Origin of the sequence: Thauera sp. 27, assembly GCF_000310125.2 — a bacterium.
GTDB lineage: Bacteria > Pseudomonadota > Gammaproteobacteria > Burkholderiales > Rhodocyclaceae > Thauera > Thauera mechernichensis.
Genome location: NZ_AMXB01000029.1, coordinates 1 through 55,790, shown reverse-complemented (window position 1 = coordinate 55,790; position 55,790 = coordinate 1). Strand labels below are relative to the sequence as shown.

52 protein-coding genes and 1 pseudogene (1 of these 53 running past the window's edge) are annotated in these 55,790 nt (G+C 66.5%); 23 read left to right on the top strand and 30 right to left on the bottom strand.

Annotated features, from left to right (window positions below; all coding sequences use genetic code 11):
- The 4 genes from sdhA to B447_RS15395 all read right to left on the bottom strand — a co-directional run.
- Window positions 1-769: the 5' end (the start) of a succinate dehydrogenase flavoprotein subunit gene (gene sdhA / locus B447_RS15410; protein ID WP_002942396.1), read on the bottom strand. Its footprint begins 1,025 nt before the window's first position; the window shows 769 of its 1,794 coding nt (coding positions 1-769); it begins with the start codon at window positions 767-769; the stop codon falls past the left edge of the window.
- A gap of 2 nt (window positions 770-771) precedes the next feature.
- Entirely contained in the window at window positions 772-1,119 is a 348-nt protein-coding gene (gene sdhD / locus B447_RS15405) for a succinate dehydrogenase, hydrophobic membrane anchor protein (RefSeq protein ID WP_002924942.1), read from the bottom strand.
- Window positions 1,113-1,502, bottom strand: a complete 390-nt coding sequence (gene sdhC, locus B447_RS15400; RefSeq protein ID WP_002924940.1) for a succinate dehydrogenase, cytochrome b556 subunit — start codon at window positions 1,500-1,502, stop codon at window positions 1,113-1,115. The genes sdhD and sdhC overlap by 7 nt, the downstream gene beginning before the upstream one ends.
- 99 nt (window positions 1,503-1,601) lie before the next feature.
- Window positions 1,602-2,330: a GntR family transcriptional regulator gene (locus B447_RS15395; RefSeq protein ID WP_002924937.1), complete on the bottom strand. Its 729-nt coding sequence runs from the start codon at window positions 2,328-2,330 to the stop codon at window positions 1,602-1,604.
- Between the two features lie 224 nt (window positions 2,331-2,554).
- Between B447_RS15395 and B447_RS15390 the strand changes: the two genes are divergently transcribed.
- Window positions 2,555-3,544 carry a malate dehydrogenase gene (locus tag B447_RS15390; RefSeq protein WP_002924935.1) on the top strand — a complete coding sequence of 330 codons (990 nt, stop codon included), beginning with the start codon at window positions 2,555-2,557 and terminating at the stop codon, window positions 3,542-3,544.
- 147 nt (window positions 3,545-3,691) lie between these two features.
- Entirely contained in the window at window positions 3,692-4,681 is a 990-nt protein-coding gene (locus B447_RS15385; RefSeq protein ID WP_002942383.1) for an HpcH/HpaI aldolase/citrate lyase family protein, read from the top strand.
- Here the strand turns inward: B447_RS15385 and B447_RS15380 are convergent.
- On the bottom strand, window positions 4,660-5,577 hold the full coding sequence (locus tag B447_RS15380; RefSeq protein ID WP_002942381.1) for a LysR substrate-binding domain-containing protein: 918 nt from the start codon (window positions 5,575-5,577) through the stop codon (window positions 4,660-4,662). The two genes, B447_RS15385 and B447_RS15380, sit on opposite strands and share 22 nt — an antisense overlap.
- A 226-nt stretch (window positions 5,578-5,803) precedes the next feature.
- On the opposite strand from B447_RS15380, the gene B447_RS15375 reads away from it, so the two are divergent.
- Entirely contained in the window at window positions 5,804-6,934 is a 1,131-nt protein-coding gene (locus B447_RS15375) for an MFS transporter (protein ID WP_002942374.1), read from the top strand.
- Here the strand turns inward: B447_RS15375 and B447_RS15370 are convergent.
- The 5 genes from B447_RS15370 to B447_RS15350 all read right to left on the bottom strand — a co-directional run bounded on the left by B447_RS15370 (window position 6,927) and on the right by B447_RS15350 (window position 11,080).
- Complete coding sequence (locus tag B447_RS15370; RefSeq protein ID WP_002942371.1) at window positions 6,927-7,691, bottom strand: ABC transporter ATP-binding protein; 765 nt, start codon at window positions 7,689-7,691, stop codon at window positions 6,927-6,929. The two genes, B447_RS15375 and B447_RS15370, sit on opposite strands and share 8 nt — an antisense overlap.
- 30 nt (window positions 7,692-7,721) lie before the next feature.
- Window positions 7,722-8,447, bottom strand: a complete 726-nt coding sequence (locus tag B447_RS15365) for an ABC transporter permease (protein ID WP_002942368.1) — start codon at window positions 8,445-8,447, stop codon at window positions 7,722-7,724.
- Window positions 8,444-9,130: an ABC transporter permease gene (locus tag B447_RS15360; protein ID WP_002942367.1), complete on the bottom strand. Its 687-nt coding sequence runs from the start codon at window positions 9,128-9,130 to the stop codon at window positions 8,444-8,446. The genes B447_RS15365 and B447_RS15360 overlap by 4 nt, the downstream gene beginning before the upstream one ends.
- Window positions 9,131-9,284: 154 nt before the next feature.
- Window positions 9,285-10,076 (bottom strand): ABC transporter substrate-binding protein, encoded by a 792-nt coding sequence (locus B447_RS15355; RefSeq protein ID WP_002942365.1) that lies wholly within the window; start codon window positions 10,074-10,076, stop codon window positions 9,285-9,287.
- Between the two features lie 98 nt (window positions 10,077-10,174).
- Window positions 10,175-11,080, bottom strand: a complete 906-nt coding sequence (locus B447_RS15350) for an ATP-grasp domain-containing protein (RefSeq protein ID WP_002942361.1) — start codon at window positions 11,078-11,080, stop codon at window positions 10,175-10,177.
- Window positions 11,081-11,126: 46 nt separating this feature from the next.
- Here B447_RS15350 and B447_RS15345 point away from each other — a divergent pair, with 46 nt between their 5' ends.
- The 4 genes from B447_RS15345 to B447_RS15330 all read left to right on the top strand — a co-directional run bounded on the left by B447_RS15345 (window position 11,127) and on the right by B447_RS15330 (window position 16,125).
- Window positions 11,127-12,158, top strand: coding sequence for an LLM class flavin-dependent oxidoreductase (locus B447_RS15345; protein WP_002942359.1), 1,032 nt, complete (start codon window positions 11,127-11,129; stop codon window positions 12,156-12,158).
- 156 nt (window positions 12,159-12,314) lie between these two features.
- On the top strand, window positions 12,315-13,298 hold the full coding sequence (locus B447_RS15340; RefSeq protein ID WP_002942357.1) for a TAXI family TRAP transporter solute-binding subunit: 984 nt from the start codon (window positions 12,315-12,317) through the stop codon (window positions 13,296-13,298).
- Between the two features lie 96 nt (window positions 13,299-13,394).
- The gene (locus tag B447_RS15335) at window positions 13,395-15,599 is read left to right on the top strand and encodes a TRAP transporter permease (RefSeq protein ID WP_002942354.1); all 2,205 of its coding nucleotides are present in this window, start codon (window positions 13,395-13,397) and stop codon (window positions 15,597-15,599) included.
- 58 nt (window positions 15,600-15,657) lie between these two features.
- The gene (locus B447_RS15330) at window positions 15,658-16,125 is read left to right on the top strand and encodes a universal stress protein (RefSeq protein ID WP_002942353.1); all 468 of its coding nucleotides are present in this window, start codon (window positions 15,658-15,660) and stop codon (window positions 16,123-16,125) included.
- A 60-nt stretch (window positions 16,126-16,185) separates the two neighbouring features.
- Here B447_RS15330 and B447_RS15325 read toward each other — a convergent pair whose 3' ends face one another.
- Entirely contained in the window at window positions 16,186-17,262 is a 1,077-nt protein-coding gene (locus tag B447_RS15325; protein WP_002942352.1) for a tartrate dehydrogenase, read from the bottom strand.
- Window positions 17,263-17,382: 120 nt separating this feature from the next.
- On the opposite strand from B447_RS15325, the gene B447_RS15320 reads away from it, so the two are divergent.
- Complete coding sequence (locus tag B447_RS15320) at window positions 17,383-18,294, top strand: LysR family transcriptional regulator (RefSeq protein ID WP_002942342.1); 912 nt, start codon at window positions 17,383-17,385, stop codon at window positions 18,292-18,294.
- A gap of 15 nt (window positions 18,295-18,309) precedes the next feature.
- Here the strand turns inward: B447_RS15320 and B447_RS15315 are convergent, their stop codons facing one another.
- The 7 genes from B447_RS15315 to B447_RS15290 all read right to left on the bottom strand — a co-directional run bounded on the left by B447_RS15315 (window position 18,310) and on the right by B447_RS15290 (window position 25,932).
- Window positions 18,310-18,876, bottom strand: coding sequence for a DUF5610 domain-containing protein (locus tag B447_RS15315; RefSeq protein WP_002942339.1), 567 nt, complete (start codon window positions 18,874-18,876; stop codon window positions 18,310-18,312).
- 349 nt (window positions 18,877-19,225) lie between these two features.
- Window positions 19,226-20,089, bottom strand: coding sequence for a DUF4824 family protein (locus B447_RS15310; protein WP_002942336.1), 864 nt, complete (start codon window positions 20,087-20,089; stop codon window positions 19,226-19,228).
- Complete coding sequence (locus B447_RS15305; RefSeq protein WP_002942333.1) at window positions 20,086-21,147, bottom strand: DUF2157 domain-containing protein; 1,062 nt, start codon at window positions 21,145-21,147, stop codon at window positions 20,086-20,088. Before B447_RS15305 ends, B447_RS15310 begins: the two co-directional genes overlap by 4 nt.
- 133 nt (window positions 21,148-21,280) lie before the next feature.
- Window positions 21,281-22,090, bottom strand: coding sequence for an ABC transporter substrate-binding protein (locus B447_RS15300; protein WP_002942332.1), 810 nt, complete (start codon window positions 22,088-22,090; stop codon window positions 21,281-21,283).
- 213 nt (window positions 22,091-22,303) lie between these two features.
- Complete coding sequence (locus B447_RS22605) at window positions 22,304-22,396, bottom strand: type II toxin-antitoxin system CcdA family antitoxin (protein WP_002942331.1); 93 nt, start codon at window positions 22,394-22,396, stop codon at window positions 22,304-22,306.
- A 107-nt stretch (window positions 22,397-22,503) separates the two neighbouring features.
- Window positions 22,504-25,101, bottom strand: a complete 2,598-nt coding sequence (gene acnB, locus B447_RS15295) for a bifunctional aconitate hydratase 2/2-methylisocitrate dehydratase (RefSeq protein WP_002927992.1) — start codon at window positions 25,099-25,101, stop codon at window positions 22,504-22,506.
- Between the two features lie 144 nt (window positions 25,102-25,245).
- Window positions 25,246-25,932 (bottom strand): DUF502 domain-containing protein, encoded by a 687-nt coding sequence (locus B447_RS15290; protein ID WP_002942323.1) that lies wholly within the window; start codon window positions 25,930-25,932, stop codon window positions 25,246-25,248.
- 151 nt (window positions 25,933-26,083) lie between these two features.
- Between B447_RS15290 and B447_RS15285 the strand changes: the two genes are divergently transcribed.
- The 3 genes from B447_RS15285 to B447_RS15275 are packed head-to-tail and all read left to right on the top strand — an operon-like array spanning window position 26,084 to window position 28,667.
- Window positions 26,084-26,470 carry a YchJ family protein gene (locus B447_RS15285; RefSeq protein WP_002942320.1) on the top strand — a complete coding sequence of 129 codons (387 nt, stop codon included), beginning with the start codon at window positions 26,084-26,086 and terminating at the stop codon, window positions 26,468-26,470.
- Window positions 26,471-26,486: 16 nt separating this feature from the next.
- Window positions 26,487-26,870: a DUF6394 family protein gene (locus B447_RS15280; protein ID WP_002942318.1), complete on the top strand. Its 384-nt coding sequence runs from the start codon at window positions 26,487-26,489 to the stop codon at window positions 26,868-26,870.
- Window positions 26,871-26,894: 24 nt separating this feature from the next.
- Entirely contained in the window at window positions 26,895-28,667 is a 1,773-nt protein-coding gene (locus B447_RS15275) for a potassium channel family protein (RefSeq protein WP_002942316.1), read from the top strand.
- On the opposite strand, the gene B447_RS15270 is transcribed toward B447_RS15275, so the two are convergent.
- Complete coding sequence (locus tag B447_RS15270) at window positions 28,655-28,885, bottom strand: RNA-binding S4 domain-containing protein (RefSeq protein WP_002927982.1); 231 nt, start codon at window positions 28,883-28,885, stop codon at window positions 28,655-28,657. The two genes, B447_RS15275 and B447_RS15270, sit on opposite strands and share 13 nt — an antisense overlap.
- Before the next feature lie 206 nt (window positions 28,886-29,091).
- Here B447_RS15270 and B447_RS15265 point away from each other — a divergent pair, with 206 nt between their 5' ends.
- Entirely contained in the window at window positions 29,092-30,237 is a 1,146-nt protein-coding gene (locus B447_RS15265) for a CobW family GTP-binding protein (RefSeq protein WP_002942312.1), read from the top strand.
- Here the strand turns inward: B447_RS15265 and B447_RS15260 are convergent.
- Window positions 30,192-31,349, bottom strand: coding sequence for an NAD(P)/FAD-dependent oxidoreductase (locus B447_RS15260; protein WP_002942309.1), 1,158 nt, complete (start codon window positions 31,347-31,349; stop codon window positions 30,192-30,194). The genes B447_RS15265 and B447_RS15260 overlap by 46 nt on opposite strands.
- Window positions 31,350-31,634: 285 nt before the next feature.
- On the opposite strand from B447_RS15260, the gene B447_RS15255 reads away from it, so the two are divergent.
- Window positions 31,635-32,492, top strand: coding sequence for an ATP adenylyltransferase family protein (locus B447_RS15255; protein ID WP_002942306.1), 858 nt, complete (start codon window positions 31,635-31,637; stop codon window positions 32,490-32,492).
- Window positions 32,493-32,503: 11 nt separating this feature from the next.
- Here the strand turns inward: B447_RS15255 and B447_RS15250 are convergent, their stop codons facing one another.
- From B447_RS15250 to B447_RS15235, 4 genes are all read right to left on the bottom strand, one after another.
- Window positions 32,504-32,878, bottom strand: a complete 375-nt coding sequence (locus tag B447_RS15250; RefSeq protein WP_002927970.1) for a YkgJ family cysteine cluster protein — start codon at window positions 32,876-32,878, stop codon at window positions 32,504-32,506.
- A gap of 141 nt (window positions 32,879-33,019) precedes the next feature.
- On the bottom strand, window positions 33,020-33,787 hold the full coding sequence (locus B447_RS15245) for a YecA/YgfB family protein (RefSeq protein ID WP_002942297.1): 768 nt from the start codon (window positions 33,785-33,787) through the stop codon (window positions 33,020-33,022).
- Between the two features lie 54 nt (window positions 33,788-33,841).
- The gene (gene trmB, locus B447_RS15240; RefSeq protein WP_002942294.1) at window positions 33,842-34,546 is read right to left on the bottom strand and encodes a tRNA (guanine(46)-N(7))-methyltransferase TrmB; all 705 of its coding nucleotides are present in this window, start codon (window positions 34,544-34,546) and stop codon (window positions 33,842-33,844) included.
- Between the two features lie 37 nt (window positions 34,547-34,583).
- Window positions 34,584-35,624, bottom strand: coding sequence for a tRNA dihydrouridine synthase (locus B447_RS15235; RefSeq protein WP_002942287.1), 1,041 nt, complete (start codon window positions 35,622-35,624; stop codon window positions 34,584-34,586).
- A 173-nt stretch (window positions 35,625-35,797) separates the two neighbouring features.
- Here B447_RS15235 and rpmE point away from each other — a divergent pair, with 173 nt between their 5' ends.
- Together rpmE and B447_RS15225 are read left to right on the top strand one after the other, a co-directional pair.
- Complete coding sequence (rpmE, locus tag B447_RS15230; protein ID WP_002927961.1) at window positions 35,798-36,016, top strand: 50S ribosomal protein L31; 219 nt, start codon at window positions 35,798-35,800, stop codon at window positions 36,014-36,016.
- 248 nt (window positions 36,017-36,264) lie between these two features.
- Window positions 36,265-37,917, top strand: a complete 1,653-nt coding sequence (locus B447_RS15225; RefSeq protein WP_002942285.1) for an ArnT family glycosyltransferase — start codon at window positions 36,265-36,267, stop codon at window positions 37,915-37,917.
- Window positions 37,918-37,926: 9 nt separating this feature from the next.
- On the opposite strand, the gene orn is transcribed toward B447_RS15225, so the two are convergent.
- On the bottom strand, window positions 37,927-38,475 hold the full coding sequence (gene orn, locus B447_RS15220) for an oligoribonuclease (protein WP_002942283.1): 549 nt from the start codon (window positions 38,473-38,475) through the stop codon (window positions 37,927-37,929).
- Window positions 38,476-38,694: 219 nt separating this feature from the next.
- Here orn and B447_RS15215 point away from each other — a divergent pair, with 219 nt between their 5' ends.
- Both B447_RS15215 and rsgA read left to right on the top strand, forming a co-directional pair.
- The gene (locus B447_RS15215; protein WP_002942281.1) at window positions 38,695-39,942 is read left to right on the top strand and encodes a M48 family metallopeptidase; all 1,248 of its coding nucleotides are present in this window, start codon (window positions 38,695-38,697) and stop codon (window positions 39,940-39,942) included.
- Window positions 39,943-40,055: 113 nt separating this feature from the next.
- A complete protein-coding gene (gene rsgA, locus B447_RS15210) occupies window positions 40,056-40,958 on the top strand; it encodes a ribosome small subunit-dependent GTPase A (RefSeq protein ID WP_002942277.1) in 903 nt (300 codons plus the stop codon).
- A 43-nt stretch (window positions 40,959-41,001) separates the two neighbouring features.
- Here the strand turns inward: rsgA and B447_RS15205 are convergent, their stop codons facing one another.
- Both B447_RS15205 and B447_RS15200 read right to left on the bottom strand, forming a co-directional pair.
- A complete protein-coding gene (locus B447_RS15205) occupies window positions 41,002-41,916 on the bottom strand; it encodes an alpha/beta fold hydrolase (protein ID WP_002942276.1) in 915 nt (304 codons plus the stop codon).
- An 83-nt stretch (window positions 41,917-41,999) separates the two neighbouring features.
- Window positions 42,000-44,375: a DNA internalization-related competence protein ComEC/Rec2 gene (locus tag B447_RS15200; RefSeq protein WP_232431645.1), complete on the bottom strand. Its 2,376-nt coding sequence runs from the start codon at window positions 44,373-44,375 to the stop codon at window positions 42,000-42,002.
- A gap of 160 nt (window positions 44,376-44,535) precedes the next feature.
- Between B447_RS15200 and B447_RS15195 the strand changes: the two genes are divergently transcribed.
- Window positions 44,536-45,099 (top strand): DUF2062 domain-containing protein, encoded by a 564-nt coding sequence (locus B447_RS15195; protein WP_002927936.1) that lies wholly within the window; start codon window positions 44,536-44,538, stop codon window positions 45,097-45,099.
- 29 nt (window positions 45,100-45,128) lie between these two features.
- On the opposite strand, the gene lolD is transcribed toward B447_RS15195, so the two are convergent.
- Both lolD and B447_RS15185 read right to left on the bottom strand, forming a co-directional pair.
- Window positions 45,129-45,827: a lipoprotein-releasing ABC transporter ATP-binding protein LolD gene (gene lolD, locus B447_RS15190; RefSeq protein WP_002927935.1), complete on the bottom strand. Its 699-nt coding sequence runs from the start codon at window positions 45,825-45,827 to the stop codon at window positions 45,129-45,131.
- The gene (locus tag B447_RS15185; protein WP_002942269.1) at window positions 45,820-47,076 is read right to left on the bottom strand and encodes a lipoprotein-releasing ABC transporter permease subunit; all 1,257 of its coding nucleotides are present in this window, start codon (window positions 47,074-47,076) and stop codon (window positions 45,820-45,822) included. The genes lolD and B447_RS15185 overlap by 8 nt, the downstream gene beginning before the upstream one ends.
- Before the next feature lie 208 nt (window positions 47,077-47,284).
- Between B447_RS15185 and B447_RS15180 the strand changes: the two genes are divergently transcribed.
- The gene (locus tag B447_RS15180) at window positions 47,285-49,285 is read left to right on the top strand and encodes a CHASE domain-containing protein (RefSeq protein WP_002942268.1); all 2,001 of its coding nucleotides are present in this window, start codon (window positions 47,285-47,287) and stop codon (window positions 49,283-49,285) included.
- Here B447_RS15180 and B447_RS15175 read toward each other — a convergent pair.
- Window positions 49,282-51,363 carry a YgiQ family radical SAM protein gene (locus B447_RS15175; RefSeq protein WP_002942266.1) on the bottom strand — a complete coding sequence of 694 codons (2,082 nt, stop codon included), beginning with the start codon at window positions 51,361-51,363 and terminating at the stop codon, window positions 49,282-49,284. The two genes, B447_RS15180 and B447_RS15175, sit on opposite strands and share 4 nt — an antisense overlap.
- Window positions 51,364-51,621: 258 nt before the next feature.
- Between B447_RS15175 and B447_RS15170 the strand changes: the two genes are divergently transcribed.
- From B447_RS15170 to B447_RS15155, 4 genes and pseudogenes are all read left to right on the top strand, one after another.
- Complete coding sequence (locus B447_RS15170; RefSeq protein WP_002942263.1) at window positions 51,622-54,009, top strand: Tex family protein; 2,388 nt, start codon at window positions 51,622-51,624, stop codon at window positions 54,007-54,009.
- 47 nt (window positions 54,010-54,056) lie between these two features.
- On the top strand, window positions 54,057-54,410 hold the full coding sequence (locus B447_RS15165) for a Spx/MgsR family RNA polymerase-binding regulatory protein (protein ID WP_002942261.1): 354 nt from the start codon (window positions 54,057-54,059) through the stop codon (window positions 54,408-54,410).
- A gap of 46 nt (window positions 54,411-54,456) precedes the next feature.
- Window positions 54,457-55,332: an Hsp33 family molecular chaperone HslO gene (gene hslO / locus B447_RS15160; protein WP_002942258.1), complete on the top strand. Its 876-nt coding sequence runs from the start codon at window positions 54,457-54,459 to the stop codon at window positions 55,330-55,332.
- Window positions 55,333-55,448: 116 nt separating this feature from the next.
- Window positions 55,449-55,790, top strand: a pseudogene (locus tag B447_RS15155) (septum site-determining protein MinC); the annotation flags it as partial.

Below are 55,790 nucleotides of genomic sequence, written 5' to 3'. Positions count from 1 at the left end.
CACCCTCGGTGATCAGCACGCCCGCGCCGGCCACGCCGGTCGGGTGGAACTGCCAGAACTCCATGTCTTCGAGCGGGATACCGGCGCGCGCCGCCATGCCCACGCCGTCACCGGTGTTGATGAAGGCATTGGTGGAGGAGTAGTAGATACGGCCGGCACCGCCCGTGGCGAACACGGTGGCCTTGGCGTGGAAGATCGAGACCTCGCCAGTTTCCATCTCCATTGCGGTGACACCGAGCACGTCGCCGTCAGCATCGCGAATCAGGTCGAGCGCCATCCACTCGACGAAGAACTGGGTGTTGGCACGCACGTTGCGCTGATAGAGCGCATGCAGCATGGCGTGGCCGGTACGGTCGGCCGCTGCACAGGAGCGCATCACGGGTGCCTGACCGTAGTTCATCGAGTGGCCACCGAACGGACGCTGGTAGATCTTGCCGTTGTCGGTACGATCGAAGGGCATGCCGTAGTGCTCGAGTTCGATGACGACCTCGTTGGCCTTCTTGCACATGAACTCGATGGCATCCTGGTCACCCAGCCAGTCCGACCCCTTCACGGTGTCGTACATGTGCCAGTGCCAGTTGTCCTCGGTGGAGTTGCCGAGCGAGGCTGCCACTCCACCCTGCGCCGCCACGGTGTGCGAGCGAGTCGGGAAAACCTTGGTCAACACGGCGGTCTTGAGGCCGGCTTCGGACAACTGCAGGGCCGCACGCAGGCCGGCGCCACCCGCGCCGACGATGACTGCATCAAAGGTACGCTTAGCGACGTTCACGCTTAGAGCCTCCACAGGATCTGGGCAGCCCAGCCGGCGTAGCCGACGAGCAGGAAGAGGGTGACGAGATGCAGCGCCAGGCGCACACCGGTCGGCTTGACGTAGTCCATCCAGATGTCACGCACGCCGATCCAGGCGTGATAGAAGAGCGACAGGAAGAACAGGAAACTGAGGAACTTGAACAGACCGTTCGAGAACAGGCCCGACCACGCCTCATAGCTGAGCTCGGGAAGGGCCAGCGCACAGACGGCGAAGATGACCGTGTAGATCGCCATGAACACGGCAGTTGCGCGCTGCGCGATCCAGTCCTTCAGACCGTAGTGCGCGCCGACGGGTTGACGTTTCACCATAGTTTCACCCCGATGATGAGGGTCAGCGCAATGCTGACTGCAAGAACGATCTGCGAGGACTTGCGCGCCGCGGCAAGCTCGGTTCCCTTGTGCATGTCGAGCAGCAGGAAGCGGATGCCGGCGCAGAAGTGATGCAGATAGGCCCACAGCAGACCGAGCAGCAGCAACTTGACGAGCGGATTGCCAACCACAGCACTAAAGGTCTCGAAGGTCTGCGCGGAACCCAGGCTGCGATCGAGCAGATAAAGCAGGAAGGGCAACAGCAGGAACAAGCCTGCACCACTGACCCGGTGAAGGATCGAGACGATTCCCGGCAATGGCAGCCGGATCTGATTCAAGGCCAGATGCTTCGGCCTCGGTTTGCGCACTGTCACTTCTGACATGAAGACTCCCCTCTGCATGTGCGACGACGGCCGTCGCTGACTCCGAAAAAACACATAATTATAGCCCTGCCCGACGCCGACATTTCATGTCCGGCGCGTTCAATTCAGTTCATTCAGATAATAATGGTCGGCCGTCGAATACAAACCACGCCGCCATTCGACCGGCTTGTCGCCATAGGTGTAGGTGACACGCTCTACCGAAAGCAGCGGCGTCCCTTCGGCCACCTTGAGCGCCTCGCTCGCCCCGCGGTCAGCCGCAACGGCACGAATACGCTCCTGGGCGCGAATCATGCGCAAACCGAAACGCGTCTCGAACAGGCTGTACAGCGAACTGTTCCATCCCTGCAGCACCTCGGCCGTCAGCCCCTGAAAAACCTCGCCGGGGAGATAGATTTCGTCGATGACGACAGGCCGGGTCGCGAACTTGAGCAAACGGCGCACGATGATGATCGGCGCACCGGGCTCGATGCCGAGCATGCGCGAGGCCTCCTGCCCTGCCTTCGCGCGCCAGCAATCAAGCGGCACACTCTGCGGCGGAGAGAGATCGCCGTCATTCGGCACGAGGCGCAAGAACCTGAACAGCGCGCGCGGGTCGTTGTGCGATGCGACATAGGTACCCTTGCCCTGTTTGCGCACCAGCAGGTTGTCCGCCGCCATCTCATCGATCGCCTTGCGCACGGTACCCTGCGACACACTGAACCGGGCGGCAAGCTCCTGCTCGCTTGGAATGGCCTGGCCAGGACGCCACTCGCCCGCCTCAAGAGCCTGTAGAATCAGGGCCTTGATCTGACGGTAAAGCGGACTGAAGGTGGGCGCCTCATGTGACATGCGCGCATTTGATCACAAAATTAAAATGCAGTCCATAGCATGTCTTATGTCTTATATAAGATATAAAACGACATTTGACAGCACAGTCCGTTCGCATTAGTATCCCCGCGCTCGTTTCGACCCCTGTCATTCGGGGTGCGGACGCTTGCGGTCAGCATGCGCACTGCAGGCGCCGGGCAGCAATCCAGGACAACCTAGACCGTCTTACTTGAGGGAGTATCCACATGAGCAAAGCCCCCATGCGCGTCGCTGTCACCGGCGCCGCCGGCCAGATCGGCTACAGCCTGCTGTTCCGCATCGCCAGCGGCGAGATGCTGGGCAAGGACCAGCCCGTCATCCTGCAACTGCTCGACCTGCCCCAGGCACAGAAGGCAGTCAAGGGCGTCATGATGGAGCTGGAAGACTGCGCCTTCCCGCTGCTGGCCGGCATGATCGCCACCGACGACCCGAACGTCGCCTTCAAGGATGCTGACGTCTGCCTGCTCGTCGGCGCCCGTCCGCGTGGCCCTGGCATGGAGCGCGCCGACCTGCTGACCGCCAACGGTGCCATCTTTACCGTCCAGGGCAAGGCCATCGCTGAAAACGCCAAGGAAGACGTTCGCGTGCTGGTCGTGGGCAACCCCTGCAACACCAACGCCTACATCGCTCGCGCCGCCGCCATCAAGGTCGGCCGCACCAACCCGAACAACTACCACGGCATGCTGCGCCTGGACCACAACCGCGCGCTGTCGCAGCTCGCCGCCAAGTCCGGCCGTGAAGTGTCGTCGCTCAAGAAGATGGTGGTGTGGGGCAACCACTCGCCCTCCATGTACGCCGACTACCGCTTCTGCGAGTCGAACGGTGACAGCGTCAAGGCGCTGATCAATGACCACGCCTGGAACAACGACGTGTTCCTGCCCACCGTCGGCAAGCGCGGCGCTGCCATCATCGAGGCCCGTGGCCTGTCGTCGGCTGCTTCGGCCGCGAACGCCGCCATCGACCACGTGCGCGACTGGGTGCTGGGCTCCAGCGACTGGGTCACCATGGGCGTGCCCTCGGACGGCTCCTACGGCATTCCCGAAGGCGTCGTGTTCGGCTTCCCCTGCGAGTGCAAGGATGGCCAGTTCAAGATCATCCAGGGCCTGGAAATCGACGAGTACTCCCAAGGCAAGATCGCCATCACCCTCAAGGAACTCGAGGACGAGCGCGCGGCCGTTGCCGACATGCTGAAGTAAGCTGCGCGCGGGCGGCCGCGTGCCGCCCTTGCGACAGGCCACGGGGTAAAATCCGTGGCCTTTTCTTTTTCTCCGGGCCCCATGAGGGCCTGCCGTGCGCTGCATCGCACCGTGGCGGACGAGCCACACCCACCCGAGGAGCCCGACATGTCGCTTCACCCCGCCCAAGTTCTGTTTGCCGGTGAAAAGCCCTTCCCTGCCCTTCCCGCCGTCGACCACTACGCCGGCGCCGAGAAGCTGATGCTCAAGGCCTTGAAGCTACAACAGGAACTCGGCCCGGTGTTCGACATCACCTGCGACTGCGAGGACGGCGCCGCCGCCGGCGCCGAAGCCGAACACGCCCACATGGTCGTGGAGATGGTCAATGGCGCCGAGAACCACTACGGCCGGGTCGGCGCGCGCATCCATGACATCACCCATCCGCACTGGCAGCGCGACCTCGAGATCCTGGTCGGTGGCGCCGGGCACCGCCTCGCTTTCGTCACCCTCCCAAAGGTACGCTCCGTGGCCGACGCCGCCACACAGATCAACGAACTGCGCCGCGTCGAAGCGGCCTGCAGCCTGGCGCGTGCGCTGCCGGTGCACGTGCTCATCGAAACCCACGGCGCCTTGCGCGAGGCCTGGGAGATCGCCGCACTCGAAGGCGTCGAGTCACTCGACTTCGGCCTCATGGACTTCGTCTCGGGCCACCACGGCGCCATCCCCGGCAGTGCGATGAAAAGTCCGGGCCAGTTCGAGCACCCGCTCATCGTGCGTGCCAAGGCCGACATCGCCGCTGCAGCCCTGGCCAACGGCGTCGTACCCTCGCACAACGTCACCACCGAGTTGCGGGACGTGGCGGTGATACGCCACGACGCCGACCGCGCCCGCCGCGAATTTGGCTACCTGCGCATGTGGAGCATCCATCCCAACCAGATCCTGCCGATCGTCGCCGCGATGCAACCCGACTTCACCGAGGTCGAGGAGGCGGTCGAGATTCTCGTCTCCGCACAGGACACCGCGTGGGGTCCGATCCAGCACAAGGGCCGCCTGCACGACCGCGCCTCCTACCGCTACTACTGGGAGCTGCTGCAGCGTGCCCGCCATACTGGCGTGGAGTTGCCGCATGAGATCCGTCAGCGCTTCTTCGGTGCCTGACCATCTGCGCCCGAAAGCTCATCCACGACCGCAAGAAAGCCCGCCAGCAAAGCCCCCTGCGCCGACTCGGCCGTGGCCACGGCAAGCCTGAACTCCGCCTCCGGATCGGTCAGCGCGAGGTAGCGTACACGTGGCATGCGCACCGTTTCGAGCGGCGCAGGCAGAACGGCAATACCCAACCCGGCAGCGACCAGGCCGATCTGCGTCGTCGCCTCGCGTGCGACCTGCACGATGCGCGGCTCGAAGCCGGCCTGGCGGCACAGGCCACGCAACACGGCGGGCAGATCGGTACCAACGTCGGCCGGGAAGGCGATGAAGTCCTCGTCGTGCAGGTCTGCAAATGACACCGAGCCGGCGCTGGCGAGCCTGTGCGCAACATTGACCACCACGCGCAGCGGATTGCGCGCGATCTCCCGTATCCGGACCCCCTCCGGCGCACGAGTCCCCTGCAGGCGTACGAAACCGACGTCGAGCTCGTCACGGCCGAGCGCACCAAACTGGTCGGGCGTGAACATCTCGCGTAGCTGAAGCCGTACCGCGGGATAGCGCTTGCGGTAGGCATGCAGCGCATCGGGCAGCAGATCGGTGAAGGGCAGCGACGAAGTAAACCCCACCCGCAGCTCACCGGCCTCACCACGCGCCACGCGCTGGGTCTGCGCCACCGCCTCCTGCACACTCGCCATGATCCGCTGTGCGTGCTCCTGCAGGCACTTGCCAGCCGGCGTCAACGCCACGCGGCGAGCATTGCGCTCGAACAAGCGCACGCCCAACTCGTCCTCGAGATCGCGGATCTGCATCGACAACGGCGGTTGGCCGATATGCAGGCGTGCCGCGGCGCGGGTGAAGTTGAGTTCATCCGCCACGGCAAGGAAGTAGCGCAGGTGCCTCAGCTCCATTGATCTGATCCATATATGAATGAAGCCTTTCAAATATATTGGACCAAGAGTCCGACGGCAACCTAAGATCATCAGGCAGTTCACCACCCTCCCCGCCTGCCTGCACATGCCACCTCCAAGCGCCATGCCATTGCCCGCTCCGACCGCCGGCGCCGCCATCCCGGCATCCACATTGCCCGCGCCCCTTGAAGCCGGCACGCCAGGCTATCGGCGCGCCAACTTGGCCATGTTCGTCGGCGGCTTTGCCACCTTCGCCATGGTGTACGGCCCCCAGCCCTTGCTCCCCCTGCTGGCGGACGAATTCGGCATCGGTGCAGCCAGCGCCAGTCTCACGGTGTCTGCCGCTGCGGCCGGGCTGGCCCTGATGCTGATCCCGGGCAGCGTGCTCGCCGACCGCATCGGCCGCCGCCAGGTCATGATGGTCGCGCTCGGAATCGCGGCGGCCCTGGCCTGCGCGACGGCGATCGCCCCCGACTTCGGCTCGCTACTGGTGCTGCGCGCCCTGCTCGGCGCTGTCATCGCTGGCTTGCCGGCAGCAGCCATGGCCTACATCGGTGAAGAGATCGCCCCCAACGCGCAGGCGCGGGCGATGGGCCTTTACATCGCCGGCAATGCGCTGGGCGGCATGAGCGGACGCTTCATTGCAGCGCTGATCACCGACTGGAGCTCCTGGCGGATTGCGCTGGCCGTTATCGGCGTGCTTGGCCTCGCCTCTGCGGTCCTGTTCTGGCGTCGCCTGCCGACCTCGCACCACTTCCAGCCACGCGCAGCAACACCTGCACGCATCCTGCGCGACACGCTCGCCATCTATCGCGACCCGGGCCTGCCGGCGCTTTTCCTGGTGGCCTTCCTGGCCATGGGCGCCTTCGTCGGGCTCTACAACTTCCTCGGCTTCCGGCTGCTCGAAGCGCCCTACCTGCTGGGCCAGACCGCCATCGGCGCGATCTTCCTGCTTTATCTGGTCGGCACCTGGGCGTCGACGTTGAGCGCCCGCCTGGCGGACCGTCACGGCCGGCACAAGGTGTTGTGGATCATGGTGGTGGTGATGGGCCTGGGCCTGGCGTTGACGCTCGCCCGACCACTGGCACTGATCATCGCCGGCGTGGGCGTATTCACCTTCGGATTCTTCGCCGCCCACGCGCTCGCCAGCGGCTGGGTGGGCAAGCGTGCAGGCGAGCGGCGGGCGCTCGGTTCAGCACTCTACCTGTCGAGCTACTACCTCGGCGCCAGCGTCATCGGCACCGTCGCCGGCACGGCCTGGGGCGCCGGTCACTGGCCCGGCCTCGCACTGCTGCTGGGCGCCTGTGTGCTGGCGACCGGTGCCGTTGCACTCTACCTGCGTCGCCTGCCTACTTGAGGTTGCCCGACAGGAACTGGCGCAGACGCTCGCTGCGGGGCTGGCCGAAGACATCGGCGGGCGCGCCGCTCTCCTCGGCCAAGCCCTGGTGCAGGAACATCACCTTGTTCGACACCTCGCGCGCGAAGCCCATCTCGTGCGTCACCACGACCATGGTGCGCCCCTCTTCGGCGAGGCCGCGCATCACCTTCAGCACCTCGCCCACCAGCTCGGGGTCGAGCGCCGAAGTCGGCTCGTCGAACAAAAGCACCGCCGGCTCCATCGCCAGCGCACGGGCAATCGCCACGCGCTGCTGCTGACCGCCCGAAAGGTGCGCCGGATAGCTGTCCTTGAAGCGGCTGATTCCCACCTTGTCGAGGTAGGCCATGGCGCGCTCGTGGGCCTCCTTCCTCGACACCCCCAGCACATGGATGGGAGCCTCGACCACGTTCTCGAGCACGGTCATGTGCGCCCACAGGTTGAAATGCTGGAAGACCATCGCCAGGCGCGTGCGCAAGCGCTGCAACTGGCGGGCATCGGCCACGCGCAGATGGCCGTCCTTGCCAGGTACCAGGCGGATCTCCTCGCCCGCCACGCTGATGCGACCGGCGTCGGGCTGCTCGAGGAAGTTGATGCAGCGCAGGAAGGTACTCTTGCCCGAACCGGACGAGCCGATGATGCTGATCACGTCGCCGGATTCGGCCGCCAGCGAGACGCCCTTGAGCACCTCGTGGTCGCCATAGCGCTTGTGAAGGTCTTCGACGCTCAGTTGTGTCATGGATGAAGTTCCGTTTGCCCTCATGGCCCTTCAGGCCGCCTTGCGCAACGCTTTGCGCGGCTGCAGGTGCGCAAGCCAGCGCCGCTCGGCGACACGAAACAGGCCGACCAGCGCAAAGGTGATGCACAGGTAGATCAGGCCCGCGAAGACGAAGGCTTCGAAGGGTGCGAAGAATTGGGAATAGGCGTTGCGTGCCGCACCGGTCAGGTCGACCAGCGTCACCGTGGAGGCGATCGCCGTGCCGTGCAGCATGAAGATCACCTCGTTGCTGTAGGCCGGCAACGCGCGCCGCAGGGCCCCCGGCAGCAGGATGCGGCGCAGCATGGTCGGGCGCGACATGCCGCAGGCGCGCGCCGCCTCGATCTCCCCATGCGGCGTCGCACGCAGCGCGCCGGCGAGGATCTCGGTGGTGTAGGCCGCTGTGTTGAGCGCAAAGGTCACCAGCGCGCAGCCGTAGGGTTCGCGGAAGATGAGCCAGAAGCGGCTACCGTCCGCCCACTGCGCCTGCACCCACTCGAACTGGCCCATGCCGTAGTACATCAGCAGCAGCTGCACCAGCATCGGCGTGCCACGGAAGAAGCAAGTGTAGGCCCACACCGGCAGGGCCACCCAGCGCCGCGGCGACACCCGCCCCACCGCCAGCGGGATCGCCAGCACCAGGCCTGCGCCCAGCGACAGCACGGTCAGCTGCAGCGTCACCCACAGCCCTGCCGCGTACGAGGGCCAGCTGTCGACGAACAGGCTCCATTCGATCATGCCGCAGCCCTCCGCACACCGACCGAATAGCGCCGCTCAAGCCAGCCGAACAACAGCCCGGAGAGCGCCGTCATCGCAAGGTAGAACAGGCACACCACCATATAGAACAGGAAGGGCTCATGGGTGGTGCGCCCAGCCTGGTCGGCCAGCCAGGTGATGTCGGACAGGCCGATGATCGACACCAGCGCCGTGCTCTTCTGCATCACCTGCCAGTTGTTGCCCAGCCCCGGCAGCGCATGGCGAAGCATCTGCGGGAACAGGATGCGGTGGAAGATCTGCCAGCGGCTCATGCCGTAGGCGCGCCCGGCCTCGAGCTGGCCGGCAGGCACCGCCATGAAGGCGCCACGGAAGGTCTCGGTGAAGTAGGCACCGAAGATGAAGCCCAGCGTCACCACGCCAGCCACGAAGGGGTTGATGTCGACATAGCCCAGGCCGAGCGCGTCGGTCATCGCGTTGATCGCCACCTGGCCGCCGTAGAAGATCAACAGCATCATCACCAGGTCGGGAATGCCGCGCACGACAGTGGTATAGACGGTCGCCGGCAGCCGCAGCAGCGCATGCGGCGACAGCCGTGAAGAGGCACCGAGCAGGCCCAGCGCGAGCGCCAGCAGCAGCGAGAACACTGCCACGCGCAGCGTCACCCAAGCGCCGTCCAGCAGGGAAGGAAGGTATCCGTGAAGCATCGGTTGTGCCGCCGCAGCGCCCTCACGGACGCCGCCCTGCGGCCAGAAAGTGAAGGTGGCCCTGCGACCACCCATGTCAGACTGTCAGCCCCGGCCCGAGACGGCCGCTGGCGGGGCGGCGGGCAAGCGCCCGCACAGTCGCCGTGTATTTGGGTCAATCGCCGTAGATGTCGTACTCGAAGTACTTCTTGCGGATCTCGTCGTACTTGCCGTTGGCGCGGATCGCCGCCAGGGCCTGGTTGAGCTTGTCCTTGAGCGCCGCATCCTGCTTGCGCAGGGCAATGCCAACACCCTCGCCGATGACCCCCTTCTCGGCCTCATTGCTGCCGTGGTACAGGCCGCCGCCGAAGGCATAGTCCGCCCCCGCAGGCTGCTGAAGGAAGCCTCCGTCGGCCATCAGTGCATCGACCCAGCTGGCATCGATGCGGCCCGCAGCGAGATCGAGATAGGCCTCTTCCTGACGCGCGTAGCGCACCACGGTGACGCCTTGGCTGGCCCAGAAGCGCGAGGCAAAGTTGTCCGCCACCGTGCCACGCTGCACACCGATCCGCTTGCCCTTGAGCGACTCCAGAGTCGGCAGCAGCCCACTGTCCTTGCGCGCCACCAGCCCAAGCGGCGTGGCGTAGTACTTGTCGGTGAAGTCGACCCGCTTCTTGCGCTCCTCGGTGATCGACATCGAAGCGGAGATGGCGTCGAACTTGCGGCTGAGCAGCGCCGGGATCATGCCGTCCCACTCCTGCTTGACCCAGGTGCACCTGGCCTTCAGCTCCTCGCACAAGGCGTTGGCGATGTCGACATCGAAGCCCTGTACCGCGCCCGCGGTGTCGACCGTGTTGAACGGGGGGTAAGCACCCTCGGTGGCGAAGCGGATGGTGTCCCAGTCCTTGGCAACCGCGGCCTGGGTGGCGAGCGCCAGGGCGGCGAACATCAGCGTGCGGCGGATCATGGTGAAACCTCTGGAAGCTTGAAAGGCGCGCATTCTAACCGCTAAGCACGCATTCGTTACCGGGATTCGTGTTAGTGCACCGCAGCAATCTTCTTGATTCAAATCAGAATTTCACCGATCAGCGCCGCCAGGCGCTCGGCTGCGGGCGGGTGGAAGCGGAAGAACAGCTCCGGCTCAACCAACTCGACTTCCATCAACCGGAACCCGCCATCGATGCTGCGCACGAAATCGACACGTGCGTAGGCCGGCAACTGAGGACAGGCGGCGACCACGGCCTCCGCGAAGGCACGCTCGCTCGCACTTGGCTCATGTGCATGCACGCTCCCACCATGATCGTCCTGCACGCGGAAGTCGCCCGCGCGTGCAGTCTTGCGCACTGCATGGGTGACGCCGCCGCCGATGACCACTACCGAGACTTCGCCATCGGCGAGGATGCCGTCCTCGAAGCGCTGCACCATCATCGCCTCGTTGGCGACGCAGCGCGCGAAGAGGCCCTCATGAGCACCGGCCTCGCTACGATCGACGCGATGGGTGAGCCGTGCCGCGCCCGACACCACCGGCTTGAACACGGCTTGCTCCCAACCCTGCTCCGCCATCACCTCGGCGAGGCTGAGGTCCTCGCCACGCATCACGAATCGGGTCGGCACGATATCGATCCCACGGCCTGCAAGATCGCCCAGGTAGCGCTTGTCGACGTTCCAGCGGATCAGTTCGGCATCGTTGATCAAGCGGGTCCGGGCCGACACCTGCTCCAGCCAGGGCATGAAGGCGTCGAAGCGGTCGAAATAGTCCCAGGTCGAGCGGAACACCGCCGCCCGACACGCCGACCAGTCCATGCCGGGATCCGACCACGAGCGCCGCACCACGCCCAGACCCTGCCTGCGCAGGGCAGCCTCGAGCAGGGCTTCCTCACGCGCGATCTGGCCCTGATACCAATCCGCATCGTCAATCACCGCGTAGCGGTCTTCAGTCAGGATCACGATATCGGGCTTACTGGTAATCATGTCGGGCCTGTGGCGTAATGGAAGGCCGCGATTCTAGCAAGCCGCCATGTACCCGAGCGCCCCACCGGTTCCGCTGTCGATCCTGGACCTCGCCCCCATCCCGCTCGGCAGCAGCGCGACCGATGCGCTGCGCAACACCCGCGAACTGGCGCAGCTCGCCGACAGCTGCGGCTACACCCGCTACTGGCTGGCCGAACACCACAACATGACTGGCGTCGCGAGCGCCGCAACTGCGGTGGTCATCGGTCACGTCGCCGCAGCGACCACCCGCATCCGCGTCGGCGCCGGTGGCATCATGCTGCCGAACCATGCGCCGCTCGTCATCGCAGAGCAGTTCGGCACGCTCGAGTCCCTGTTCCCCGGCCGCATCGACCTCGGCCTCGGGCGTGCGCCCGGCACCGACCAGATCACCGCGCACGCGCTGCGCCGCAACCTCATGGACAGCGACAACAGCTTCCCGCAGGACGTGCTCGAGTTACGCAGCTATTTCCAGCCACCACGCCCGGGTCAAGCCGTGATGGCCGTACCGGGGGTTGGCCTCGACGTCCCGATCTGGCTGCTCGGCTCCAGCCTCTACAGCGCAGAGCTCGCCGCCCACTTCGGCCTGCCTTTCGGCTTCGCGTCGCACTTTGCCCCGCGCATGCTCATGGAAGCGGTCGAGCTCTATCGCAACCGCTTCCAGCCCTCGGAGGCGCTCGCAGCGCCCTACGTCATCGTCGCTGCCAATGCCATCGCCGCCGACACCGACGAGCAGGCGCAGCATCTGCTACGTTCGCTGCGGCTGCGCTTCGCCGCCATGGCGCGCGGCCTGCGCGGCCCCTTGCCGCCCCCGGACGCCTTCAACGAACGCGAGTGGTCGACCGCCGAACTTGCCTTTGCCGACCAGTCCCTGGCGTGCACCGCAGTCGGCTCCCCCGCCAGCGTACGCGATACGCTCGCACGCCTGGTCGAACGCACCAGCGCCAACGAACTGATTCTCGCCGGGCAGATCTTCGACCACCAGGCCCGACTCGACTCCTACGCGCAGATTGCGAAGGCGTGGGGCCTGCGCGCATCCCTTACGCGATATCCACAATAGGCGGCGGCGGACCGAGCGCCTAACCTGTCATCAAGCTGACCGCGACCTTGCAGCAAAGCGAGGCGCACGACCAGCGCTCGCCCGCCCGGGCGATGTCTGACCTGCCGACCGAACACTTCGTGCGGCAAGGCCATTCCACTTGACCAGGAGACAGGTATGAAAGGATTCGTCAAAACCATCGCAGCCGTCGTTGCCGGCGCCACGCTCGTCAGCGCAGGAGCGGCCATCGCCCAGGACCGTACCGGTTGGCCGCGCGCCCTCACGGTGGGCACGGCGAGCCAGGGCGGTACCTACTTCGTGTATGGCAACGGCCTCGCCGCCTACATCGGCGAGACGTTCGGCATCACCGCCAGCGGCGAAGTGACCGGTGGTCCGGTACAGAACGCCACCCTGGTGCAGATGAAGGAGCACGGCATCGGCCTGGTTACCATGGGCCCGATGTACGACGCCTGGAACGGCAAGAGCGAACTCGCACCCGGCCTGCCGCACACCGATGTGCGCGCCCTGTTCCCGATGTATCAGACGCCCTTCCAGTGCATCACCATGGCCAGTTCCGGCATCAAGGCGGTGAGCGACCTCAACGGCAAGCGCGTCAGCGTCGGCCCCGCAGGCGGCACCCCTGGCACCTACTGGCCGCGCTTCATGGCGACCCTCGATGTCAAGCCGCGGCAGTCCAACTCGGGCGCATCCGACGCTGCCAGCCAGCTGCAGGACGGCCTGCTCGACGCCTTCTGCTTCGCCGCGGGTATCCCGATCTCGGCCTTCAGCCAGCTCGCAGCCGAAGCCAAGGTGGTGATGTTCGGTTTCAATGACACCGAACTGCCGAAAATCCTCGACAAGCACCCCGAGGTTTCCGCGCTGACGATCAAGGCCGGCACCTACTCCGGGCACGACTATGACCAGAACACCGTGGCCATGTGGAACTTCGCCACAGCGCACAAGGACATGCCCGCCAGCCTCGCCTACGAGATCACCAAGCTGGTGATGGAGAACAATCCGCGCATGATGCAGATCCATAGCGCTGCTGCCGAGACCCTGCTCGAGAACGTCGACAAGAACGGCTTCCTGCCCTACCACCCGGGTGCCGTGCGCTATTACGAAGAGAAGGGCATCACGCTCCCGGCCAAGCTCAAGGACTGAAGCCTGCGCTGACAAAGGGCCAGAGCAACGCGATGCCGCGACTCTGGCCCTTTTTTTGACCCTATCCCAACGAGAACAGCACCGGGAGGACTCCCAATGAACAGCCAAGCGCCGCAATCGGCGAACACGGCCGGTCCAGCCAGCGACTTCGAGATTCGCGACAAGGACAACATCGCAGCGGGCGTCGACGCCGAAGTCGTCGTTGCCAACCAGCGCGTATTCACCGGCAAGCTTGCATGGGTGTTCGCCGCCCTCTGCATTCTCTACACCGCCTTCCACATCGGGGTGATGAACTTCTACCCCCTCGAGACCTGGGTGTTCCGCCTGACCCACGTCGCCGCCGGCCTGGCGCTCGGCTTCATCTATTTTTCGGGGCGCGCGTTTCCGGCCGAGCCGGCCGGGAAGAAGGCGCTCAGCCCGCTCGAGTGGGCGTTGCTGCTGCCTGCAGCGGTGATGATCCTGATCGCCCTGGGCCAGATCATGCTCGCCATCACCTCTGGCGAACTGGTCAAGACCGGTGCCCCCAAGGAGGCGATGCTGTGGACCTTCGGCTATCCACTGCTCGGCGGCACCACGCTTGCGCTGATCGCCTCATGGGTTTCTCCCACCCACGCCCGCGACCGCGTCGCCCTGCCCGACGTGCTGATGGCCGTCGCCGCAATCACGGTCGGCGCCTATATCATCTCGCACGCCGAGTTCCTGCGTATCCGCGCCCAGGTCTTCCCCCACTTCAATGACATGTTTGCCTCGATCGCCGGCATTCTGCTCATTCTGGAGATGACCCGCCGCCTCGCCGGCCTCGCCCTGGTCGCGATCGTCTCCGTATTCATCCTCTACGGCTTCGTCGGCCCATGGCTCCCCGGCGTGCTCGAGCACAAGGGCTATGCCCCGGCGCGCTTCTTCGCCTTCATCTACACCGACAACGGCATCCTGGGCCCGACCACGGCGATCTCGTCCACCTACATCATTCTGTTCATCACCTTCGCAGCCTTTCTGCAGGCTAGCCGCGTGGGCGAGTACTTCGTGAACTTCGCCTTCGCTGCCGCAGGTGGTGCGCGCGGCGGGCCGGCCAAGGTGGCGGTGTTCTCGTCGGCACTGATGGGCACCATCAACGGCACCTCGGCCGGCAACGTCGTGTCCACCGGTTCGCTCACCATCCCGCTGATGAAGCGCGTCGGCTACACACCGCAGACGGCGGCCTCGGTCGAGGCAGCCGCCTCCTCCGGCGGCCAGATCCTGCCGCCGATCATGGGCGCCGGCGCCTTCATCATGGCCGAGATCACGGGCATCGCGTACTCGGACATCGTCATCGCCGCCATCATCCCGGCCGCTCTGTATTTCCTGTCGATCTATTTCATGGTCGACAAGGAAGCGCTGAAGAAGGGCATGCGCGGCCTGCCGCGCGAAGACCTGCCCGAGTTCGGCAAGCTCGCCCGCCAGGCCTTCCTGTTCATTCCCATCTTCACCCTGATCGGCGCCCTCTTCATGGGCTACTCGGTGATCCGCGCCGGCACGCTGGCCATGGCCGCCGCCGCGGTGGTGAGCTGGTTCACGCCCTTCCGCATGGGCGTGAAGGAGATCCTCTACGCCTTCGAGATCGCCGCCCGCATGTCGCTGCAGCTCGTCGCGGTGTGCGCCGCAGCGGGTGTCATCGTCGGCGTCATTGCGCTCACCGGCATCGGCACCCGCTTCTCGTCGATGCTGCTCGAGCTCGCGGGCCAGAGTCAGCTGGTGGCGCTGTTCTTCGCGATGTGCGTGTCGATCATCCTGGGCATGGGCATGCCGACAACGGCTGCCTACGCGGTGGCCGCCAGCGTCATCGCCCCGGGTCTGATCCAGCTCGGCATCGAGCCACTGACGGCGCACTTCTTCATCTTCTACTACGCCGTCATGTCGGCCATCACGCCGCCGGTCGCGCTCGCAGCCTACGCCGGTGCCGCCATTGCGCAGTCGGACCCGATGAAGACCAGTGTCGAGAGCTTCAAGTTCGGCCTTGCCGCCTTCGTGGTTCCGTTCATGTTCTTCTATGCCGCGCCGCTGCTCATGCAAGGCGCCTGGTACGAGAACCTGCACGCCTTCGTCACCGCGGCCTTCGGCATCTACCTGCTCGCCTCGGGCATCCAGGGCTGGTTCTTCGGCCTGGTCAACCTGGCGCTGCGTGTTGTGCTTATCCTGGCAGCGTTGGCGATGATCGCAGGCGGCCTCGCCTCTGACCTCATCGGCCTGGCTGCTGCAGGCGTGGTATTCGCCTTCCAGCGCAAGTTCGTCAACCCGGCAAACACGGCCAAGGGCCTGGACTGACCCCCTGCGGGCGGCTGCACAGTACGCGGGCCGCCCGCCCTCACGACAGGAGTCACGCATGTACAAACACGTATTCATCGCCATCGACGAGAGCCGCACCTCGCAGAAGGCTCTCGACGAAGCCATCGGCGTCGCCAAGGTGCACGGCGCGCTGCTCGAGATCGCCCACGCCATCGACGAGCACCTCGTCCATGTCTTCCACAGCGGCGGGGTCACCACCTCCAACGCCAATCAACTCAAGGACGCGCTCGAGTCTGGCGGCAAGGGCGTACTGAACCGCGCGCTCGAGCAGGCACAGGCTGCAGGTGTAAACGCGCGCATCCACATGCTGCGCGGCCATGGCGAGCACACCGACGACCTGATCGCCGAAGCGGTCAAGAGCTCGGGTGCAGACCTGCTGGTGGTCGGCTCCCATGGCCGCCGCGGCGTACGCCGACTGCTGCTCGGCAGCGTGGCGGAGAACCTCGTGCGCAAGGTCGGCATCAGCGTGCTCATCGTCCGCGGCCAGAACGGCGAAGACAAGTAACACCCCCTGGGGTCCCGCCAAGTGTCGCCCGCTGCCCGCCACCCAGGCGGGCAGCTGCGTTTACAGCGCGGCGGCGATTGCCCTGCCGATGTCGCTGGTGCTGGCTGTACCACCCATGTCGGGCGTGCGCGGCCCCTCGGCAAGCGTGGTCTCGATTGCACGCAGGATGGCATCGTGTGCAGCGGTATGGGCCGCATCCCCATTGCCCAGGAAGTCGAGCATCATCGCCCCGGACCAGATCATGCCCACCGGATTGGCGATGTTGCGTCCGTAAATGTCTGGCGCCGAACCATGAACCGGCTCGAACAGGGACGGGAAGCTGCGCTCGGGGTTGAGATTGGCCGAGGGCGCAATCGCGATCGTCCCCGCGCACGCCGGGCCCAGGTCGGACAGGATGTCGCCGAACAGGTTTGAGGCCACCACCACGTCGAAGCGCTCCGGGCTGAGCACGAAGCGCGCGGTCAGGATGTCGATGTGGTACTTGTCCCAGCGCACGTCGGGGTAGGCGGCAGCCATGTTCTCAACACGCTCGTCCCAGTACGGCATGCTGATCGCCATCCCGTTCGACTTGGTCGCCGAGGTCAGATGCTTCTTCGGCCGCTGCTGCGCCAGCTCGAAAGCGTACTTCAGCACCCGGTCGACACCCTTGCGCGTGAAGATCGATTCCTGGATCACCGTTTCGCGCTCGGTGCCCTCGAACATGCGCCCCCCGATCGCCGAGTACTCGCCCTCGGTATTCTCACGCACCACGTAAAAGTCGATGTCACCGACCTTCCGGTTTGCCAGTGGGCAGGGGACACCCGGGATCAGGCGCACCGGGCGCAGGTTCACGTACTGGTCGAAATCACGCCGGAACTTGAGCAGCGAGCCCCACAGCGAAATATGATCGGGCACCTTGTCAGGCCAGCCCACCGCGCCGAAGTAGATCGCATCGAAACCTCGGAGCTGCTCGAACCAGTCCGCCGGCATCATCTGCCCGTGCTTCTCGTAGTAGCCGCAATGGGCCCAGTCGAAGGTGGTGAACGCCAAGCCGATGCCGAACTTGTGCGCGGCCGCCTCAACCACGCGCAGGCCTTCCGGCATCACCTCGTTGCCAATTCCGTCCCCTGCGATGACCGCAATCCTGTGTGTCTTCATTCCCGCTCTCTCCGCTTGGCCCAAACGACTTTTTTGGCATCCTCATGCCACGAACGCCAAGCTTAGCGTTCACGTAAAAAGCTACAATCCAGAAAAGCGTGAACTCGATGTACATGAATAGTGAACAATAGACCCCAACTCGAAGACCTCCGTCTCTTCTGCGAACTCGTGCGCCAGCGCAGTTTCAGCGCCGTGGCACGCGAACTCGGCGTCTCCAAGGCCTTGATCAGCAAGCGGATCGCACTGCTGGAGCAGAACCTGCAAACCCGCCTTGTACATCGCAGCACACGCAGCCTGCGCATCACCGAGCAGGGCGACATCGTCCACCAGTGGGCCCAGCGCATACTCGACAATGTCGACCAGATGACCGAGGCAATCAGCAGCCACCGCGCCGAGCCGGCCGGATTGCTGCGGCTGTGCTGCAGCTCCGGGTTCGGCCGCAATTGCCTTGCCCCCGCGCTGTCCGCACTCGCCAAGCGCTATGCCGCGTTGGAGATCCAGCTCGAACTGCTCGACCGCCCGGTCGACCTGGTGGGCGAAGGCTTCCAACTCGACGTTCGCATCGGTACGGTGCAGGAAGCCAACCTGATCTCGCGCCGCATCGCCGGTAACGCTCGCGTCCTGTGCGCCGCCCCCGCCTACCTCGAACGCCACGGCACCCCGAGCAGCCTGCAAGCGCTGGCTGCGCACGACTGCATCGTGATCCGTGAGCGCGACCAGGATTTCGGGCGCTGGAGCCTGCGCGGCCCGCAGGGGCTGGAAACGGTCCGCGTCGGCGGCCCGTTGTCTGCAAACAATGGCGAGGTGGTGCGGCGCTGGGCAGCCGATGGCCACGGCATCATCCTGCGCTCGATCTGGGACGTCGGCCCGAGCCTCGCCAGCGGCGAACTGGTTCGCGTCCTGCCCGACTATGCGCAAGAAGCCGACGTGTATGCCGTCTACCCCTCGCGGCTGTCACACTCGGCCAAGCTGCGCGTGTGCGTGGAGTTCCTCGAGGCCTGGTTCAAGGCCTCGGCACCGCAGCAAGGCTGACGGCCAACGCAAGGCTCAGGCCTGCTGGTCGGCCGTCGGCAGGCGGTCGAGGATGAAGCGGTCGTACCCCTGCAGCACCAGTTCACGCGTCTTCATCACGTCGGATTCGACCTGGCCATTGAACACCCCCAGCCCGCTCAGGATGTCACGCGCCTCGTTGAAGCCCTGCTCGAAGCCCCCGCGGATCACGTCGATGAAATCGCGCAACACCGTCTCGGCATCCTCGCCCGGCCGGCCCGACGCATAAGCCTCGAAAAAGCCTGTCGACATCGACACGATACGTTCGGCCGTTGCCTCAGCCGAGTTGTCCTGGGTCATTGCGTTCTGCAACGCATCAGGGCCGAGCGTCGGCGCGAGCGCCGCATTGATACCTTCGATTGCCGACCTCAGCAACAGGGCGAGTGATTCATCACCGGAGCGGATCGAGACCTCCATCGACGACTGCAGAATCTGCACGTTGAGTTGCTCACGGGCCTCGGCCCGGGTCGGCAAGGGCTGCGCCCGCGCCGCGCCAGCGCCCTGCTGGACGGTGGCGCCATACTGCTGCATGCCGCTCGCCTGGGGGGCGGAAATCGGGCTCATTGCGGTCTCCTTCTAAGCTTCGGATACTGGACCCTTCACTTTCATTCTAGTTCTCGATCGCCCTCTTCGCTTCCCCACCCGCCTCGCTTCACCACAAGGCTTGACGGTCAAGGCGGGGACGCACAAAAGCTCGCAGTTCCAGGGAGCGATCGGCAGCGGTTGGAGCGCTGTAGGAGCGGCGCGAGCCGCGAGGGGTTGAAGGCGATGCCGCCTGGGTCTGGCTCGGAAAAGCTCGCGGCTGGCGCCGCTCCTACCGCAAAGCCAGCCGCCGCGGGTGAGTCTCTCCACTGGGAGCGGCGCAAGCCGCGAGCCTTCAAAGGCAATTACGGCGCCGCGCCCCGGTGCCCGTTCAACGCTGAACGACAGACTCGATCCACGGCTCAAGCCGCCGCCCCACCGCAAGCAACACGCCAAACGGCGCCGCTCCGCTCGCCTCATACACCTCATACACCTCCGCCACCCGCGCAGCGGCAAAAGTACCGCGCAAGGCATGCGGCACATTGATGCGGTGTCCGGCGCGGGTGTTCAGGTATCCCCCCAGCACGACTTCGTCGCCGTTCGCACTGCGATGCAGGCGCAGGTGGGCAGTCAGGATCATGTAGCGGCTTCGGTCGGGGTACTGCGCGCGCAGGCCAGCAAGATCAGTGCCGGCGTCAATCGCAAAGAGGCGGCTATTGTGGCGTTCTTCACGCTCCAGCCAGTCGCGCGCCTGCTTCTCCGCACGGATGACCTGCTCTGCATCGGGCTCCGCCGCCAGCGCAGCCTGCTTGTCGGCGAGGTTGCGGCGGGCCCCCTCCAGCGCCTGCTCCCAGGCCGCTCCGGCCAGCTCGAGCACGACCAGCACCTCACGCTCTGACTTGCGCAGGTAAGGCTGCTGCCCTGCCCCTTGCGCCTTCGCTCGCTCAACGTCGAAACCCAGCTCGGCAAGGCGGCGCTCGTCCAGCCAGGACGGGCTGCCGCCATAGCTCCAGTAGCCGTTCTTCTCGTAAGCTTCCTGCCCGGCGCGCGGTATGCGCCATTTCAACGACAGTGCGAGGCCGCTGTCCTCATGGTGAGCCCGCCATTCAGCCGTCTTCGCCAGTTCGCGCTGCGACAGCGCCAGGCGGCTCTCGGGTTCGCCGCTACGGTTCCAGGCGACCCCGCCCAAAGCGACAGCATTGGCCACCACGATTATTGCGGCCCCCAAGGCCAGGGTAAGCGTACGCGTGTTCATGCCGGCACCCCGCGCCCACGCAGACGCCTTAGCACGACCAGGACCAGGATCGCCGACAGCGCGAGCACGAGGAAGAACAACCATTTCGGCATGATGGCCCACCACCAGTCGAAGAACTTGGTATAGAGAAGGAGCACGAAGAACACGATGCCGGTGTTGACCATGTCGTTCCACGAGCGCCGAGCGCCCGTCCAGATCGCCAGCGCACTGACCACAAAGCCCGCCACCTGATAGCCGCCCTCGATGAGCCAGGGGTCGATGTCCAGGTGACTGCCCCGCCCCCAGTGCCCCAGGATCAGCATCGGCACCAGCAAGCAAAGCAAGCCGAACACACGATAGATGGCCTCGAAGCCGGCAAAACGCCGATGCGAAATCAGCATCGGCACTGCGAGTAGCAGCGCACCGACCGGGAAGTAATGCTCGGGCCACTCACCGGCCGACAGCCAGTACACGCCACCAAAGGCCCCCACCCTCGCCGACACCCAGGCGATGACGCAGCAAATGCCCGCAGCCAGCAGCAGACGCAAGTCATAACGGTAGGCAAGCAGGAAGGCGAACGTGGCCCAGGGCAGCAGCACCGTATCCGACGGTGTGACGTTGAAGATCTGCCCCAGCATGTAGAGGTTGAGCACGAAGCAGGCAAACGCCACCATGGCCGCAAGCTTGGTGAAGTAGCCCGAGGCATCGCGGCCCTGGATCCATGCCGTGAGCCCCAGGCTGGCCAGGCTGGCGCCGATCAGGGTCACGACCTGGGCGGTCTCGGTGAAGAAGCCCCAGAACTGGTAGAACAGAAAGAACACGCTCGCCGCCAAAGCCAGTGCGCCGAGGAATGAGGCCACACGCATGCCTAGGGAGAGCTGGCGCGCCTGGGTGTCGCGGTCGATGTCGAAGCGCACCGCAAAGTCGTCCAGCACGCTGTCGTGGTGGCGCGTCAGCGCCTGCCGCTGTGCGCTCTCGAGCTGGAGCACGCCCTCGCCTTCGAGGCGGGCGAGTTCCACACGAAAGGCATGGATATCGTCAACGCGCTGCTGGGCTTCGCTACGGGTGGAAGGGCTCATGGTGGGCAGACTGCCTCTCGAAACGTGTTCAATGACGTGAGCGTATCCGGCGCAGCGCGGCCCGGCAAGGCAGGCCACGAAGCCCGCACTATAAGCGGGCCGGCTGTACGGCGTCGCCGCCGCCGTTGCCGCCTCAGGCGTGTTGGCGCACTGCCCAGCGCGCAATCAGCTCGACCAGCGCCGGCAAGCCTTCGCGGATCGCAACCGGTCCGGGCGCCAGAATCAACGCCGATTTCACCTCGTGCAATTCGCCATCGCGCACTGCCGGTACGTCCTCCCAGCCGGCGCGCGCTGCCACGCGTTCGGGGCGGAAGCGCTTGCCACACCACGAGCCGACCACGATGTCCGGCGCCCGCCTGGCCGCCTCCAGGGGATCGGCCAGGATGCGCTGGGCCGCGCCCGGATGGCATGCGCGCTCGGCGAAGACATCCTCGCCGCCAGCGATCCCGATCAGCTCCGACACCCAGCCCACCGCGCTGATCGGCGGCTCGTCCCACTCCTCGAAATAAACCCGCGGTCGCCGCGGCAGCGCAGCAGCCTGCGCACGCACCGCCGCCATCGTCGCCTCGAGCTCCTCGACCAGGGCCAGCGCGCGATCCTCCGCCCCGACCAGGCGGCCCAGCGTCTCGATCATCGCCAGGATGCCGTCCACGCTGCGCTGGTTGAACACATGCACCGCCACGCCCGCCTTGATCAGATCGCGCGCCACGTCGGCCTGCATGTCGGAAAAACCCAGCACCAGATCGGGATTGACCGCGAGGATCTTCTCCAGGTCGCCGCTGGAGAAGGCAAACACCTTGGGCTTCTCCTTGCGCGCGCGCGGCGGGATCACGGTGTAACCCGTGATGCCCGCAATGCGGGCTTCCTCGCCCAGGGCGTAGAGGACTTCGACGGTTTCGGTGGTGAGGCAGACGATGCGGGAGGGGAGGCGGCGTGTTTTCATGCGCCGATTATCCTCCACCTGCGACCGCTTGCAGGCGCGGCGCCAAGCACAAATCTTCCCACTCAGACCGCCCGCCCCTACCGCTCACGCCCCTCTCAAGATGCTGAACTCCCTGAACAGCCGCCCGGGCAAAGGCACACCCAGCCGCCAGTGGATGCTCATCGGCTTTGAACCCTCCGCCCGCGCTGTTCCGGCAGACGTCGAAGCGTGCCATCAGAAGTTCCGAAACTGCGCGAGCGGCAAGCCGTGCTGCTCGACATAGGCGTTCGAGTTGTCGAGCGCGCCTCGGCAGATGTGGAACGTCATGCGTATTCACGCCCACATAAAGCAAAACCCCTCGTCAGACACTCTGACGAGGGGTTCTCACGCGAGACGGCCTCCCGGCCGTCCCAGCCTTCCAGCTAGCTACCGCCTCAGACTTCCACCGTATCCGCGACCGAGCGGAATTCCTCGATCTGGTCGAAGTTCATGTAGCGGTAGATGTCGGCGGCCTTCTTGTTGACCACCTCCACCTGCGCCAGGTACTCCTGCACGGTCGGGATCTTGCCCATCAGCGCGCACACCGCAGCCAGCTCGGCGGAACCCAGATAGACGCGGGTGTCGATGCCCAGGCGGTTGGGGAAGTTACGCGTCGAGGTCGACATCGCGGTGCTGCCCTTGCGGATCTGCGCCTGGTTGCCCATGCACAGCGAGCAGCCCGGCATCTCCATGCGGGCGCCGGACTTGCCGAGCACGCCGTAGTAGCCTTCCTCGTTGAGGATCATCGCGTCCATCTTGGTGGGCGGGGCGATCCACAGGCGGGTCGGGATGTCGGTCTTGCCGTCGAGCACCTTGCCGGCGGCGCGGAAGTGGCCGATGTTGGTCATGCACGAGCCGATGAAGACTTCGTCGATCTTGTCGCCGGCGACTTCGGACAGCAGCTTGACGTCGTCCGGGTCGTTCGGGCAGGCGACGATGGGCTCCTTGATGTCGGCGAGATCGATCTCGATCACGGCGGCGTAGTCGGCGTCGGCATCACCGGAGAGCAGCTCGCCGTTGGCGATCCAGTCTTCCATGGCCTTGATGCGGCGCTTGAGGGTGCGGGCATCCTGGTAGCCGTTGGCGATCATCCACTTCATCAGGGTGATGTTCGAGTTCATGTACTCGACGATCGGCGCCTTGTTGAGGTGGACCGTGCAGCCGGCGGCGGAGCGCTCGGCCGAAGCGTCGGTCAGTTCGAAAGCCTGTTCGACCTTCAGATCCGGCAGGCCTTCGATCTCGAGGATGCGGCCGGAGAAGATGTTCTTCTTGCCCTTCTTCTCGACCGTCAGCAGGCCCTGGCGGATGGCGTACAGCGGGATCGCGTTGACCAGGTCACGCAGGGTGACGCCCGGCTGCATCGTGCCCTTGAAGCGCACCAGCACCGATTCCGGCATGTCGAGCGGCATCACGCCGGTCGCGGCGGCAAAGGCCACCAGGCCGGAGCCGGCCGGGAAGGAGATGCCGATCGGGAAGCGGGTGTGGCTGTCGCCGCCGGTGCCGACGGTGTCGGGCAGCAGCAGGCGGTTGAGCCAGGAGTGGATGACACCGTCGCCCGGACGCAGCGACACGCCGCCGCGGGTGCTGATGAAGCTCGGCAGCTCACGGTGCATCTTGACGTCGACCAGCTTCGGGTAGGCCGCGGTGTGGCAGAAGGACTGCATTACCAGGTCGGCGGAGAAGCCGAGGCAGGCGAGGTCCTTGAGCTCGTCGCGGGTCATCGGGCCGGTGGTGTCCTGGCTGCCGACGGTGGTCATCTTGGGTTCGCAGTAGGTACCCGGGCGGATGCCCTGGCCTTCCGGCATGCCGCAGGCGCGGCCGACCATCTTCTGCGCCAGCGAGAAGCCCTTGCCGGTGTCGGCGGGGGCCTGCGGCAGGCGGAAGAGCGTCGAGGGCGGCAGGCCGAGGGCCTCACGCGCCTTGGTGGTGAGGCCACGGCCGATGATCAGCGGGATGCGGCCACCTGCGCGCACCTCGTCCAGGATCACCAGGGTCTTCAGCTGCGACTCGGCGATCATGGCGCCGTTCTTCAGCGCGGTGACCTTGCCGGTGGCGTGGTCGACCTTGAGCTCGATCTCGTCGCCCATGTCCATCTGGCCGGCGTCGATCTCGATCGGCAGCGCGCCGGCGTCCTCCATGGTGTTGAAGAAGATCGGGGCGATCTTGGAGCCCAGGCACACGCCGCCGAAGCGCTTGTTCGGCACGAAGGGGATGTCCTCACCGGTGAACCACAGCACCGAGTTGGTAGCGGACTTGCGCGAGGAACCGGTACCGACCACGTCGCCAACGTAGGCGACCAGGTTGCCCTTGGCCTTGAGCTCCTCGAGGAACTTGACCGGACCACGCACGCCGGCCTCTTCCGGCTCGATGCCCGGGCGCGGGTTCTTGAGCATGGCCAGCGCGTGCAGCGGGATGTCGGGGCGCGACCAGGCGTCCGGTGCGGGCGACAGGTCGTCGGTGTTGGTCTCGCCGGTGACCTTGAACACGGTGAGCTTCTGCGAGGCGGGGACTTCCGGGCGGCTGGTGAACCACTCGGCGTCGGCCCACGACTGCATGACGGCCTTGGCGTTGGCGTTGCCGGCGGCGGCCAGTTCCTTGACGTCGTGGAAGTAGTCGAACATCAGCAGGGTCTTCTTGAGGCCCTCGGCCGCGACTGCGCCCACTTCGGCGTCGCCCAGCAGGTCGATCATCGGCTTGATGTTGAAGCCGCCCAGCATGGTGCCGAGCAGTTCGGTGGCCTTGGCGCGCGATACCAGGCCACAGGCCTCTTCGCCCTTGGCAACCTTGGCGAGGAACTCGGCCTTGACCTTGGCTGCGTCATCGACGCCAGCCGGCACACGATAGGTGAGGAGCTCGACGAGGAAGGCCTCCTCGCCGGCGGGGGGGTTCTTCAGCAGCTCGACCAGCTCGGTGACCTGCTGCTTGGACAGCGGCAGCGGCGGGATTCCGAGGGCGGCACGTTCGGCGACATGGGCACGGTAGGCTTCAAGCACGGCGACTTCCTCACTTTTCGTGGCGGTGATCAAGGCTCCGCACGGGGATCACCCTTGCGGATCGAACTGGATTATATGTCTTTTATAAGACTTGCGGTGCAGCGCAGCAAGCAGACATGTGATCCGGGTGAAAACTTGCAGATTCTACTCCTCTCCGGCGCGGCTTTCGCCTGCCGCGCGATAACGGATGTTCGCCGGCGAGGTGGCGCCTCCGGTCATCACGAAGCTCATTGCTTCGTCCATGGTCCAGTCGGTCGACACGACCTTCGACACCGGCACGATCTCGATGTATCCGGAGGTCGGATTGGGCGAAGTCGGCACATATACGGCAGCCAGTTCCTCACCGGTGGTCTCGTCGCGGATCACCCGGGTGACGAAGCCCACTGCCTTCATGTCCGGACTGGGGAAACTGATCAGCACGACGCGCTGCACGCCAGCGGGCTTCTCCTTGACGGCGGCGAGAAATCGCTTGGTGCCGCCGTAGATGGCCGCCACCAGAGGAATGTTCTGCACCAGGCGCTCGAGCCAGTCGATGATGCGCTGGCCGATGACCAGCGAAGCCAGCCAGCCCAGCAGGTAGAGCACCACCAGGGTGAAGATGACGCCCAGTACCGACTGGAACTGCGGAAGCAGGATGAAATCGGCAATCGCCGGGTAGTTGCGCCGCAGGCCGCGCGAGATGGCAACGACCCAGGGCGTGCCCAGCTTCGAGAGCTGGGTGAAGATGAAGTCGAATACGAGCCAGGTGACCCACAGCGGCGCGGCCGTCAACAGGCCGATCAGCAGGTAGCGCCGGGTGGTGCGGATGCGTTGTTGTGTGTCTTTGTCCATCGCGAGCGCGGTTCGTTAAGCGGATGTGAAAGCGTGCGAGGATACCGCAAGCCCGCTGCCCGCCGCGCGGCATCCCATGCGCGTTAGCGGTTTTCTCTGTGCATGCGTCGAATTCGGGCAGAATCGGGGCATTGCAGCATTTTGATCCAGCATGAAGCCAGACCAGCCCTGCCCCTGCGGCTCCAGCCGCCTCCATGCGCACTGCTGCGCGTTGTTGCTAGACAGCGGCGCACCGGCCGCCAGTGCCGAAGCCCTCATGCGCTCGCGCTATACCGCCTTCGTGCTCGGCCGCGAAGACTACCTGCTCGCCACCTGGCACCCCAGCACGCGCCCGGCTGCGCTCGACCTAGCCAATGAGCCGGCGGTACGCTGGATCGGCCTGCAGGTCAGGGACCATGTACGCTGCGCACCCGACCGCGCCGAGGTCGAGTTCGTCGCCCGCTACCGTATCGGTGGCCGCGCCCACCGGCTGCACGAGCGCAGCCGCTTCGTGCGTGTCGACGAGCGCTGGTACTACGTCGACGGAACCCTTTTCTGACCCGGACCTGCCCGCCATGAACCTCGAAAAAGTCATCTTCGGCTTCTTCATCGTGCTCGCTGCCACGCTCAACTTCGGTTTCGTGCTCGGCGACTTCGACAACCCCACCCACCATCACATCTACGAACTGTTCGCCGCCCTCGTGGTGAGCATGATCGCCACCGTGCTCAAGTTCGGCGATCGCACCCAGATCGGTGCCATCCACCTGTCGACAAGCCTGGTGGCCGACCTCCAGCTGGTGGCGGCGGCCATGGTGTGGGGCTACGCTGCCCACGTCTCCGCAGCAGGCGTGACACCGGAGGCCACGGCCAGCATCGTGTCGCTGTCCGCAGGCGCGCTGCTGGCCAACATGGTGTCGGTGGTCATCCTCATCGCCGAGACCATCATCCAGCGCCGCTGACTTGCTCCCGCCCGGATAACGGCCATGGAACCGCTCGCCCGCCACCACAGCGTCTTCTTCCTGATCATGCGGCGCATGCGCACACCGCTGATCATGCTGATCACGATCATGGCGATCTCGGTGCTCGGGCTCACGCTGGTACCCGGCGTGGACGACGACGGCAAGGTCACCTACCTGAGCTTCTTCCACGCCCTGTACTTCATGAGTTACACGGCGACGACGATCGGCTTCGGTGAGGTGCCCTACTCATTCTCCGACCAGCAGCGGCTGTGGGTGACCATCTCCATCTACATGTCGGTGATCGGCTGGGCCTACACGCTGGGCTCGGTGTTCAACCTGCTGTCGGACCGCAGCCTGCGCCAGGCCATATCGATGCAGCGCTTCGTGCGCGCGGTGCGCCGCCTGCGCGAACCCTTCTACCTGGTCGCCGGCTATGGCGAGACCGGCCGGCTCATCTGCCAGGCACTGGACCGCAAGGGCGTGCGCGCCGTCGTACTGGAAATCGACGACAACAAGGTGGGCGAGATCGACCTGCACAGCTACGCGCTCGACGTACCGGCAATCTGCGCCGACGCCGGCAACCCCGAAACGCTCAAGTATGCCGGCCTCACACACCCCCATTGCGCGGGCGTGGTTGCGCTCACCAACGACGACCAGACCAACCTCGCACTGGCCATCTCGGCGCGCCTGCTGGCGCCAAAGGTGCCGGCGGTATGCCGTGCCGAGCATCGCGCCACCTCGGCAAACATGGCCTCCTTCGGCACCCGCCACATCATCAACCCCTTCGAACGCTTCAGCGAGACGCTGGCGCTAGCGCTGCATGCGCCCAACGCTTCCCAGCTCATGGGCTGGCTCACCGGGCTGTCGGGCACGCGCTTCGAACGCCGGCGCGACCCGCCGCGCGGACACTGGATCATCTGCGGCCATGGCCGCTTCGGGCGCTGGATGGTGGATGCCATGGATGCCGAAGCGGTGCCGGTAACGATCATCGACATCGAGCCCAAGGGCGACGGCGTGCACCGCTGGGTGCAGGGCGACGGCACCGGCAAGGACGCCCTCACCGAAGCAGGCGTGACCACCGCCAGCGGTATCGTGTGCGGCACCAGCTCCGATGTCGACAACCTGTCGATCGCGGTGACCGCGCGCGAGCTCAACCCCGGGCTGTTCGTCATCCTGCGCCAGAACCACTACGACAACCGCGCCCTGTTCGATGCCTTCGAATCGGACATCACCGTAGTCCCGAGCCGCATCATCGCCCACGAATGCCTGGCCATCCTCAGCACACCGCTGCTCGCCCCCTTCCTTGCCGAGGTGCGCACGCGTGACGAGGACTGGTGCGGCGCCCACCTCGAACGCCTCACCACCCGCCTGGGCTGGACCGTGCCCGAGATCCGCAGCGAACGCATCAACCTCAGCCGCGCCCCAGCCCTCTACCGGCGCCTGATGCGCGGCGAGACTGTGACGCTGTCGATGCTGCTGCGCTGGCCGGTCGATCGCAGCGTGGCGCTGCACTGCGAAGTGCTATTCCTCGATCGCGACGACGACGACCACCTGCTGATGCCGGCCGCCAACACGCCAATCCGAGCCGGTGACGAACTGCTGCTCGCCGGTACCGCGGCCGCGCTGAACGATTTCCGGCTCATCGTCGGCAACGAGCACACGCTCAACTACGTGCTCACCGGCGAAGACCTGCCCGGCGGCTGGATCTGGGAGCGTCTCGCGCGCAGCAAGGCGCGAGCAAGCCTGCCCGCCCCGGCGAACGGCAGACCAAAGAGCAACGGCAGCTATCTGCCCTGAGCGCCCGCGGCGACCAGTACCACCTCCTCACCGCCCAGGCGCACGCGCTGCCCGGGCCTCAGCTTGGCGCGCTTGCGCGTCTCGCACACGCCATCCACCGCCACACCGCCCTGCTCGACCAGGGCATGCGCTTCACCCCCCGAGCCCACCAGCCCGCTCGCCTTGAGCAACTGGTCGAGCTGAATGTACTCCCCGCGCACTTCAAACTGCATCGTCATCGTATTCTCCACAAACGGTCGCCACTGTAGCCTGCGAGCCCGTTCCAACTCAATTGAATCCGGCCTGCCGGCCCGCGCCGCGCCCCCTGCAGGCGACGTGCGCTACGGGGCACCGCAGGAGCGACGCCAGTCGCGAGCCTTTTGCATTCTTCCATCCAACGCTGCTGCTACCATCACGTCCTCACGCCCTCCACCGCCTGCCGAACATGAGCTCCACAACGCCGCCCAGCGCCCCACCACCTGCCTCTCACGACCACCGCATCCCGGTCACCATCCTCACCGGCTTCCTCGGGGCGGGCAAGACCACCTTGCTCAACCACCTGCTCAAGCAGCCGCAAATGGCTGGTGCGGCGGTACTGATCAACGAATTCGGCGAGGTCGGCGTTGATCATCATCTGGTCGAGCAGGTCGACGAATCGGTCGTACTGCTCGACTCCGGCTGCATCTGCTGCAGCGTGCAGGGCGACCTGGTGAAGGCGCTCAAGGGCATCTTCATGCGCGCGCTACGCAAGGAGATTCCGCCCGTCACCCGCGTGCTGATCGAGACCACCGGCCTTGCCGACCCGGTGCCGGTGGTGCATACCGTGATGGAGGAACCCTTCATAGCCGAACGCTACCGCTGCGACGGCGTGATCACCGCAGTGGACGCCACCCATGCGATCACCCAGCTCGGCGACAACCGCGAGGCGGTGCGCCAGGTGGCGATGGCCGATCGCCTGCTGATCACGAAGTGCGACCTCGCCGACACCGCAACCCTGGCAGAGGTTGCAGCCCGCATCGCGACACTCAACCCGGGCGCGCAGCAGGTCGAGATCAGCCATGGCAGCATTGACCCGGATGTCGTGTTCGGCTGCGGGCTCTACGACCCTGGCGCCAAGTCGCCTGACGTCGCGGCCTGGCTTGGCGAAGAGCGGGTGCGCCATCAGCAGGCACGCAAGGCCGCACTTGCTGCGCCGCTGGCCTGGCGCAAGAGCGGCCAGCCGATCGTGGCGCCGACGGCGCCTGCCCGCCACGACGCGAACGTGACGAGCTACGTGCTGACCTTCCCCGAGCCGCTCAACTGGTTCGCCTTCTCGGATGCGCTCGGCCTGCTGTTGCAGGTCTACGGCGAACGCGTGCTGCGCATCAAGGGCTTGCTCAACGTCGCCGGCGACCCGCTGCCACGCATCGTCCAATGCGTTCAGCACTCGATCTACCAGCCCACGAGCCTGCCAGCCTGGCCCGACCAGCCGCCCTACGACGACCGCAAGAGCCGCCTGGTCTTCATCGTCCGCGAGCTGCCACGCACGGCAGTGGTCGAGCTCTTCTACAGCATCGGCGGGGTCGAGGCAGAGGCCGAACCCTCAGCCTGAAGGCTAGCACCGCTGATCACCATCCCCGCCACATGGGCGCCGATTGCCAGCGCCGAGGTCAGGCCGGGCGATTCGATGCCGTAAAGGTGCACCAGACCCGCCACGCCATGCTGCACCGGGCCGTCGATGCGGAAGTCGGCATCCGCCTCGCCCGGGCCGACGATCTTCGGCCGCACGCCGGCATAGGCAGGCTGCAGTCGCGCTGCATCGAGCGCGGGCCACCAGTCGCGGATGGCGCTGGCAAAGCGCTCCGCCCGCGCTGGATCGACATGGTAGTCGGGGAAATCGACCCACTCGACATCGGGCCCGAAGCGGGCCTGGCCGGCCAGGTCCAGGGTGAGGTGTACGCCCAGCCCGCCAGGCTCGGGGATGGGATAGACGAGATGCGAGAACGGCGCCTTGCCGGCATAGCCGAAATACACCCCGCGCGCATAGCAGGCCCGCGGCGCCTGCGCCGAGGCCGCGCTGCGGATGGCACGCCCCAGACCGACCGCCTCCAACCCGGCCGCATTGACCACCCAGCGCGCGCGCAGCTTCATCGGCGCGGTGCCGCCCACCTCGAGCACCACACCCCCATCCTCGGCAACCCCGCCAGTCACCGGGCTGCGCAGCACAAGCACGGCACCATGGCGCTCGGCATCGGCCAGCAGGGCGAGCATCAGGCCATGGCTGTCGATGATGCCGGTCGACGGCGACAGCAGCGCCGCATGTGCCTCCAGCGCCGGTTCGAGCGCTGCCAAGGCGCTGCCATCGAGCCGGCGCAGGTCGCCTACCCCGTTGGCGCGGGCACGCGCCGCGATCGCCTCGAGCGCATCGGTCTGGGCCGCCCGCGCGGCAAGCACAAGCTTGCCGCAGCGCACATGCGCGACCCCACGCCGCGCACAGTACGCGTACAGCATCTCCCGCCCGGCTACACACAGCCGGGCCTTCAGCGAGCCCGGCCGATAGTACAGACCGGCGTGGATGACCTCGCTGCTGCGGGCACTGATACCGCTACCGATACGGTCTTCACGCTCGATGACGAGCACCTCGCGGCCTGCTTCGGCCAAGGCCTTCGCGCACGCAAGCCCCACCACGCCGGCACCGATCACCACGACATCGACCTGCTCCATGGCCGCTTTTCTCCTTTGCCGGATCATCGCACAAGGTCAGTGACTCAAGCCGGTACGCGCTTGATGAATGGCTGACCGGCGCCACCCGCGAGCCTCCGCGTGTGCCCAGCCCAATGGTCGGAGCTTAACGCTCCATGTAGCATGCAGGGAACGACATCCCCCCCTTGGCCCAGACCACTCGCCCGCATGACCCGCACCGCCCGCCCTACCGCCATCGCGCCACCCCGCATCGAAGCATCCGCCAACGAAACGGACGCTCCCGGCGCAACGACAGCCGATTGTCCTATGGACGCGCTGCTGCAGCGTGCAGACCGCTGCAGCGCAGACGCCTTCGCGTGCGGTGCGCTGCAGCCCATTCGCACCGAGCAGACCTGGCTCGACGCCGAAGGCCTGCGCTTTTCCGTACGCTGGGTATCCTCGCTCGCACTCAAGGACCGCGCACGCGTCGACACCGTCATTCGCCGGCGCCCCGACTTCAACCCATTCCTGCCGCCTGAGCCCGCGCTGACGGTGGCAGCAATCGGCGAGCATCACCTCGTCGTGCTCAACAAGTTTCCGGTGATCGAGCGCCACCTGCTGATCGTCACCCGTGCGTTCGAGCCCCAGACGGCAGCACTGTCGGACTCCGACCTGCTCGCCCTCGCAAAGGTGCTGCGCGCACATGGCGGCTTGGGTTTCTACAACGGCGGACGCATTGCCGGTGCCAGCCAGGCGCACAAGCACTTGCAGTGGGTACCGTCGACCGCAGCTGCACTGACACCCTTCGTGCCGCGCTCCTGCCTCGATAGGCCCGGGTACGCGGTATGCAACCCCGCACTGCCCTGGGCACACGCGTTCGTCGGTCTGGAAGAGCACGCGTGGAGAGACGACACAGCTGCCGGCCAGAACCTGCGCGCAGCTCTCCAGACTGCCTGCGCAGCGCTTTCCATGCCCGCGCGCGCCCAATCGATGCCTGACTACAACCTGCTGGTCAGCCGCGAGTGCCTGCTGCTGGTGCCGCGCACGCAGGAGAAATGGCAGGACGTGTCGATCAACTCGCTGGCGTACGCAGGTTCCCTGTTCGTACGTGACCACGCCCAGATCGAGCGCCTGCGCGCTGCAGGTGCGCTTGCGGTGCTGGCCGCAGTTGGTCGGCCGGGGTGAGGCGCATTCCGTCAGGCTGCACGCGGCAGCGGCGACTGGGGCAATGGCGAGTGCGGCAGCGGCGGCAGGCCAATGGTGGCGCGCAGTTCATCGCACTTCGGGTTGGGCGTGCCGTCGTCGAAATAGACCGGAAACTCGCGACAGGGCGTCGGACGGTTTTCGTAGATGGTGCATGCGACCTGCTTGCCAACCTCGCCGGCGAGTGCTGAACAGCGCCGCGGCACCGTGTTGCTGCCCTTCATGCAACGCATCGTATGGTTGAGCTTCTCGGTCATGGCGGCGGGCACGAACCCACCGGGGGCATCGTCCGCCTCTGCCCAGTAGAACGAGATGCGGAAGTGGGTGCAGCAGATGCCGCAATCCAGGCAGGGGTTGAAACCTTCCATGAACCGTTTTCGCAGGAAATGAACATTGATCGGGGGCCGAGAGGCGCGCGGATTCTATCCCAACGGCCACACCGCGCAAGCCCCCGAGCACCTGATTAGTGCTTATCAATCAATGCCCTGCAAAACATTTTGCAGAAAGATTCAATCCTCCTGAGGCGCACCCTCCGCGCCGCAGCACTTCTTGTACTTCTTGCCGCTGCCGCAGGGGCAGGCGTCATTGCGCCCAGGCGTCGCGGCGGCGGGCTTGCGCGGCGCCTCGGTCGACAGGACCTCTGCCGTTGGCAGCCCCAGGTCGCGCCAGTGCGAGAACACGTCGTTGACCGTCTCGCCCACTGCACCGAGCCAGCCCAGACGGGTTTCATCATCGGCGCCCGCCGCGTCTTCCTCGCCCCAGGGCGCGAGCACCTCGTCGAGCGCCTCGCGCACGGCCTCCACCGCCTCCTCGTCCAGCCCTTCTTCCCAACCTTCAGGCCACAGGTCCAGACCCTGCGCAAAACCGTCGATCCAGGCCTCGCCCAGCTTCAGGCTGTCGCCTTCGGAGATGGCGAAGCAGAACGGCTCCCAGCAGGCCTCGTCGTCATCGTCCAGGCCGAGGGTGGCGAGCAACTCGTTGTGATAGGCTTTCACCAGACGGATCGCGCGCTGCAATCCGCTGCCCGAGCCGAAGCCGATCTCGTCGCCATGAGCCGACCAGACGCCGGGCATCCAGCGCTCGGGACCGATCGGCCGCGGCGACAGCAGAACGCCAGCGAGGTAGCCGTCCAGCATCTCGAGATCCATGCAGTCCTCCGGCACGACGTCGGAGGTCAGGATTTCCTCCAGCGCTTCGAAGTCCTCGTCACGCATGAGAGTGGGCTTGGCCGGGGGTACAGGCGTGTTCTCGGGGGTGTTTTCGGGCAGGTCGGTCATGGCAGTCTCCACAGGTCGGTACCAAGGGTGGCGCATGCAGCGCCGCCCGGCAAGTCAAAGATCCGTTACAGCGCCCGCAGTGATTGCGGCGGACGGCAGTTCGAGTACGAGCCGGTAAAGCGCCTGGCCGGAATCGCGATACTTGCGCTCGAAGGGCGTGAGCGGCTGGTCGGCCTCGAAGGTCTCCCACGACGGCGCACTGCCGAGTGCCACGCCGAGCGCACACGCGAACTCCTCGATATAGACCTGCCAGTTGCTGCGGCATTCCAGCACCCCGCCGGCGCGGACGATCCACGGGAACACCGGATGAGCGTGCCAGCGTCGCCCCAGGTGGCCGATCTTGGGCCAGGGATTGGGATACAGCAGGTAGTGGCGCGCCAGCCGCAGCCCGGCGGCGTCGAGCAGGCGCCAGTAGTCAACCAGGTCGGCGCGCACGAAGACCATGTTCCTGGGCAGCAGCGCATCCGGGTAGGGCTTGCGTCGCGACAGCCGGTCCTGGGACTGATCGACGCCGATCACCCAGTGGTCCGGGAACTGGCGGGCGATCTGGATGGTGCTGTGGCCCACGCCGCAGCCGGCGTCCAGGATGAGCGGCGCACGCCCGTCCCAGCCCGCCAGGCTGATGTCGAAGGCGGCGCGGTTGTACTCCGCGTAGGGCTTGCGAAAAGGCTCGGCGAGGTGCTTGCGCACACGCTCGGCGAGGGCATCGTGCACCGTCTGCTGGGCGCTCTGCGGGATACTGGAGTTGGCGTAGCTCATCGGCTGTCCTCGGCGAGGCACGTCGGTTCGGTCTGGGTCATGCGGCGATCGGCAGCAGGCGCTTGGCCTCAGGCAAGGCATCGGCAACGGTATCGGCCACGCAGCTCGCCTGCGCACCGAGCGGGACGCCGTGTCGCGCCATCACCGCTTCGATCTCGGCCAGCGCCTTGATGGGCCGGATGTCGGTGAAGAGGCGATCGGCCTGTGGGTAGTTGCGGGCGAGCAGGTGCAGCCACTGCTTGATGCGCCCGGACACGTGGCGCGGCTCGACCTTGCGCCGCACGCGGACGCGAAAATCCTCCAGCAGCATCAGCAACACCTGCCATTCGCGCGCGCGCTCGGCGGCGTCCGGCGCGTCCAGCCGCCCTGCGCGGATGCGCGCGGCGAGGAAGGGGTCAGCCACCGCGCCGCGCCCGATCATCACGCCCGGCACGCCAGCGACGGCGCGGCAGCGCACCCAGTCGGCGGCGGTCCACACCTCGCCGTTGGCCACGACCGGCACGTTCACCACATCGGCGATGCGCGCAACCCATTCCCAGTGCGCAGGCGGCTTGTAGCCCTGCACCTTGGTGCGCGCATGGACCACCAGGCCATGCACACCGCCTTCGACCAGGGCCAGCGCACACTCGCGCGCGCGGCCCGGGTCGGCAACCCCCAGGCGCATCTTGGCCGTGAGCGGCAGGTCAGGCGGCAGCACAGCCGCGAGCGCTGCGGCGATGCGATGCAGCAGTTCGGGCTCGTCGAGCAGCACGGCACCACCACGATGGCGGTTGACCGTGGGCGCAGGGCAGCCGAAATTGAGATCAACCCCGGCGGGCTCGAGCCGCGCCAGGCGCTCGGCGTTGGCCGCCATGCAGGCCGGGTCGGAACCGAGCAGCTGCACCCGCACAGGCACTCCGGCGCCCGTGCGGCTACCGGCATCCAGTTCGGGGGCGATGCGGCGAAAGTAGCGGTCGGGCAGAAGGCTGCCGGAAACGCGTACGAACTCGGTCACCGCGTGCTCGTAGCCGCCCACCCGCGTCAGCACCGCGCGCAGGACGTCATCGAGCAAGCCTTCCATGGGCGCGAGCAACAGCACCGCGGTCTCCTTGCCGCAGAGGCGGCAGCCGATCCGAAAGGGCGCGATTGTAATACCGCAGCCAGGCCCGCGCTGCGCATTTTCCTTGCATGGGTGTTGCGACTGTCGGATAATCCCGGATTCTTCACAACAGGGTGGTCACATCCGCCGCCCGCCAGCATCAGGAAACCACCATGAAAGCGGACATCCATCCCAAGTACAACGACGTCAACGTGACCTGCTCCTGCGGTAACACGTTCGTCACCCGCTCGACCCTGGGCAAGCCCGCCTACCACGTTGAAGTGTGCTCGGCCTGCCACCCGTTCTACACCGGCAAGCAGAAGATCGTCGACACCGCCGGCCGCGTCGAGCGCTTCCGCCAGAAGTACGGCAGCGTCCAGCGCGCCAGCTGATCCGGCACGCGCGGCGCCCGACGAGGTGCCGCACGCCTGAGCGCCCAAACGCGCCTCGGCAGCACAGAGCAGGCAGCTTCGGCTGCCTTTTTTGTGTCCGGCGCATACACAAGCGTGGCGCCCAAAGCCCCGGCGCAGCAGCGCTGCACAGTCCTGGCGGGCGTAGCGGGCGTAGCGCCCGCACCGCTCCCTCCGCCCACGCTGCCGGCATGTTTGCCAGCAATACAACTCACCCGCACAATGCGCGCATGATTCGCGAGCCCGCCACGCCCACCCTGTTCCAGCGCCGCATCTATGGCACCGTCGGCCTGACCGTGCTGATCGCGGCTTACCTGCTTGTCGGTCTCACCGTGCACGACCCCTGGCGCGGCGACGATGCGCGCTATTTCGGCCCCGTGCTGAGCATCCTGCAGGGCGAGTCGGCGCTGTTCCCGATGCTGGCTGGCGAGCCACTGACAGACTATCCGCCACTCTACTACTGGGTGGCAGCGGTGTTTGCCGCATTGGCTGGCGATCTGCTCACGGCACATGGCGCTGCACGCCTTGCGAGTGCGCTGTTCGTCGCAATCGCCATTTTCTTCACCGCACGCGCGGCAGAATCCCTGCATGGTCGGTCCAGTCGCACGCCAGCGGCCCTGCTAGCGCTCGGTACGCTCGGTCTCGTCCTGCATGCCCATGAGACTCAGCCTTTGCTGGCGGTGTTCGCGATGCTCGCACTGACTCTGAGCGGTCTGGCCGAACTGCCGCGGCGCCCCCTCGCCGGCGGCGTCACGGCCGGGCTGGGCAGCGGCCTTGCCTTCCTCGCCGGCGGCCTCGGCGGGCTCTTGATCACAGCGCCCTTGATGATGCTGGCGCTACTCAGCGCCGAATGCCGCCAGCCGCGCGCCAGCGGCGGACTGCTTGCCGGTCTGTGCCTGATGCTGGCCGTGTCGGGTGCCTGGCCACTTGCCCTGCACCTGAACGCCCCCGAACTGCTCAACCTGTGGCTGGGCGCCGAATGGCTGAGACTGTCGGCCGCAGCACTCGCCGTCGCGGAAACACCCCGCCTGCTCGAACTCGTCGGCTGGTTCCTGTGGCCGCTGTGGCCAGTCGCACTGTGGGGGCTGTGGCGCGCCCGCCGCCACCTCAGCTCTCTGCCCGCCCTGCTGCCGGTGCTCAGCCTCGCGCTGGGCCTGGGCTGGGTGGTCCTGTCCGGCGACCTGTCGCAGGCCAACATGCTCGCCCTGATTCCAGGTGCCGCCTTGCTCGCGGCAGTGGGGGTCGTGCAGCTGCGTCGCGGCGCAGCGAGCGCCTTCGACTGGTTCGCGCTGATGAGCCTGGCAGTATTCGGGATCCTGGTCTGGCTGGCGTGGAGCGCTCAGGCATTCGAGTGGCCGCCAGGGCTTGCCCGCCACGTTGAGCGCAATGCGCCCGACTTCGTCCTGCCACAGGAGCAATACCGCCTGATCGCAGGCGTGGCGATCACTGCGCTGTGGATCCTGCTCGTGGCGCGCCTGCCACGCAGCATCTCGCGAGCGCCTGCCAACTGGGCAATCGGCCTGGTCATGCTGTGGAGCCTTGCCGTGGTCCTGCTGATGCCGTGGTTCGACCATGGGCGCAGCTACCGCGGTGTGGTGCAATCGCTGGACATCGCCGTCCAGGGCGAACGCAGCGAACGGCCACTGAGCTGCATTGCCACCACCGGACTATCCGACGCGATGCGCACCTCGATGGACTATTACGCCGGGCTGCGCGCCGAACGTATCGTCGCAGGCAGTACGCCGTGCCCGCTGCTGCTGGTGCAGCTCGAGCGTCGCGAGGGCGCCGTCGAGCTCGCGCCCGAATGGGAGACAGTGTGGGAGTTCCGCCGTGGCGCCGGCAAGCGCCAGGAGAACTTCAGGCTGTTGCGGCGGAGGGAGTAGGACCGCTGCTCAGTCCAGGCGCAGGAAGTGATCGCGGTAGTGGCGCAACTCGGCAATCGATTCGTGGATGTCGGCCAGTGCGGTGTGTGTGCCGGCCTTCTTGACGCCCTCGTACACCTCCGGGCGCCAGCGCCTGGCGAGCTCCTTGACTGTGGACACGTCGAGGTTGCGGTAATGGAACCAGGCCTCCAGGCCCGGCATCCAGCGTGCAAGAAAACGACGATCCTGGCACACCGAGTTGCCGCACATCGGCGAACTGCGCGCCGGCACCCATTGCTGCAGGAATTCCAGCACCGTAGCCTCGGCCTCCGCCTCGGACACGGTCGATGCCCGCACCCGCGCCGTGAGGCCGGACTTGCCATGCGTGTTGCGGTTCCATTCGTCCATGCCGTCGAGCACGCTGTCGGGCTGGTGAACGGTGATCACCGGCGCCTCGGCGATGGTCTCGAGCTGCTCGTTGGTGAGCACGATGGCGATCTCGATGATGCGATCGCGATCGGGTTCCAGGCCGGTCATCTCCATGTCCAGCCAGATAAGGGTATTGGGGTCCTGTGCCATAATCGATGCGCCCTGTCGGTGCGTTGCCACGAAACAATCAAGGGGGCGATTGTGTCACAGTTCGCATGACTCGCTGCAGCCATGGCTCACCCTGGCGCAGCAATCGCAGGAGCGCCAGCCCGTGTTTCGAAGCTGGCGCCTCGCACCCCATGGCCGAACGCCCAGTCCTCGGCAGCAGGCCCGTTGTTCAACAGCCCCCCTCGCCTCCCCTGACCACCGATGAATGCATTCACCGCCCTCTTCGTCTGCGTCCTGCTGCTCGGCCTCGCCGCGCGGCTGGCGCTGATGCAGCGCCACAGGCACCACGTGCAGGCGCATCGCGATCGCGTGCCCGAGGCCTTTGCCGATGCCATCCCGCTCGCCTCACACCAGCGTGCGGCCGACTACACGGCAGCACGCGTCGGCCTCGGCATGCGCGACGCGGTGGCAGGCGTGGTGCTGGTCCTGGTGCTGACACTGGGCGGCGGATTGCAGTTCATCCATGACGCGTGGGCGCCACTGCTCGGTGCCGGCAGCCTGGCGCACGGTGTCTCCCTGCTGGCGACGCTGGGTGTGCTCGGCTGGCTGGTGGACCTGCCCTTCGTGCTCGCACGCACCTTCGGCATCGAGCGACGCTTCGGTTTCAATCGCATGACCCCACGCCTGTTCGTCACCGACACTGTCCGCCAGGGCGCACTCGCGGCCTTGATCGGCCTGCCCGTGCTTGCGCTGCTGCTATGGCTCGCGGGCGCAATGGGCGAACTCTGGTGGCTGTGGGTGTGGGCATTCTGGCTCGGCTTCAACCTGCTGGCGATGATCATCTGGCCCACCTTCATCGCGCCTCTCTTCAACACCTTCACGCCGCTAGCCGACTCCGCGCTCAAGGCACGCGTCGAAGCCCTGCTGACGCGTTGCGGCTTCCAGTCCAAGGGGCTGTTCGTGATGGACGGCTCACGGCGCTCGGCGCATGGCAATGCCTATTTCACCGGCTTCGGTGCCGCCAAGCGCATCGTCTTCTTCGACACCCTGCTCGCCAAGCTCAACGCAGACGAAGTCGAAGCCGTGCTCGCCCACGAACTCGGACACTTCCGTCACCACCACATCATCAAGCGCCTGGCCGTGCTTGCACCGACCAGCCTGGTCCTGCTCGCCCTGCTGGGATGGCTCGCGAGCCAGCCCTGGTTCTTCACCGGACTGGGGACTTCGGCAAACGACATGGCGACCGCACTGGCCCTGTTCTTCCTCGTGCTGCCTGCCTTCACCTTTCCGCTCGCTCCGGTGCTCAGCCACATGTCGCGCAGGCACGAGTTCGAGGCCGACGCCTACGCGGCGAAGCAGACGCGCGCATCGGATCTCGTCGCAGCGCTGGTCAAGCTCTACCGCGACAATGCCTCGACGCTGACGCCTGACCCCCTGTATTCGCGCGTGTTCGACTCGCACCCGCCCGCGGTGCTGCGCGTGGCGCGCCTGCAGGCATTGCCGCACTGAATCGTGGACCTCCTGGCCGAGGGCGAATACCATCGCGCCCGGTTCCACAACAAGCACAGCGACAGGTTCGAGTGAGAAAACGCGTCCGGCCCGGCGGTGGCCAAGAACATGGGGTGGATGGCGTGATCGTCGCCGCCTTTGGCCGCCACTACGAAATCGACACGCCCGAAGGACGCCTGCGCTGCTATCCACGCGGCAAGAAGAGCAGCTTTGCCTGCGGCGACGAGGTACAAGTCCTGCCCGGGGGTGACGGCCAGGGCGTGATCGAGGCGCTGAGACCGCGCCGCAACCTGTTGTGGCGATCGGATGCCTTCCGCGAGAAGCTGATCGCCGCCAACCTCAGCCACATCGTCATTGTCGTCGCAACCGAGCCGGGCTTCTCGGATCTGCTGGTGTCGCGCTGCATTGCCGCCGCCGAGAGCCAGGAAATCACGCCGCTGGTGGTCCTCAACAAGGCCGACCTGCATGAACGTTTGCCTGCTGCACGCGCCCAGCTGGAACCCTTCGCGCGCCTCGGCTACGAGGTGATCGAGGTTTCTGCCCTGGAGGGTGCGGATCTGCTGCGCAAGCGCCTCGCAGGATTGCGCGCGATCTTCGTCGGCCAATCGGGCATGGGCAAGTCCACCCTGACCAACGCGATTGTCCCCGAGGCCAACGCCGCCACTCGGGAAATCTCGGCCGCGCTCGACTCCGGCAAGCACACCACCACCTTCGCCCGCCTCTATCCACTACCGCCGGCGCAGGCTGGCGTGCCTGCCGGCTGGCTCATCGACAGCCCTGGGCTGCAGGCTTTCGGGCTTGCGCACCTTTCAGCCGAGGACCTCGCCGAAGCCTTCGTCGAGTTCCGCCCTCATCTAGGCCAATGCCGCTTCCGCGACTGCCGCCACGAGGCAGAGCCAGGCTGTGCGCTGCGTGCCGCCCTCGAGTCCGGTGCAATCCACCGCCGACGCTGGGAACACTACCGCAGCATTCGCGAAGAGATCGCCGCCGCACGTAGGCTCAATCCGGGCTGGTAGTCCTGACGGGAGCGGCCCAGGGCTGGCGCGGCGGGCCTGATGATCAGGCTTCGAGCAGAAAGCCCCGCACCACCTCGATCTGCGCCGGATCCATCAGCATCGGCGCGTGCCCCACCCCGGTGAATTCGACGGTGCGCGCCCGCGGCCCTCGCGTACCCATTGCCTCGAAGACGTCGGCCGCGAGCAGATCGGACTGCGCACCGCGCAAGGCCAGGGTCGGGCAGCGCACGCCCTCGTACACGGGCCACAAGTCGATATCGGCATCGATCGGCCCGGCGCGGAAGGCATCGCCCAGCCCTGGGTCATACACAAAGGCGAAGCCACCGCCTTCGCCGCCAACCGGCCGCACCGAGTATTGCGTGAGGTGGCGCCACTGCGCATCGCTGAGCGGTCCGAACGGCGCGCTCACCTCGCGGATGTAGGCCTCGGCCGCCTCCATGGTCGGAAAGCGCGGCGTCATGCCGACGTACTGAGCAATGCGCTCGAGCGCCACGCGGGTGATTACGGGACCGACATCGTTGAGCACCAGGCGGCTGATCGGCGTATGCGGCTGGCTGGCGAGCAGCATGCCGATGATGCCGCCCATCGAAGTACCGACCCAATGCACCTCCTCGACATCCAGGCGCGCGATCAGCGTCACCATGTCCGCCACGTACACGGGAAAGCCGTAATCGGACTTGACCCCCAGCCAGTCGCTGCGCCCGCGCCCAACCACGTCAGGACAGACGACGCGGTAGTCGTCGGCCAGCGCGCGCGCCAAGTCGTCGAAATCGCGGCCGTTGCGCGTCAGTCCGTGGACGCAGAGCAGTACGCGCGGGTTGGCGGGGTCGCCCCATTCGGTGTAGGCCATGCGGTGCAGGCCATGCGGCCCGAGGCACTGCACACGACGCTCGCGCAGGTTGTGCCGCGAACCTGCACCGAGGGTGGACGCGGCGAACAGGGGGCTCGATGTAGTCATGGCAGCAGGCAGATCCCGTGTTATCGGCAGTGACCCAAGTCTAGCCCGAATGCGGCTGAGGCTGCGACTGTCGCTGACGGCACTCAGCGCCCATGCCAGTATCGCGTCCGTTCGGTGCGCTCAGCCCTGATGCTGACGCGCTCGCCGCCACGCGCCGGGAACGCCGCCGTCACCGCGCCCTGGCTGTCGGTACGCCAGTTGCGTGTACCCGCCTGCGCCCAGCGCGCCAACACCTCGGGATGCGGATGACCAAAGGCGTTGCGCCGCCCCGCCGAATGGATCACGTGCTCAGGCGAGGTCGCTGCCACGAACGCCTGCGAAGACGAACTGCGGCTGCCATGGTGAGGGCTCAATACCACGTCGCTCTCCAAACCCTCGCGCTCGAGGGCGATCAGTTGTGCCTCCGCGTTGCGTCCGATGTCGCCGGTAAGCAAGAGCGCGCCCCCGGGGCCAAGCACTCGCAGCACGCAGGAGTTGTCATTATCGTGGCGTGACGAGCCAGCAAGCGCCGCCTCACCACCCGGATGCAGTACCTCGAAACGGACGCCATCCCATTCCCATGCCTGGCCGCGCTGGCAACGCCACGCCGTACCCGCCGCGCCTGCCTGGGCTGCCCAGGCTGCTCCCCAGCGTGCATCGGCGTCATGTGGACCGGCAAGCACGGTGCCCACCGACGTTGCCTCAAGGAGGCTCGAAGCACCGCCGACATGATCGATGTCATCGTGTGAAAGCACGAGCAGATCGAGCGCGGCAACGCCGTGCGCGCGCAAGTAGGGCAGGATGACACGGCTACCCGCGTCGGCGCTCATGCCGTAAGCAGGACCGGCATCGAACAGCATGTCGTGGCGGTGCGTCTGTACATGCACCGCCAAGCCCTGGCCGACATCGAGCGTGCGGGCTACGAAAGCACCTGGCTCCGGCCGCGGGGGTGCCCACAACGCCAGTCCGGCAAGCAGCGCCGGCGCCGCCAGACGCCCGGGGGTCGCGCGTGGCAACAACAGCATGGCGACGGCGAGCGCCCCAGCGGCAATCAGCCATGGCGGCGGCCGGGCCTGCTCCCAGAGCGCGTGTTCGAGCTCGGCAAGCGGCCGCACGACATCCATCATTATCACGGTGGCGCCATGTGCCAGGACGAACAGACCATCGACCGGCACGATCAGCGCGAGCAGCACGAGCGGCGCGATCACGAAGCTCACCGCCGGGATGGCGACCAGATTGGCCAGCGGCGACACGAGCGGGAAGGACTGAAACAGGGCGAGCAGCGCAGGCGCCAGCGCAAAGCTGATCGCCAACTGCACGCGCAACGCGGCGCGCCATCCCGAAGGCGGGCGGACGCGACCACCGAGCACGGCCAGGATGACCGCCACCGCCGCAAACGACATCCAGAACCCGGCCGACAGCACGGCCCACGGGTCGGCCACCAGCACCACCAGCAGCGCTGCCGCCAGCACGCGCGAAGCTGCCAGCCTGCGGCCGGAAAGCAGCGCCAGTACCGCCACCGCCAGCATCAGCCAGGCCCGCAGCACCGGCAGGCCAAGCCCGGCCAGCAGTGCATAGGCGCTTGCCCCCGCAAGGGCTGCCAAGGCGCGCGCCTTGTGCACCGGCAGACGCAACGCCAAGCCCGGAGCCCGCCGCCACGCCAGGCTGCACAAGCCGCCACACAGCAGGCCGACCAGGCTGACGTGCAGCCCCGACACCGCCACGAGATGGCCGATGCCGGTATTGCGGAATACGGTCCAGTCGGCCTCTGCAATTGCGCGCTGGTCGCCCACGGCCAGTGCGGCGAGCACGCCGGCATGCTCGCCCTCCGGCAATGCGGCGAGAATGCGTTCGCGCACGACCCCGCGCTGACGGTGCACCCATTGCATTACGCCGCCTGGCGCAGCGTCGAGCAATTCGGCATCCGCACGTACGTAGCCGGTCGCACGAATGGCGCGCTCGAGCAGCCAGCCCTCGTAGTCGAAACCATGCGGATTGGCAAAACCATGCGGGGGCCTGAGGCGGACCACGAAATGCCAACGCTCGCCGGCCTGCAAGGCCGGAAGGGGGTTCGGCGCACGACGGTTTTCGTACCACGACAACTGGATGCGAGCGGGCACACCTTCCGGCGCGGCGTCGGGCTCGAACACGAATCGCCAGCCGCCGGCCAAGGGTTGCGGCAAGCCGGTGATGCGCCCGGCCACCGAGATATCCTGCCCTTCCAGCGTGTGGGCGAGGGCATCGGCCATGCGCCACTCCGCACGCTGCGCCGCCCACGCGAACCCCGTCGCACATGCCATCGCCACGACACAGGCAGCGACGGCGTAGCGCCCCGCCCAGCCCCGGGCGCTCGCGCCGAACAGCGCCCCGAGCAGCACGCACGCAAGTGCAATGCCCGCCGCTGCAGGCCCGGCATCGAGCGTGCTGCGGGTTTGAAGCAGGCACACGCCTGCCAGGAAACCCAACGCGACCATCCTCATGACATCGTATGATGCCAAAAGCATTGCTTGCTGCCTATCCGCAGCGAAACCTGTGGTGACAATCGGCAGCCTACATCAGCCGGGACACAAGGGCCCGGACGGCTGCCGAACTGCTAGACTGCGCCGCCGTCCAAGAACCCTGCGCCAGCAAGACAAGTCCATGCGCAAGCGTCTCAAGCGCCTCCTGCCCGATCACCAGACCATCAGCGCAAACCGCTGGCTGCGCCCGTTCGCATCCACCCTGCTGCATCCGCGCCTGTGGCACCTGAACCGCCATTCCGCCGCGGGCGCGGTAGCCGTGGGCCTGTTCTGCGGCCTTGTCCCCGGCCCGCTGCAGATGCTCAGCGCTGCGCTCTTCTGCGTGGCCTTTCGGGTCAATTTGCCGCTCGCCTTGCTGACGACGCTCTACACCAACCCGATCACCATCGTGCCCCTGTATGTGCTGGCCTTCGGGATCGGCAGCCTCATCACTGGCAACGGGGACATTGCGTTTGCTCCACCCCCCGAACTCGCCAGCCTGAACCCGGCGACCTGGATCAGCGATCTGCTCGCGTGGACGACAAGCCTGGGCAGACCCCTGTTCATCGGCCTGGTGGCACTCGCGGCGGGCTTGTCGATCGTGGGCTACCTGGGCGTGCGCTGGAGCTGGCGCTACTGGCTTTTGCGCCAGTGGGCTCAGCGCAAAGCCCGGCGCGCAAGAACGGGAGGCGCCGCTCCGCGCTGAGCACGGCAACAGCGCCTCCCGCGACGGCACTATTCGAGCCGGCCATCACTCAGCCGCAAGGTGCGCTGGGCGCGTGCGGCGAGCGCTTCATCATGGGTGACGATGACGAAGCTGGTCGAGAAGCGCTCATTGAGCGACAGCATCAGCTCGAACACCGCACCCGCAGTTCGCCTATCGAGGTTGCCTGTCGGCTCGTCGGCGAGCACGCAGGCCGGCTCGCTCACCAGGGCGCGAGCGATCGCCGCACGCTGGCGCTCGCCACCGGACAGTTCGCCCGGCGCGTGATCGAGGCGATGACCCAGGCCGACCTCGGTGAGCATCCTGGCCGCACGCGCCTCGGCCTCCTCGCGGGCGATACGGCGGACGTAAAGCGGCATGGCGACATTCTCCAGCGCGCTGAACTCGGGCAGCAGGTGATGAAACTGGTACACGAACCCTAGCGCAGCGTTGCGCAACCGGCCGCGCGCGGTTTCCGACATGCCCGAGAAATCCTGCCCCATCAGGCTGACCTTGCCGGCACTGGGTACGTCCAGCCCGCCGAGCAGATGCAGCAGCGTGCTCTTGCCCGAACCCGAGGCGCCGACGATGGCGACGCGCTCGCCACGTTCGATGCGCAGATTCACGCCGTCGAGCACCTTCACCGCATCGGCACCTTCACGGAAGTGCTTGCTCAGGCCTTCGCAGGCCACCACCGACGAAGCCGCCGGCATCATCACGGGATCACTCATAGCGCAGGGCCTCCGCCGGGTTCACCCGTGACGCGCGCCAACTAGGGTAGATCGCCGCCAGCAGGGTGAGCACAAAGGACACGGACACGATGCTGACCACGTCGGACGTCAACACCTTCGATGGCAACTCGTCGATGTAGTACACCTCCTTGTTCCACAGCGTAGCCCCGGTCACCGTCTCGAGCGCGGGGATCACCACATCGAGGTTGCCGGCGATGGCAAGCCCGCCAGCGACGCCGGCCAGCAGACCGACGACACCGATGATCGAGCCCTGGAGCACGAAGATGGTCATGATCGAGGCCGGGCTCGCACCCAGGGTGCGCAGGATGGCGATGTCGGCATACTTCTCCTGCACTGCCATGACCAGCGTGGATACGATGTTGAAGGCGGCCACCGCGACAATCAGGAACAGGATCAGCGTCATCATCGTCTTCTCGAGCGCGACGGCGCGGAAGAAGTTGGCATGGCTGCGCGTCCAGTCAGCCACGATCAGCCCGGGCTCGCTGATCATCAGCGCCAGCTCGCGGGCCACACGGGGCGCGGCAAACAGATCGTCGAGCTTGAGCCGCACGCCACTCACCGCATCACCGAGCCGATACAGCGCCTGGGCATCGGCGACATGCACCAGGGCAAGGCCGGAGTCGTATTCGTACATGCCAGCCTCGAAGATGCCCACCACCTCGAACTGCTTGACGCGCGGCAGCACCGCGGCTGGAGTGACCAGCCCCTGAGGCGCGATCAGTGTCACCTTGTCGCCCAGTTGCACGCGCAGGGCAAATGCGAGGTCGCGCCCGAGCACGATGCCGAAGCGCCCGGCTTGCAAGGCGTGGAAGTCGCCACTCTGCATGTAGCCGCCGAAGTCGGCCACCTTGTCTTCCTCGCTCGGAATGACCCCGCGCACGACGGTGCCGCGTACTGCATCGTCAAAGGACAGCATGCCCTGCTCCTGCACGTAGGGCGCGGCCGCGCGCACCGACGGGTGCTGCATGCTCTCCTCTGCGACCTGTTGCCAGGTCTCCAACCCCTCGCCCCGGCTCTGCACCTGGATATGGGAGGCAACCCCCAGGATGCGGGTGCGCAACTCCTCCTGGAAGCCGTTCATGACCGACAGTACGACGATCAGGGCCGCAACCCCGAGCGCGATGCCAAACATGGATACGAGCGAGATGAAGGAGATGAAACGGTTGCGCCCCTGCGCGCGCTTGCGCGAGCGCGTGTAGCGCATGCCCACGAGAAATTCATAACGCATGGAATTCAGGTATCCTCAGCCCGGTTCGGACAAGCCCGGCATTGTGCCCGCCCTTGGCCTGCAGCGCGACACCAAAGCGCATGCGAATGTAAGTCGGGGCACTTGCCGCCAAGCCCGGCAGCGCTGCAGCCTGCCGGCCACGACGCTGGCAGGCGCCCGAAATTCGTGAAACACTGATCGGTAACGACAGCGCAGGAAACGTCGCCCCATGCCGCCAGAAGCGAATGCTCCGCAAGGCCGCACCCCGGGACTGCTCGACCGCAGTGCCGCCGCGTGGCTTGCCTTGGGCGTGAGCTGTGCGCTGACCATCGCACTGGCGCAGTACGTGGCTACCCATCTCGACACGCGGGCCCAGGACCGCTTCATGATCGGCACGGAAGTGGCGCGCAACCAACTCCTGTCGCGCATGCGCGCCTACGAGCAGGTCTTGCGCGGTGGCGCGGCGCTGTTCGCGGCGAGCGAGCATGTCGACCGCAAGGAGTGGCACGACTACGTCGCTGCACTCGACCTCGACGATGGATTGCCAGGCATCCAGGGCATCGGTTTTGCCGAGGTGATCCCTGCATCCAGGCTCGATGAGCACCATGCCGCAGTGCGCAGCGAGGGCTTTCCGGGCTACAGCGTCCACCCGCCGGGCGCGCGCGACCCCTACACGAGCATCGTCTACCTCGAGCCGTTCATCGACCGCAACCTGCGTGCCTTCGGCTACGACATGTACTCGGAGCCGGTGCGGCGCGAGGCGATGTCGCGCGCGCGCGACAGTGGCCAAGCCGCGCTATCGGGCAAGGTGACGCTGGTCCAGGAGGACGGCCGGAACACTCAGCCCGGCTTCCTGATCTATCTCCCCGTTTTCGATCGCCAGATCGACACCCGTGATGTCGTGGGGCGACGGACCGCACTGCTCGGCTATGTCTACAGCCCATTTCGTGCGCACGACATGATGCGCAGCATCTTCGCCGACGGCCTGCGCAACGCCATCGTCGAGCTCTTCGACCACCACCCCGACGACGCCAACCTGCTGTTCGCCTCTGCCCCAGCGCGCTACGACGCACGTCACACGGTGACGCATGCGGTGGAGGTCGGGGGCCGCAACTGGGTGGTGCGCTTCAGCAGCACGGCGGCTTTCGAGGCCGACTCCCAAAGTGCGGAACCAATGTTGATCCTCGTCGGCGGCTCGGCACTAGGGGTGCTGCTGTTCACGGTATTGCGTACCAACGCAGTCCACCGTCGGCGCATGCAGGCCGCGGCAAACAGCCTTGCCGCCAGCAGGGACGAGTTCCGCGCCCTGGTCGAGAACGTACCTGGCGTGGTTTTCCGCTGCCAGGTCGGCGTCCCCTGGCCCGTGATCCACATCGGCCAGAGCGTCGAGGCGCTGACTGGTGCCACGGCGGATGAGTTCGTCTCCGGAGCGGTGTCGTTCGCCGACTTCATCGAGCCCGAGGACATCCTTCGCATCGAGCAGGCCATCCGCGACGCCGCGGACAAGCAGACGAGCTACGAGGTGGAATACCGCATGCTCGGTCGTGACGGAGCGGTGCGCTGGGTCAGCGAGCGCGGGCGGGTGCACGCCGATGCGCTGGGTCGAGACCTCTGGCTCGACGGGGTGATCGTCGACATCAGCGCGCTCAAGCACGCCGAGGAAACCATGCGCAGCCTCGCCTTCGTCGACACGCTCACCCAACTCCCCAATCGCCGCTTCCTGCTCGACCGGCTGCGGCAGGGCCTTGCAAACAGCCGGCGCCACGGCCACCACGGCGCGCTGCTGTTCGTCGACCTCGACCACTTCAAGGCGGTGAACGACGCCCACGGCCACGAAGCCGGCGACGAGTTGCTGTGCGAGGTCGCCAGCCGCCTGCGCCAATGCGTACGCGAGGGCGACACGGTCGCACGCCTGGGCGGGGATGAATTCGTGATCATGCTCGAGGACCTGGGCGACTCCAGCACGGAGGCCTTTGCCAAGGGCACCGTCATCACCGACAAGATCCTCGCCGCGCTGAACCAGCCTTTCGAAGTGGGTTCCGCGACGCTCCAGAGCACGCCAAGCATCGGCCTGACCTGCTTCAGCGGCGAGGACGACAGCGCCGAGTCGCTGCTGCGCCGGGCCGACGCTGCGATGTACCGCGCCAAGGCGGGCGGGCGCAACCGCGTCGAGACCAGCGCGGCATCGGCACTCGCACTGCCAGCCGGCCAAGGAAGCGCCCGCTCCTAGCGCGCCCCCCGCCGGTCAACGGCCTTACGGCCTTTCGCGGACGATCGGCACGTCCCGGGTGCCGGCTTGCGCGTTGCAACGCTCGCCTGGTTGGCAACCGGCTGATGCCGCGGCACAAGGCAATTGGGCCCGTTGCCGATGAGTTCGGCGCGCCCCATGCGCATCAAGCCTTCGCGCAGGATCGGCCAGTTCTCCGGGTCGTGCCAGCGCAGGAAGGCCTTGTGCAGCTTGCGGATCTTGCCAGCACGCGCGGTCTCGACCACTTCGGAGTCGGCCGACACCTTTTTCAGCGGGTTCTTGCGCGAGTGATACATCGTGGTCGCCATCGCCATCGGCGTGGGCAGGAAGGTCTGCACCTGATCGAGGCGGAAGTTGTGCTTCTTCAGCCATAGCGCCAGGTTGAGCATGTCCTCGTCGGTCGTCCCCGGATGGGCAGCGATGAAGTACGGCACCAGGTGCTGCTTCTTGCCAGCCTGCGCCGAGAACTTCTCGAACATGCGGGCGAACTCCTCGTAGGCACCGATGCCCGGCTTCATCATCTTGGCGAGGGTGTTCTCCTCGGTGTGCTCGGGCGCAATCTTGAGCAGGCCGCTGACGTGATGGGTGACGAGTTCCTTGACGTACTCGGGCGAGCGCACTGCCAGATCGTAGCGCAGGCCCGAGCCGATGGTGATGCGCTTGACGCCGGGCACGGCGCGCGCCTTGCGGTAGAGTTCGACGAGCGAGCTGTGGTCGGTGTTCAGGTTCTCGCAGATGCCCGGGTACACACAGGACAGGCGTCGGCAGTTTTCCTCGATCGCCTTGCTCTTGCACGCCATCCGGTACATGTTGGCCGTGGGCCCGCCAAGATCGGTGATGTGGCCCTTGAAGTCAGGCGACTTGTCGCGGATCTCCTCGATCTCGTGGATGATCGATTCATGCGAGCGGCTCTGGATGATGCGGCCCTCGTGCTCGGTGATCGAACAGAAGGTACAGCCACCGAAACAGCCGCGCATGATGTTGATCGAGAACTTGATCATGTCCCAGGCCGGGATGCGGGCACTGCCATAGCTCGGGTGCGGCGCACGCGCGTAGGGACGACCGTAGACGAAATCCATCTCGGGCGTGGTGAGCGGCACCGGCGGCGGGTTGATCCACACGTCACGCGCGCCCGGCCCCTCGCCATGACACTGCACCATGGCACGCGCGTTACCCGGATTGGACTCGAGGTGGAACACCCGCGAGGCGTGCGCGTACATCACCGCATCGTCCTTCACCTGCTCGTAGGACGGCAGGCGGATTACCGTGTGGGCACGGTCGGCGCGGCGTGCGGCGACACGCTCTGCCGCGGGTACGATGCGCACCGGCTGGGCGCCGTCCACCGTCGGCTTGGGCGCAGCCGCCGCCGGCTCCATCGCGTAGGGGTCGGGGTGAGTGTCGATGCGCCCTGGCCGATCCAGCGCCAGTGAATCGGTTTCGTGCCACTCGTCGGACGGGCGCCAGCCCGGCTTGACCATGAAGGCGGTGCCGCGCAGATCGCGAATCGAGTCGATCGCCTCGCCCGCCGCCATGCGCTGGGTGAGCGCCACCAGCGCACGCTCGGCATTGCCGAAGAGCAAAATGTCGGCCTTGGCGTCCGGCAACACCGAGCGCCGCACCTTGTCCGACCAGTAGTCATAGTGCGCGATCCGGCGCAGCGAGGCCTCAATGCTGCCAATGACGATCGGCGTACCCGGGAAAGCTTCCCGGGCGCGCTGCGCATAGACCGTCACCGCGCGGTCGGGCCGCTTGCCAGCCTCGGCATTCGGCGTGTAGGCGTCCTCGGAGCGGATCTTGCGGTCCGAGGTATAGCGATTGACCAGCGAATCCATGTTGCCGGCGGTGATGCCGAAATACAGCCTTGGCCGGCCCAGCGCACGGAAGGGCTCGGCCGACTGCCAGTCGGGCTGGCTGATGATGCCGACCCTGAAGCCATGGGCTTCGAGCAGGCGCCCGACAAGGGCCATGCCGAAACTGGGGTGGTCGATATAGGCATCGCCCGTCACCAGGATCACATCGCATTCGTCCCAGCCGAGCGCGTCCATTTCCTTGCGCGACATGGGCAGGAAAGGCGCGGCGGCGCCACTTTCGGCGGCGGGCAGAATGCTGGGAGCGCCTGCGGGCAAGGCGGGCGGAGGGGCAGCAGGAGGCAGGGAGCGAACTGTTTGACGCATGATGGGCGCCATTGTATCGACACCCGGCCACGCTGGCCGCAATCACGCCCACACAATCACGCAATCGCGGTTGATCTTCGCGCGCTGCCTGTTGCACTATCCGGCCCCTCCCCCTCTCCAGCGCCTAGAGGCCGTATTCCGCCCATGCTTCCCCCGATCGAACATCGCATCGCCGACGAGCTCGGTGTCTCACCGCGCCAGGTCATCTGCGCAGTCCAGCTCCTCGATGACGGCGCCACCGTGCCCTTCATCGCCCGTTACCGCAAGGAAGTCACCGGCGGCCTGGACGACACCCAGCTGCGCACGCTGGAGGAGCGACTTGGCTATCTGCGCGAACTCGAAGACCGGCGCGCTACCGTGCTCGCGTCGATTGACGAGCAGGGCAAGCTCACCGCCGAACTGCGCGCCGAGGTCGAGCACGCCGACACCAAGCAGCGCCTCGAAGACCTCTACCTGCCCTACAAGCCCAAGCGTCGCACCAAGGCCCAGATCGCGCGCGAGGCCGGCATCGGCCCGCTTGCCGAAGCCCTGCTCGCCGACCCCACCCTGACGCCCGAGGCCGAGGCCGGGAAATACCTGAATGCCGAGGCTGGCTTCGCCGACACCAAAGCGGTGCTCGACGGCGCGCGCCAGGTCCTGATGGAGCACTTTGCGGAGGACGCCCGCCTGCTTGGCGAGCTGCGTGGCTGGCTGCACGAGCATGGACAGGTACGATCGAGCGTGATCGAGGGCAAGGAGAACGAAGGCGCCAAGTTCCGCGACTGGTTCGACTTCGCCGAGCCGATTGCGACCATGCCCTCGCATCGCGCACTGGCGCTGTTGCGCGGGCGCAACGAGGGCGTGCTGCGCCTTGCACTCGACGTCGACCGCGACGACCCTGACGCCCCGCACCCCTGCGAGGGGCGCATTGCGGTGCACTTCGGCATTCGCAACCAGCGCCGACCGGCCGACCGCTGGCTCGCCGAGACTGCACGTTGGGCGTGGAGCGTAAAGATCTCCATCCACCTCGAACTCGAGTTGATGAGCGAGCTGCGCGAGCGCGCCGAGGAAGAGGCGATCCGTGTCTTCGCGCGCAACCTCAAGGATCTCCTGCTTGCAGCACCGGCTGGCACGCGTGCAACCATCGGCCTCGACCCGGGCATTCGTACCGGGGTCAAGGTCGCGGTGGTCGATGCCACCGGCAAGGTGGTCGACACGACCACCGTGTATCCCTTCGAGCCGCGCCGCGACCGCGAGTCCTCGATCGCCACCATCGCCGCGCTGGCGAAAAAGCACGGTGTCGAGCTGATTGCCATCGGCAACGGCACGGCCTCGCGCGAAACCGACGCGCTGGTCGCAGAACTGATGAAGCGCCACCCCGAGCTGCGCCTGACGAAGATCGTGGTATCCGAGGCCGGCGCATCGGTGTATTCGGCCTCGGAGCTCGCCGCACGCGAGTTCCCCGAGCTCGACGTCAGCCTGCGTGGTGCCGTCTCGATCGCCCGTCGCCTTCAGGATCCGCTTGCCGAACTGGTCAAGATCGACCCCAAGTCGATCGGCGTCGGCCAGTACCAGCACGACGTCAACCAGGGCCGGCTGGCCAAGAGCCTGGATGCGGTGGTGGAAGACTGCGTGAACGCGGTCGGTGTGGACGTCAATACCGCCTCGGCGCCGCTGCTCGCACGCATCTCGGGGCTCAACGCCACGCTGGCCGGCAACATCGTCGAGTATCGCAATGCCAAGGGGCCGTTCCGCAGCCGCAACGCGCTCAAGGACGTACCACGCCTTGGCCCCAAGACCTTCGAGCAGGCCGCGGGATTCCTGCGCATCCCGAGTGGCGACAACCCGCTCGACGCCTCGTCTGTGCACCCGGAGGCCTACCCGGTGGTCGAGCGCATTCTCGCCAAGGTGCAGAAAGGCGTGCGCGAGCTGATGGGCAACGGCAGCTTCCTCAAGAGCCTGAAGCCGGCGGAGTTCACCGACGAGCGCTTCGGCCTGCCCACGGTGCAGGACATCCTCGCCGAGCTCGAGAAACCCGGCCGCGACCCGCGCCCCGAGTTCCGCACCGCCACCTTCCGGGAGGGTGTGGAAACGCTCAAGGACCTCGAGCCCGGCATGCTGCTCGAAGGCGTGGTCACCAACGTGACCAACTTTGGCGCCTTTGTGGACATCGGCGTGCATCAGGACGGCCTGGTCCACATCTCCGCGCTGTCGAACACCTTCGTCAAGGACCCCCACAGCGTGGTCAAGGCCGGCCAAGTCGTAAAGGTAAAGGTGCTCGAAGTGGACATCCCGCGCCATCGCATCGCCCTGACCATGCGGCTCGGGGACGAAGCGACGCCCAAGCGCAACGAGCCTGGAGCAAGACGGCACGACGCCACGCCACGCCGTGGCGACAGCGCCCCGGCGATACGCGCCGACCAGCGCCCGCGCACCAATGACGGCCGTCGTGCCCCCGCCCAGGACAAGACGGCTGGCCGCCAGGACGCATCACGCGCAGCGACCGGTAACGCCCTTGCCGATGCCTTCGCCCGCGCCCGCAACGGCAAGTAGTCAAGACCGCGCCGCCGCACGCCACCCTCAGAGCACTGATTCAGGACATGAAACCGATCATCCACGGCATCAAGAACTGCGACACCATGAAAAAAACCTTCGCCTGGTTCGATGGCGAGGGCATCGCATATGCGCTCCATGATTACAAGAAGGTCGGTATCGACACCGCAACGCTGACCCGCTGGTGCGACCGCCTGGGCTGGAAGACCCTCGTCAACACACGTGGCACGACCTGGCGCAAACTCTCGGCCGAACAGCAAGCGCTTGCCGACACCGCTGCCGCAATCGCGCTGATGCAGGCCCAGCCCAGCCTGATCCGCCGCCCGGTGGTCGAGTTCGCCGACGGCGAACTCGTCGTCGGTCTCGATACCGCAGCATTCGAGCGCCTCGCCCGACGCTGAACAACACAGCCCCTGCATGCGTGCAGGGACAAGGGAATACCGACAGATGAATGCCCGTCCCCCAAAAAGTTACGTCCAGCGCTTCCTGCTGGAAGAACTCGACATCCGTGGCGCCGTGGTCCGTCTGACCGACGTCTGGCAGGCCCTGCAGCGCGAGCGCGGGTATGCGCCTGCCGTGGCAAGCCTGCTCGGCCAGATGACTGCCGTGTCTGCCGTCATCGCCGGCAACCTCAAGCAGCCCGGGCGGCTGACCTTCCAGGTCAACGGCCATGGTCCGGTCAGCCTGCTCGTCGTCGACTGCAACGAATCGCTCAACCTGCGCGCCTACGCCAAGGCCGACGCCGTGCCTGCCTCGGTGGCCCTCGACGGAGGGGTCGCCGACCTGGTCGGAGACGGCCGCCTGCAGCTTTCGCTCGACATCCCCGGCCTCGATCAGCCCTACCAGAGCCTGGTCCCGCTCGAAGGCGACAGCATCGCCCGCTGCTTCGAGAACTATCTCGCCCAGTCGGAGCAACAACCCGCAGGTCTCTGGCTGGCCTGCTCGGCGGACGCCGCCGTCGCGCTGTTCGTCCAGAAGCTGCCCGGCGCCGACGAACGCGACGCCGACGGATGGGCACGGGTGCAGCATCTGGCACAGACCGTGCGCGAGGACGAACTGCTTGGCCTGGAGGCCGAGGAGATCCTGCGCCGGCTGTTCGCCGAGGAGACCGTGCGCCTGTTCGAGGCTCGGCCGGTTCGCCACGACTGGCCTGCCGACCCTGCCAAGGTGGGGGCCATGCTCCAGGGCCTGGGCGAGCAGGAGGTTCGCGCAATGCTCGCCGAACACGGAGAGATCGTCGTCCACGACGACCTGTCGAACCACACCTACCGCTTCGATGCGGACGACATCGACGCACTGTTCCGGCCGCCGACCCTGCACTGACGGCACACAACGCGTGGGCGGCGGATCAGGCGACACCCACGACGCATGCACCGTACGCGCTTGCCCGATGGCCTGAGCATCAGTACACTTCCTTGATTTTGAAGAACGTTCAGTCCATGCCCGCGCCCGCCCGCCCGATCGAGTTTCGCAACACCACGCTGGGCGCCACCGTCGCCGTGCTGCAGGCCGCAGAGCCCACCGTCCTCGCCGACGCCCTGCACAAGATGCTCGGCGGCATGCCCGACTTCTTCAACGGCGAGGCGGTCGTGCTCGACTTCGGCAGCCTGCGCGACGGCCCCGAGCGCATCGACTGGGCGGGCCTGCAGTCCCTGCTGCGACGCTACCGCCTGCAGCCGATCGGTACCTGCCGGCTCGCCGAACGCCACCACGCCGGCGCCCGCCAGGCCGGACTGGCGCTGCTGGACGCCGCCCTGCTTCCGGAGCGGCCGGCCGCAGAG

Excerpts from the sequence above, each read along its gene's own strand:
- sdhD (WP_002924942.1), bottom strand. The coding sequence starts at position 1,119 with ATGGTGAAACGTCAACCCGTCGGCGCGCACTACGGTCTGAAGGACTGG.
- sdhC (WP_002924940.1), bottom strand. The coding sequence starts at position 1,502 with ATGTCAGAAGTGACAGTGCGCAAACCGAGGCCGAAGCATCTGGCCTTG.
- B447_RS15395 (WP_002924937.1), bottom strand. The coding sequence starts at position 2,330 with ATGTCACATGAGGCGCCCACCTTCAGTCCGCTTTACCGTCAGATCAAG.
- B447_RS15390 (WP_002924935.1), top strand. The coding sequence starts at position 2,555 with ATGAGCAAAGCCCCCATGCGCGTCGCTGTCACCGGCGCCGCCGGCCAG.
- B447_RS15385 (WP_002942383.1), top strand. The coding sequence starts at position 3,692 with ATGTCGCTTCACCCCGCCCAAGTTCTGTTTGCCGGTGAAAAGCCCTTC.
- B447_RS15380 (WP_002942381.1), bottom strand. The coding sequence starts at position 5,577 with ATGGAGCTGAGGCACCTGCGCTACTTCCTTGCCGTGGCGGATGAACTC.
- B447_RS15375 (WP_002942374.1), top strand. The coding sequence starts at position 5,804 with ATGTTCGTCGGCGGCTTTGCCACCTTCGCCATGGTGTACGGCCCCCAG.
- B447_RS15370 (WP_002942371.1), bottom strand. The coding sequence starts at position 7,691 with ATGACACAACTGAGCGTCGAAGACCTTCACAAGCGCTATGGCGACCAC.
- B447_RS15365 (WP_002942368.1), bottom strand. The coding sequence starts at position 8,447 with ATGATCGAATGGAGCCTGTTCGTCGACAGCTGGCCCTCGTACGCGGCA.
- B447_RS15360 (WP_002942367.1), bottom strand. The coding sequence starts at position 9,130 with ATGCTTCACGGATACCTTCCTTCCCTGCTGGACGGCGCTTGGGTGACG.
- B447_RS15355 (WP_002942365.1), bottom strand. The coding sequence starts at position 10,076 with ATGATCCGCCGCACGCTGATGTTCGCCGCCCTGGCGCTCGCCACCCAG.
- B447_RS15350 (WP_002942361.1), bottom strand. The coding sequence starts at position 11,080 with ATGATTACCAGTAAGCCCGATATCGTGATCCTGACTGAAGACCGCTAC.
- B447_RS15345 (WP_002942359.1), top strand. The coding sequence starts at position 11,127 with ATGTACCCGAGCGCCCCACCGGTTCCGCTGTCGATCCTGGACCTCGCC.
- B447_RS15340 (WP_002942357.1), top strand. The coding sequence starts at position 12,315 with ATGAAAGGATTCGTCAAAACCATCGCAGCCGTCGTTGCCGGCGCCACG.
- B447_RS15335 (WP_002942354.1), top strand. The coding sequence starts at position 13,395 with ATGAACAGCCAAGCGCCGCAATCGGCGAACACGGCCGGTCCAGCCAGC.
- B447_RS15330 (WP_002942353.1), top strand. The coding sequence starts at position 15,658 with ATGTACAAACACGTATTCATCGCCATCGACGAGAGCCGCACCTCGCAG.
- B447_RS15325 (WP_002942352.1), bottom strand. The coding sequence starts at position 17,262 with ATGAAGACACACAGGATTGCGGTCATCGCAGGGGACGGAATTGGCAAC.
- B447_RS15315 (WP_002942339.1), bottom strand. The coding sequence starts at position 18,876 with ATGAGCCCGATTTCCGCCCCCCAGGCGAGCGGCATGCAGCAGTATGGC.
- B447_RS15310 (WP_002942336.1), bottom strand. The coding sequence starts at position 20,089 with ATGAACACGCGTACGCTTACCCTGGCCTTGGGGGCCGCAATAATCGTG.
- B447_RS15305 (WP_002942333.1), bottom strand. The coding sequence starts at position 21,147 with ATGAGCCCTTCCACCCGTAGCGAAGCCCAGCAGCGCGTTGACGATATC.
- B447_RS15300 (WP_002942332.1), bottom strand. The coding sequence starts at position 22,090 with ATGAAAACACGCCGCCTCCCCTCCCGCATCGTCTGCCTCACCACCGAA.
- B447_RS22605 (WP_002942331.1), bottom strand. The coding sequence starts at position 22,396 with ATGACGTTCCACATCTGCCGAGGCGCGCTCGACAACTCGAACGCCTAT.
- B447_RS15290 (WP_002942323.1), bottom strand. The coding sequence starts at position 25,932 with ATGGACAAAGACACACAACAACGCATCCGCACCACCCGGCGCTACCTG.
- B447_RS15285 (WP_002942320.1), top strand. The coding sequence starts at position 26,084 with ATGAAGCCAGACCAGCCCTGCCCCTGCGGCTCCAGCCGCCTCCATGCG.
- B447_RS15280 (WP_002942318.1), top strand. The coding sequence starts at position 26,487 with ATGAACCTCGAAAAAGTCATCTTCGGCTTCTTCATCGTGCTCGCTGCC.
- B447_RS15275 (WP_002942316.1), top strand. The coding sequence starts at position 26,895 with ATGGAACCGCTCGCCCGCCACCACAGCGTCTTCTTCCTGATCATGCGG.
- B447_RS15270 (WP_002927982.1), bottom strand. The coding sequence starts at position 28,885 with ATGACGATGCAGTTTGAAGTGCGCGGGGAGTACATTCAGCTCGACCAG.
- B447_RS15265 (WP_002942312.1), top strand. The coding sequence starts at position 29,092 with ATGAGCTCCACAACGCCGCCCAGCGCCCCACCACCTGCCTCTCACGAC.
- B447_RS15260 (WP_002942309.1), bottom strand. The coding sequence starts at position 31,349 with ATGGAGCAGGTCGATGTCGTGGTGATCGGTGCCGGCGTGGTGGGGCTT.
- B447_RS15255 (WP_002942306.1), top strand. The coding sequence starts at position 31,635 with ATGGACGCGCTGCTGCAGCGTGCAGACCGCTGCAGCGCAGACGCCTTC.
- B447_RS15250 (WP_002927970.1), bottom strand. The coding sequence starts at position 32,878 with ATGGAAGGTTTCAACCCCTGCCTGGATTGCGGCATCTGCTGCACCCAC.
- B447_RS15245 (WP_002942297.1), bottom strand. The coding sequence starts at position 33,787 with ATGACCGACCTGCCCGAAAACACCCCCGAGAACACGCCTGTACCCCCG.
- trmB (WP_002942294.1), bottom strand. The coding sequence starts at position 34,546 with ATGAGCTACGCCAACTCCAGTATCCCGCAGAGCGCCCAGCAGACGGTG.
- rpmE (WP_002927961.1), top strand. The coding sequence starts at position 35,798 with ATGAAAGCGGACATCCATCCCAAGTACAACGACGTCAACGTGACCTGC.
- B447_RS15225 (WP_002942285.1), top strand. The coding sequence starts at position 36,265 with ATGATTCGCGAGCCCGCCACGCCCACCCTGTTCCAGCGCCGCATCTAT.
- orn (WP_002942283.1), bottom strand. The coding sequence starts at position 38,475 with ATGGCACAGGACCCCAATACCCTTATCTGGCTGGACATGGAGATGACC.
- B447_RS15215 (WP_002942281.1), top strand. The coding sequence starts at position 38,695 with ATGAATGCATTCACCGCCCTCTTCGTCTGCGTCCTGCTGCTCGGCCTC.
- B447_RS15205 (WP_002942276.1), bottom strand. The coding sequence starts at position 41,916 with ATGACTACATCGAGCCCCCTGTTCGCCGCGTCCACCCTCGGTGCAGGT.
- B447_RS15200 (WP_232431645.1), bottom strand. The coding sequence starts at position 44,375 with ATGAGGATGGTCGCGTTGGGTTTCCTGGCAGGCGTGTGCCTGCTTCAA.
- B447_RS15195 (WP_002927936.1), top strand. The coding sequence starts at position 44,536 with ATGCGCAAGCGTCTCAAGCGCCTCCTGCCCGATCACCAGACCATCAGC.
- lolD (WP_002927935.1), bottom strand. The coding sequence starts at position 45,827 with ATGAGTGATCCCGTGATGATGCCGGCGGCTTCGTCGGTGGTGGCCTGC.
- B447_RS15185 (WP_002942269.1), bottom strand. The coding sequence starts at position 47,076 with ATGCGTTATGAATTTCTCGTGGGCATGCGCTACACGCGCTCGCGCAAG.
- B447_RS15180 (WP_002942268.1), top strand. The coding sequence starts at position 47,285 with ATGCCGCCAGAAGCGAATGCTCCGCAAGGCCGCACCCCGGGACTGCTC.
- B447_RS15175 (WP_002942266.1), bottom strand. The coding sequence starts at position 51,363 with ATGTCGCGCAAGGAAATGGACGCGCTCGGCTGGGACGAATGCGATGTG.
- B447_RS15170 (WP_002942263.1), top strand. The coding sequence starts at position 51,622 with ATGCTTCCCCCGATCGAACATCGCATCGCCGACGAGCTCGGTGTCTCA.
- B447_RS15165 (WP_002942261.1), top strand. The coding sequence starts at position 54,057 with ATGAAACCGATCATCCACGGCATCAAGAACTGCGACACCATGAAAAAA.
- hslO (WP_002942258.1), top strand. The coding sequence starts at position 54,457 with ATGAATGCCCGTCCCCCAAAAAGTTACGTCCAGCGCTTCCTGCTGGAA.